Below are 55,592 nucleotides of genomic sequence, written 5' to 3' on the forward strand. Positions count from 1 at the left end.
TATTGTTGCGCCATGCAACAAAAAGAGCGCTCCGCAAAAACCCGCAGTCCCGGCGCACGTCCCCCTGCGGCCGCCCGGGCATCCGATGCGCCCGAGGGCCCGCTGCAGCCGCTGCCCGGGCTGCGCTACGGCGTGCTCGACCAGCTCATGGGCTATGCGCTGCGCCGGGCGCAGAACGCGCTGTACCTCGATTTCCTGCGCGCGGTGGGCGATGACGTGAGCCCGCAGCGGTTCGCCGCCCTGGTGCTGGTGGTGGGCAATCCGGGGCTGCGCCAGGGCCTGCTGGCCGAGGCGATGGGGCTGCACCGCAGCGGCGGCATGCGCCTGGTGGACTGGCTGCACGCCCAGGGCTGGGTGCAGCGCGAGGCCGATCCGCAGGACCGGCGCTCCTGGCTGCTCCATCCCACCCCGCAGGGCCGTGCGGCGCTGGAGGCGCTGTCGGCCCGGGTGCGCGCGCACGATGCCGCGCTGGTCGCATCCCTGGGCCCCGGCGGCGACACCCTGCACCCGCTGCTGGACCGGCTGGCCCGCACGGCGCCCGGCCCCGGGTGAAGATACGCCCCCGCCGGTACGGGCGACGCAGTCCGGCATGATTCGAACACTTCCAGGAGACAAGCACCATGACCCATTCCACCCCGCGGGGCGCCTCCCGCCCTCTTCCGCCGCAGGGCATCCGCCGGCGCGATGCCGGCCTGGCCCTGGCCGCGCTCTGCTTCGGCTCCGCCGGGCCTGCAGCGGCGCAGCAAAGCGTGCAGCGCATCCTGGTGGGATTTCCCGCGGGGGGCTCGGTCGATGTGGTGGCGCGGCGCCTGGCCGAGAGCTGGCGCGCACGCAACGGCACGACCACGCTGGTCGAATCCCGCGCCGGCGCGGGCGGGCGCATCGCGCTCACGGCGCTGAAGGACGCGCCGCCCGACGGGCTCACCGTGGTGCTCAGCCCCTCGTCCATGCTCACGATCTATCCGCACGTGTACAAGCGGCTGCAGTACAAGCCCGCCACGGATTTCATCGCCGTGGCGCCGGTGGCGCTATCCACCTGCGGCTTCATGGTGGGGCCGAAGGTGCCTGATTCGGTGAAGACGCTCAAGCAGTTCGCCGAATGGGCCAAGGGCCGGCCCGAGCCCGAGGGCTATGCCTCTCCCGCCGCGGGCGCCATGCCGCACTTCCTTGGCAACCAGTTCGCGCGGGCCGCCGGCATCTCGCTCACGCACGTGCCCTACCGCGGCGCGGCACCCGGCCTGCAGGACCTCATGGGCGGGCAGGTGGCCTCGGGCTGCTTCAGCGTGGGCGACTGCCTGCCGCACGTGCCCACGGGCCGCGTGCGCGTGCTCGCGGTGAGCGACAGGCAGCGGTCGCGCTTCCTGCCCGACGTGCCCACCTTCGCCGAGCAGGGTTTCGCGGGCATCCAGGGCGTGGAGAGCTACGGGCTCTACCTGCCCGCCCGCGCGCCCGCGGCGGTGGCCGAGCGCTGGGCCGAAGCCGCCCGCGCGGCCGTGGGCGATCCGGCGGTCGTGGAGGCGCTGGCCAAGCTCGGCTTCGAGCCCGCGTCGGGAACGCCCGAGGAATACGCCCGCCAGCTGGCCCAGGAGCGCGATCGCTGGGCGCCGGTGGTCGCCGCCTCGGGTTTCTCGTCGGAGGAGTAGCGGCGAAGGGCCCGCGGCGGGCACGGAATCCGGGGAAAATCACGAACCTTTCCTAGCGATGGACCCCATGCCGACTCCTGCCGCCGAGGGCGCGAGCCCGTCGCCCGTGTCCCTGCCACAGGCCCTGCGCTTCTGGCTGAAGCTCGGCTTCATCGGTTTCGGTGGCCCGGCCGGGCAGATCGCGCTCATGCACGACGAACTGGTGGACCGGCGCCGCTGGATCTCCGAAAAGCGCTTCCTGCATGCGCTGAACTACTGCATGCTGCTGCCCGGGCCCGAGGCGCAGCAGCTCGCCACCTACCTCGGCTGGCTGCTGCACCGGACGTGGGGCGGCATCCTGGCAGGCGTGCTCTTCGTGCTGCCCTCGCTGTTCATCCTGGTGGCCCTGGCCTGGCTGTACATGGCGCACGCCGATGCGCCGGCGGTGGCGGGCGTCTTCCACGGCATCAAGCCGGCGGTGACGGCCATCGTGGCGCAGGCCGCCCTGCGGATCGGGGGGCGGTCGCTGCGCAGCGGCTGGCTGTGGTGCATCGCCATCGCGGCGTTCATCGCGCTCTTCGCCTTCGATGCGCCGTTCCCCGCCATCGTGGCGGCCGCTGCGGCGGCGGGCTACATCGGCGGCAGGCTGCGTCCGGCGGCGTTCGGCGCCGCGGTGGCCACCGCCGCTCCGCCGGGGACGCCCCGGATACAGGGCCGCGCCCTCATCGACGACGACACACCGGTGCCCGCCCATGCGCGCTTTTCCTGGCGGCGCGCGTGCGCGGTGCTGGCGGCCGGCACGGCCCTCTGGCTGCTGGCCATGGGCGGGCTGTGGGCGGCGTTCGGCCGCGATGCCGTCCTGGTGCACATGGCCTGGTTCTTCACCAAGGCGGCGTTCATGACCTTCGGGGGCGCGTACGCGGTGCTGCCCTATGTGTACCAGGGCGCGGTGGAGCACTTCCAGTGGATCACCCCGGCCCAGATGATGGACGGCCTGGCGCTCGGAGAAACCACGCCGGGGCCGCTCATCATGGTGGTGTCGTTCGTCGCCTTCGTGGGTGGCTGGGCCCGCGCGCTCTTCGGTCCGGACGCGCTGCCGCTCGCCGGCGCGGCGGCGGCGGCCGTGGTGACGTTTTTCACCTTCCTGCCGTCCTTCGTCTTCATCCTGCTGGGCGGCCCGTTCATCGAGTCCACGCGCGGCAACCTCCGGCTCGCGGCGCCGCTGGCGGGCATCGCGGCGGCCGTGGTCGGGGTGATCGCGAACCTGGCGGTGTTCTTCGCCCTGCACGTGTTCTGGCCGCAGGGCCTGCACGCGGGCCCCGATGTACGCATGCTGCTCATCGGGGCGGTGTCGGCCGTGGCGCTGGTGCGCTGGCGCGTGGGCGTCATCCCGGTGATCCTCGCCGCGGGGCTCGCCGGGCTCGCGATGGGGTTGTGAGCCACGGGCAGGGCCCCGGCACGAGAGACCGTCAGGCCGGGGTCCTCGCGGGAATCTCCAGCCCGCGCGCCACCGCCGGCCGGGCCACGAAGGCATCCAGCACGCGGCGCACGTGGGTGAACCGGTCGAAATCCACCAGTTCGCCTGCCTCGTAGAAGCCCACGAGGTTGCGCACCCACGGGAACACCGCGATATCGGCGATCGTGTAGTCCTCGCCCACCAGCCAGGGGCGGCCGTCGGCCAGCTGCCGGTCCAGCACGCCCAGCAGGCGGCAGCTCTCGGCCACGTAGCGGTCGCGCGGGCGCTTGTCCTCGTAGTCCTTGCCGGCGAACTTGTGGAAGAAGCCGAGCTGGCCGAACATCGGGCCGACGCCGCCCATCTGCCACATCAGCCACTGCAGCGCGGCATAGCGCTGCGCGCCCGCGGGGGCCAGGAAGCGGCCCGTCTTGTCGGCCAGATAGATCAGGATCGCGCCGGACTCGAACAGCGCCAGGGGCTGGCCGCCCGGTCCGTTGGGGTCCAGGATGGCCGGGATCTTGTTGTTCGGATTGAGCGAGAGGAATTCCGGCGAGGTCTGGTCGTCCTGGTCGAAGCGCACGAGGTGCGGCTCGTAGGGCAGGCCGGTCTCCTCCAGCATGATGGATGCCTTCACGCCGTTGGGCGTGGGCAGCGAATACAGCTGCAGGCGGTCGGGATGGCGGGCGGGCCATTTGCGGGTGATCGGGAAGGCGGCGAGCACGTCGTCGGTCATCGGAACTCCTCGGGGGGGGCGTCAGGGACGGGAGGCGCCATCATCGCGCGCCCGGCCGGCCCCTGCAGGCGAGGGGCCATGCCGCGCCTGCCGGGCAACGATAATCCTGCGGATGCAGATCCGCTTCACCAAAATGCAGGGTGCCGGCAACGATTTCGTCGTGCTCGACGAAACGCAGGGGCGCCTGGGCCTCACGCCCGCGCAGTACCGCTACCTCGCCGACCGCCACTTCGGGGTCGGCGCCGACCAGATCCTCACCGTGCGCCCGTCGCCGGCCGAAGGCATCGATTTCGAATACGTCATCCACAACGCCGACGGCGGCGAGGTCGAGCAGTGCGGCAACGGCGCGCGCTGCTTCGCCCGCTACGTGCGCGACAAGGGCCTCACCGACCGGGACACCATCCGCGTGCAGACCCTGGCCGGCGTGATCGCCCCGCGCCTGACACCGGACGGCCGCGTCACCGTGGACATGGGCCGCCCGCGCTTCGCCCCCTCCGAAGTGCCTTTCGACGCCTCGGGCCTCGCCCCCGCGGCCCGCGGGGCGGGGCAGACGTGGCCCCTGTCGCTCGGCGCTGCTGCCGATGCGCAGGTGGTGGATGTGGCGGTGGTCTCCATGGGCAACCCGCACGCCGTCCAGCTGGTCGCGGACGTGGACACGGCGCCGGTGGCGCGTACCGGCCCGCTCATCGAGGGCCACGCGCGCTTTCCGCAGCGCGTGAACGCGGGCTACCTGCAGATCGAGGACCGCGCCCGCGTGCGCCTGCGCGTGTACGAACGCGGCGCCGGCGAAACCCTGGCCTGCGGCACGGGCGCCTGCGCGGCCGTGGCCGCCGGCATCCGCCTGGGCCTGCTGGACACGCGCGTCGATGTCCGCACGCGCGGCGGCCTGCTCACCATCGCCTGGAGCGGCGACCCCTCCGAGTCCGTCTTCATGACCGGCCCGGCGACCACCGTCTTCGAAGGCCAGATCGACATTCCCGACGCACCATGACCCATCCGCATACCCCCGCCCAGGCCGTGCCTCCCATCACGGAAGAAGACATCGCCGAATTCCTCGCCAATACCCCGGGCTTCTTCGAGCGCCATGCCGAACTGCTGACCGGCGTGGTCCTCACCAGCCCCCACGGGCAGCGCGCCGTCAGCCTGCAGGAGCGCCAGGCCGAGATGCTGCGCGAGAAGATCAAGGGCCTGGAGCAGCGCATCATGGAAATGGTGCGCCACAGCCACGAGAACACCGCCATCGCGCAGAAGATCCACCAATGGACGCGCGAGCTGGCGCAGGCCGGCGACCCGGCGCTGCTGCCGGGCGTGGTGGAGCAGGGCATCCGCCGGCTGTTCGACGTGCCGCAGGCGGCGCTGCGCCTCTGGGACGTGGCCGGCCCGTACGCGGGCGCCGCCTTCGCGCAGGGCGCGAGCGCCGATGCGCGCTCGTTCGCCACCTCGCTCACGCAGCCGTTCTGCGGCCCCAACCTCGGCTTCGAGCCCGCGGGCTGGCTGCCCGAGCCAGCCTCGGTGCAGTCGATCGCCCTGCTGCCGCTGCGCCAGGGCGCGCTCGATGGGGAAGCGCCGGCTTACGGCCTGCTGGTGCTGGGCTCGCCCGATCCGCAGCGCTTCGGCGCCGACATGGGCACCGACTTCCTCGTGCGCATGGCCGAACTGGCCAGCTCGGCGCTCTCGCGCCTGCGCTGATCCGGCCATGGCGGACCGCCTGCAGCCGGTGGCGCCCACCGATCCCGACGTGCTGCGCTACCTGGAGCACGTGCGCGTGGAAAAGCGCCTGGCGCAGCGCACCGTCACGCTCTACACGCTCGACCTGGCCAGGCTGGCCGCCGGTGCGCGCGATGCGGGCGTGCCGCTGCTGCAACTGCAGACCGCGCACATCCGCCGCTTCGTCGCGCAGATGCATGCGGGCGGGCGCAGCGGGCGGGGCATCGCCCTGATCCTTTCGGGCTGGCGTGGCTTCTTCACCTGGGCGGCGCGGCAAGGCCTCGTGCCCCACAACCCCGTGCAGGGCATTCGTGCCCCGCGCGCGCCCAAGCCGCTGCCCAAGGCGCTGGGCGTGGACGACGCGGTGCGGCTGGCGGAGTTCGAGGGCTCGGCGGGCAGCGACCCGTGGCTGGAGGCCCGCGATGCGGCGATGGTCGAACTGCTCTACGGCTGCGGCCTGCGCGTGGGGGAACTGGCCGGCCTGGACGCCGTGCCGGGGCCGGACACGCAGCGCCAGGGCCGGGGCTGGATCGACCTGGAAGCCGCCGAGGCGCACGTGTTCGGCAAAGGCTCGAAGCGGCGCAGCGTGCCGGTCGGATCGGCCGCGCTGGCGGCCCTGCGCGCCTGGCTGGAGGTGCGGCTGCAGCCCTTCGGCGCGGCGTCCGGCCGGGCGGATCCCGCGCTCTTCCTGGGCCGGCGCGGCGCACAGCTCACGGGGCAGTCCATCTGGTCGCGCCTGCGGCAGCGCAGCCAGCTCGCCGGGCTCTCCACCCCCGTGCATCCGCACATGCTGCGGCACTCCTTCGCCAGCCACCTGCTGCAGTCCAGCGGCGACCTGCGGGCGGTGCAGGAACTGCTGGGCCACGCCAACATCACCACCACCCAGGTCTATACGCGCCTGGATTTCCAGCACCTCGCCAAGGTGTACGACGCCGCGCATCCGCGGGCGCGCCGCAAGCCCGGCGGCTGACCGCCGACAACGGGCTGCCCCTCCAGGGCGGCAGGGGTTTTCCGTGCTGCAGAATGTCGGCCCATGTCCTGTCCCCCTGCCACGCTGTTGTTTTCCCCCTACGATCCGCGCCGCCGGCGCCTGCTCGCCCAGGCGGCCGGGCTGTCTTCCCTGCTGGCGGCCCCGCTGCTGCTGGAAGGCTGCGGTGGAGGGGCCAGCGCCGACACAGGCGTTGGTGGGCCGGAGCGGGCCTTCACCCGTGCCCGGCCCTTGCGGGCCAGCTGGGTTTCCACGGTCCTGAACCTGGACTGGCCCTCCGCGGAGTCCGCCCGGATCGCCGACGATGCGCAGCGCGTCGCCGTGCAGCAGGCGGAACTGCTGCGCATCCTCGACGAGGCGGTAGCCACCGGCCTCAATGCGGTGATCTTCCAGGCCAAGCCGTGCGCGGATGCTCTCTACGATTCCGACCTCCTGCCCTGGTCACCCTACCTGACCGGCACGCTGGGCCGGCATCCCGGATTCGACCCCCTGGCCTTCGCCGTGGAGCAGGCGCATGCGAGGGGGCTGGAACTGCATGCCTGGCTCAATCCCTACCGCGTATCGATGGACGTGGGCCCGGACACCGTGCAGATGCTGTCCGGCCTGCCTGCCGACGGCCCGCCCAGCATTTACCGCGCCCGGCCCGGCTGGATCCGCACGGCCGCCCGGCGCTTCGTGCTGGACCCGGGGCTGCCCGAGGTGCGCGCCTGGCTGGGCAGCGTGGTGGCCGAGATCACATCGCGCTACGCCGTCGATGCCATCCATTTCGACGACTATTTCTATTACGAAACCGCCGATTCGCGCCTGGACGACGCACAGACCTTCGCCACCTACGGCCAGGGCTTCGAGGACAAGGGCGACTGGCGCCGCCACAGCACCCGGCAACTGGTGCAGGGGCTGTCGGAGCAACTGCGCGCCACCAGCCCCGGCGTGCGCTTCGGGGTCAGCCCCGCGGGCGTCTGGCGCAACCGGGCCGACGATCCGCGCGGCTCGGACACGCAGGCCGGGGCACCCAGCTACGACGCGGCCTTCGCCGATACGCGCCAGTGGGTGCTCGATGGCCTGGTGGACGACATCGTGCCCCAGGTCTATTGGCCCTTCGCGCGGCAGGCGGTGGGCTACGGCACCATCGCGCGCTGGTGGGCGGACGTGGCGCTGGCCTCTCCCGGCGTACAGGTCCACATCGGCATGGCGCTCTACAAGGCGGGGCGGCCCACGGCGCAGGAGCCGGACTGGGGCGTGGAGGGCGGCGTGCCGGAATTCCGCCGCCAGATCGACCTCAACGAATCCACGCCCGGCATCCACGGCAGCGTGCTGTTCCGCCACGCCTTCCTGCGGGACCCTGCGGCCGCGGCCGTCGCGGCCTGGCTGCGGCAGCGGTGGGTCCCCGCGCCCTGAGGCCGGTTCCCCGGAGGCTCACCCGTGGCGCAGCAGCGCGCGGGGGGCAGAGGCCGCGGGCAGTGCCGCTCCGGCCAGGGCGAAGCTTTCGGCGGGCAGCCGGAAGCTGGCCACGGTGCCGACCAGTTCCCGGGCGCGCTGGCTCAAGGCCGCGGCAGCGGCGGCCATCTCCTCGACCAGGGCCGCGTTGTGCTGGGTGGAGCGGTCCATGTCGTTCACCGCGTCGTTGATCTGGTCCACGCCCTGGCTCTGCTCCTGGCTGGCGGCGGTGATTTCGCCCACCAGCTGCGACAGCCCCTGGATCGACTGCACCACGCTCGACATGGTCTGGCCGGCGCGGCCCACCAGCGCGGTACCCGCGGCCACGCGGTCCATGCTGGCGCCGACCAGGCCCTTGATCTCGCCGGCCGCCTGGCCCGCGCGCTGGGCGAGGCGGCGCACCTCTCCCGCGACCACCGCGAAGCCCCGGCCCTGTTCGCCTGCGCGGGCGGCCTCCACCGCGGCGTTGAGCGCGAGCAGGTTGGTCTGGAAGGCGATGCTGTCGATGATGCCGGTGATGTCCGCGATGCGCCGGCTGCTGTCCTGGATCTGCTGCATGGTGTCCACCACCTCGGTCACCACCGCGCCACCCTGGGCGGCCACGCGGGACGCGGCCTGCGCCACGCGGTCGGCCTCCAGCGCATTGCCCGCGTTCTGCCGCACGGTGCCGTTCAATTGCTCCATGGAGGCTGCCGTCTGCTGCAGCGCGCCCGCCTGGCCTTCGGTGCGTGCCGAGAGGTCGCTGTTGCCCTGGGCGATCTGCAGCGCGGCGGAGGACACGCTTTCGGCGCTCTCGTGGATGGCCGCCACCATGGCGGCAAGCTGGTCGCGCATGCTCCGCAGCTGGGCCATCAGGCTCGTCGTATCGCCCTGGCGCGCGGGAATCTCGATGGTGAGGTCGCCCTGCGCCACGCTGCGTGCCACGGCCGCGGCCGAGCCGGGTTCCGCGCCGAGTTCCCGCAGGATGCCGCGCACCACCAGGGTTCCGAAGCCGATGGCGAACACCATGCCCGCCAGCACCGCAGCGATGACGCCCGCGCGGGTGTCGTCATAGCGGGTCTCGGCCGCCTCGTAGGTGCTGCGCGCGGTGTCCAGCTGCACCTGCGTGAGGGCCGCGAGCACTGCCTGCAGCGGGTCGAGCGCCGGATACATCTCCCGGGCGGCGAATGCCGTCAGGCCGGGGATGTCCCGGGCGCGCAGCAATTCCTCCAGGGCCTGCACGGCGGCGTCCGCACGCGCCTGCAGCGGCCCGAATTCCTCCAGCAGCCGATGTTCCTCGGCATGCAGGCCGGTCGCCAGGTACGCGGCCCACTGCTCCCGCACCTCCTTGCGCGCCGCATCGACCGACTGCAGGCCCTGCTGCGGCGTCAGCGCGCCGTCGCGCACCTTGTGGGCGGTGTCCACGATGTTCACCGCATAGGCGTCGGCCACCCGCTTGATCTGCTGCAGCGGCACGACCCGGTCGTGGTAGACGGAAACCAGGCCGGCATTGGAGTGGGCCATGCCCAGCAGCCCGGCGGCGCCGACACCGGCAGCCAGCAGGCAAAGGGCGGCCAGGAGCCAGCCGAGACGGGTCGAGACCTTGAGCCGGGGTAGGTAGTGCATGGAAATTCCCTCTGTAGTGGATGGTGGATCTGTTCTTGCGCGGGCCGCACGGGGCTGCTGCAGGCATGGATCCTAGGAAAGCCCGGCGCCGGCTTTCTCAACAATCCTCAAATCTTCTTTTCCACAGAATTTCCTGCGCATGAAAGCCACGCTTTTGAACGCTTTCCGTATAGGGAACTGCGGTTCGGGGCCTGAGTCCGGGGAGAATGCGCATCTCACGAAACCCACGGGAAGCGCCTCGGTGCGCAGGTTTGCATGACTGAATCTAGGAAGGCCGAAATGTTTCCCTCGGGCCTGCGCTGGTGGCTGGGCGCCGGCGTGGCGCTCGTGCTGTTGTCCGGGTTCGCCGTGGCAGGCGGCCATTGGGCCGGGACGAGGTTGACGGACTTGCCGGCCCCGGTGGCGGGGCCGGGGCGCGCATTCGGCCATGTGGACTCGCTGCAGCGCGCCCCTGACGGGTCGCTGCGCATCCAGGGGTGGGCGATCAGCCCGGACGGCATCCGGAGCCTGGAGGCCCGTGTGAATGGCCATCCCGTGGAGATTCCCTCCGGCCTGCTCCGCCTGGATGTCTTCCGGGCCCATCCCGGGAAGCGCGGCGCCATGGAGGCCGGTTTCGACGGCAAGCTGCCCATCGGCGACATCGACCGGCAAACCGACCTGGAAGTCGTGGTCGTCGATCGGAAGGGGGGGAACACGACGTTGATGCGCCAGACGTTCTTCCCGCAGTCCTACAAGACCCGCTGGGGGGATTTCCGGCCCGGGCGGAGCGTGGATCCCGATGACGTGTTCTTTTTTCCCATCGCCACGAGCCACGTGGAAGGAGGAGGCGCCGACGGTATCCGGGACACCTTCGCTCCCTATGAGAGCCATACCGTCAAGGCCGGGATCCGTGTCCAGATCCTCTACATGCGCACCACCACCGGTGCCCAGGGGGACTATGCGTTCGATCCGGATTTCGTCCCGGACAAGAAATGCGGCCGGCGCCTCATCGCGGAAGACAGCCTGCACGGCGTGATGCGATACGCCGTCGAGAAGAAAATGCCCGTGCTGTTCACGCTCAACGGGGGGATCTGGGCCGACGCCCCGTGCGATGCCCCCCAGTGGGACATCAACGATGTGCTGGAGCAGGACGAGACGCTTTGCCAGTGGAACGACAGGAACGGGGTAATGCCCGACTCGGCGATCGAGGGGCAGCCCGGATCGTTCGAGTCCCCGGAGCTGGGGCGTGCCCTGAGCCTGAACGTGTTCGCAGAGCGGGCCCGTTTCTACAAGAAGCGCAACCTGCAGCAGGCCGCCGCGCTGATCCAGCGCTTTGCCATCGAGCACCCTGACCTGTTCATCGGCATCAGCCTGGACCCGGACGTGTACATCAACCCCTTCTTCGAGGGGCGGCAGTGGTACGACTACAACCCGCAGACACTGCGCCAGTTCCGCGACTGGCTGCGTGGCAGCGGACCCTACGCGAACGAAGGCGGGCCCGGCGTGCCGGACCTGCGTTCCTACCGGCGGCTGCAGTCGCTGACCCTGGCGGATATCGACAGGATGAGGGGCAGGCACCACGCCAGCTGGGAGGAGGTCGATCCTCCGCGCCGGTTCCCCAAGGCACCGCATCCGTTCTGGCAGGAGCCCTGGACCCAGGCATGGGAGCAATTCCGCCGCCATCTCGTGAAGCTGCATTACGACGAGCTGTCGCAGTGGGTGGCGCAGACCGGCGTGCCCGCCAGCCGCATCTATTCCGCGCAAGGCTTCATGCCCCCGGGCTTGATAGAACCCTTTGCCGTGCGCCTCGACAGCCCGGCCAAAAGCTACGATTCCGGGGGCATCTCGATCGAGGGCTCGGCGCCGGTGCAGGGGCGACTGGGCGCGATCATCTATGGCGACAGCGCCACCAATTCGATCCCGATGGAAGGCAAGACATCGCTGTTCGGTGAATTCCGCCGCTACAGCCCGGAATGGGCCGTGGTGGAGTACAACACGGCCGACCTGACCGCCCCCCGGCGCATGCCGAACTACGACCGGGCCTACCGTTCGCTGAGGGAGATTTCCAACTATGGGGCACGCCTCGTCTCTCCCATGGCCTGGAACGGCAGCCCGGGCGAAGCGGCGAATACGCAAGGCTATGTCAGCTACACGTCGTTGCGCCGCACGCCGCTCGAAGAGGCCATCCAGCATTTCATGATGTCGCGGTATGACCTGCCCCGCGGTGCACGCCTCTGGACCTTCGGATCGGGACGGCACCACGACACGGATGGGTGGCAGGCCGGCGCAGGAACACCGGTGGCCGCCACCCCGGACGGGCTGCGCCTGGTCCTGGACGGCGAAGGCCGTGCCGGCGCCGTATCGCCCGCCGAACTGGCCATGCGCCCCGGCGCGTTCGACGCACTGGTCGTGCAGGCCGACGGCGGCGGCGAAGACCTGAGTCTGGCGGTGGATGTGCAGACCGCGGGCGGCGCCTGGCAGCCGCTCGTGGCCGACACCCCCGTTCGGCAGTGGGAGCGCCGGAGCGTGGGATGGCGCATCCCGCTGCCGGCAGCCTCCGCGCCGGACGCCGGAACTTTCGACCGGCTGCGCCTGGTCTGGCGAGGTCGGCCCGGCGCCGCCGTGGATATCGGCCTCGTGGCGCTCTACCCGGCGCCGCGCGCGGCCGCCGTGGAGCCCGCCGCCCGCTGAGCCGCCGCGGCGCGGTCCGGGCGCCTGGCGGCTGCCGGACGGACAATACGGCCCATGAAAACCATCCGCCTGCGCCCTGGCAAGGAGCGTTCCCTCCTGCGCCGCCATCCCTGGATCTTCGAATCGGCCATCGCCAAGGGCGGTGGCGACAGCGGGGAAACCGTGCGGGTGGAGTCTGCGGACGGCCGCTTCCTGGCCTGGGCCGCCTTCAGCCCTGCATCGCGCATCCGCGCCCGCGCATGGAGCTTCGACGAGGCGCAGCGCATCGATCCCGCGTTCTTCGCCGCGGCCGTGGACCGCGCGGTCCGGGCGCGGGAGCGCTTCGCCATCGAGAGCGACGGCGTGCGCCTGGTGCACGGGGAGTCCGACGGCCTGCCCGGCCTGATCGTGGACCGGTACGGGGACACCCTGGTGGCGCAGTTCACCAGCGCCGGCACCGAGCGCTGGAAAGCCGTCATCGCCGATGCCCTGCTGAAAGCCACCGGCCTGCAGAAGCTCTACGAACGCTCCGACGCCAGCGTGCGCCAGCTGGAGGGCCTGGAGCCCGCCACGGGCTGGCTGCGCGGCGAAGGCCCCACGGAACTCTCCATCCGCGAACATGGCTGGCGCCTCACCCTGGACATCGCCGAAGGCCACAAGACCGGCTTCTACCTCGACCAGCGCGACAGCCGCCACCGCTTCTCCGAGGCCGTGCGCCGGCTCGGCGCGCGCCAGGTGCTCAATTGCTACTGCTACACCGGCGGCTTCACTATCGCGGCGCTCGCGGGCGGAGCCTCGCAGGTGACCTCCATCGATTCGTCGGGACCGGCGCTGGAGCGTGCGCGCTCGCATGCGGCCCTCAACGGCTTCGAGGCCGCCCGCACGGAATTCCTCGATGCCGACGTGAATGCCTCCCTGCGGCGCTTCCTGCAGGAGGGCCGCCGCTTCGACGCCATCGTGCTCGATCCGCCGAAGTTCGCACCCACGGCCGCGCATGCCGAGCGCGCCGCCCGGGCCTACAAGGACATCAACCGCCTGGGCCTGCAGTTGCTGAACCCGGGGGGCCTGCTCTACACCTTCTCCTGCTCCGGCGGCATCAGCGCCGACCTGTTCCACAAGATCGTGGCGTCGGCCGGTGCCGATGCAGGGGTGGACGGCTACATCCTGGAGCGGCTGGGCGGCGCCCCCGACCACCCCATGACCCTGGAATTCCCCGAGGGGGAATACCTCAAGGGGCTGGCGGTGATGCGCAAGGGAGCGTGACGGGCGCCTGCGGCTCGCCGTCGGCGCCGGCCATCTCGACGCGGCCGCGGCCGCCACGCTTGGCGGCATAGCAGGCAGCATCCGCGTCGGCCATGAGGATTTCCAGGGGCTCCGGCGTGCTCCCGAACAGCCGCACGCCGACGCTCGCGCCGATACGGAACACGTGTGGCGCCGCATGGAAAGGCTCGCTGCGCAGTGCCTCCACGATCTGCAGGCCGATGCTCCGGGCGCCATGCCGGCTGCAGTGCCGCAGGAGGACCACGAACTCGTCGCCGCCCAGGCGCACGAGCACGTCGTCCCCGCGCACGCACCGGCGCAGCCGGCCCGCCACCTGGCAGAGAACCTGATCGCCGGCCGCATGGCCGGCTTCGTCGTTCACGGCCTTGAAGCCGTCCAGGTCGATGAACAGCAGCGCATGCGATCCAGGCTGGGCCGAGAGTTCCTGGACCTGCGCTCCCAAACTGCGGCGGTTCGGCAGTCCGGTCAGCACGTCGTGGCGCGTTTCCATGCGCAACTGCTCGGCCAGCACCCGCAACTGCTCCTCGCTCTCGCGCGCACGCAGTTCGGCCGCGCGCAGCTCGCTTTCGTTGCGCTTGACTTCGGAGATGTCCGTATGCAGGGCGTAGCTCTGTCCGCCGGCGCTGCGGTTCATGGTCACGCGCATCCAGCGGCCGCCCGGCAGCGGCACTTCGAACGGGGCGCCCGCGAAGAAGGCGGCATCGTGCAGGGCCGCGGCCAGGTCCTGTGCGCGCCGCAGCCGTTCCTGGACATCGGGCGACGCATCCCAGAGCTGCCTGACGATCTGCACATAGGTACGCTGCGCCAGGGCTTCCCTGGAAGGCAGCCCGTGCATCATCACGAACAGGTCGTTGGCGTACAGGATGCGGCCCTCGTCGTCCAGCACGGCCGCGGCCTCGCCCAGGTCCTCCAGCATCTGCCGGGTGCCGGACGCCGGAAGCGCCGTCTGGCACTCCGGGGCCGGGGCTTCGCAGGTTTCGTCCACATGCGCCACGTGCTGCCAGACGCGTATGCGGTGCCCTCCCTGCACCGGCACCGCGGCCACGCGCAGCCAGCGCCCGAGGTGCTGGAAGACATAGGGCCGCGTCTGCAGGCGGTTGCGCATCAGGCCGTCGACGATGAAGCGGTCGATATGGGGCAGGTCTTCGGGCGGCAGGCGCCCCTGGTAGAAGCGCCGCAGGTTGTCGGCGTAGGGCTCGCCGGCATGGACATGGCCTTCGTGCTCCGGGAAGAACCGGAGAAACGAGGCATTCCACAGGACGGTACGCTCCTCGGCATCGAACACGCACATGGCGATGCCCAGCGAATCCAGGAGCGTGGCGGTCAGGTCGAAATCCATGGCCTGGAAGGGAGCGGAAACAGCTCGTAGAAGGGCTTCGGGGTGCGGAATCTGGAAATCAATGTAGCGCATTTCCCGATCCGCCAAACGGGGAAAAGGCGGGCTTTGGCGCGCGAAATCCGGGGGTGTTGACAGCCTCGCTAAACTTTTGGGAAGGCGTGCCGCGCCGGCACCCTCCATCTTCCGAAAGCGTTTGCCGACCATGTCCCTCATTCCGACCACCATCCTCACGGGCTTCCTGGGCTCGGGCAAGACCACCCTCCTCAAGCGCGTGCTGACCGAATCGCACGGCCAGAAGATCGCCGTCATCGAGAACGAATTCGGCGAGGAGAACATCGACAACGACATCCTGGTGACCGACGCCAAGGAGCAGATCGTGCAGATGAGCAACGGCTGCATCTGCTGCACGATCCGCGAGGACCTGCGCGAGACGCTGCAGGTGCTGGCCGCCAAGCGGCGCAAGGGGCTGCTGGATTTCGAGCGCGTGGTGATCGAGACCACCGGCCTGGCCGACCCCGGCCCCGTGGCGCAGACCTTCTTCATGGACGAAGAGATCGCCGAGACCTACCTCATCGACTCCATCATCACGCTGGTGGACGCCAAGCACGCCGCCCAGCAGCTGAACGACCGCCAGGAGGCGCGCCGCCAGGTGGGCTTCGCGGACCAGATCTTCCTGTCCAAGACCGATCTCGTTTCCAGCGAAGAGACCGACGCGCTGGTCCACCGCCTCAAGCACATGAACCCGCGCGCCCCGATCAAGGCGGTGCATTTCGGCGAAGTGCCGGTCTCCGAGGTGCTGGACCTGCGCGGCTTCAACCTGAACGCCAAGCTCGACATCGACCCCGATTTACTGAAGGAAGAGGACGACCATGGACACGGGCATGACCACGCGCACGACCACCACGACCATGACCACGAGCATGGCGAGCACTGCAGCCATCCCTCGCACCAGCACGCAGGCCACGGCCACCACCATCACCATGACGACGATGTGAAAAGCTTCGTCTACCGCGCCGACCGGCCCTTCGACCCGGCCAAGCTGGAGGATTTCCTGGGCGCCATCGTCAACATCTACGGCCCCCGCATGCTGCGCTACAAGGGCGTGCTGCACATGAAGGGCACCGAGCGCAAGGTCATCTTCCAGGGCGTGCACCAGCTCATGGGCAGCGACCTGGGACCGCAGTGGGCCGAGGGGGAGAAGCGCCAGAGCAAGATGGTGTTCATCGGCATCGAACTGCCCCAGGACATCTTCCAGCAGGGCCTGGAGCAGTGCCTGGCGTAAGCCGTGCCCTGGCGGCCGGTTTGTAGGATAACCACTACTTCGCGGGGGGCGGCCGCGCAGGCGTGAAATCGGCCGATACAATCGCGCCCCGGCAAAAACGGGAGGACACCGCCGCCGCATCGACCGCTTTTCCGGGAGGGCGGGCGGCAGGGGCGGGACCGGGTTTGCCGCGCCGCCGTTCCATTCCGGTGGAAACCGCCGGACGTAGGAGGCGGCCTCCTTCCCGTTTGGAGCAATTGACCGTACCATCCACGGCACCGTCGCCGGCCACCCCGCCGGCGCAGCCAGCCTAATACACATCATGCCTACGACCCTGCAAGCGCAATCGCCCGTCGCGGCCGCCAAGAAAGACCCGAAGCTGGCCAACAACTGGAAGACCAAGCCGGCCGAGGAGCTCTCCGACGCCGAGGTGCTTTCCATGCCCGACAGCGAATACATGAACGAGAAGCAGCTGGCGTTCTTCCGGCACAAGCTCGTGCAGCTCAAGCAGGACATGCACAACAACGCAGGCGAGACCACCGAGCACCTGCGCGAGGACACCGTGGTGGTGCCCGACCCGGCCGACCGCGCCACCATCGAGGAAGAGCACGCCCTGGAGCTGCGCACCCGTGACCGCGAGCGCAAGCTGCTCAAGAAGATCGAGCAGTCCATCGCGCGCATTGATGCGGGCGACTACGGCTACTGCGACGAGACCGGCGAGCCCATCGGCGTCGGCCGCCTCCTGGCGCGTCCCACCGCCACCCTGTCCCTGGAGGCCCAGCAGCGCCGGGAGCTCAAGCAGAAGATGTTCGGGGATTGACGGCACCGCGTCCGCCACGCCCGCCCGCGACCGGCCCGTCCCGCCGTTTTCCGCACCAGTCCGCCCGACCCCCGTGCCGAGGCGCGTGCCCTCCAGCCACGACGATCCATGAGCAAGGAAGATTCCTCCCGCGGCCTGCTGTCCAAGGTGGTGCGCTTCGTGCGCAATCCCACCGTCAACTGGAATGAGCTCGACTCCATCGACGAGGAGCGCGAAAGCCAGTACAGCAAGCAGATGCTCAAGGAGATGATCGAGCGCAAGCGCCGCAACGACTTCGTGCGGCGCCGCGAATTCGATCAGCTGCGCAAGCTGCGCCAGCGCGAGGCCCTCCACGGCCAGCGCTCGGACGACCAGACCGCCCGGCCCTCGTTCTTCCATACCAGCATGACCTCGCCGGACGACCGGGCCGTCACGCTCAAGAAGATCGACGAGATCGAGGCGCAGATGTCCCAGCAGTGGTGGAAGAGCAAGCAGCCTGCGGCCGCCGGTTCGGCCGGCATGGCGCCCACCGAACCGGCGCCGTTCGGTGCCTCCGATTCCACCATCGCGGCGCATGCCCGTGCCTTCGCGCCCACCGCCCCGGCCAGCCTGCCGGCGGGGTTGTCGGAGTCCGGCGTGCAGCCGCTGTTCTCCGGTGAAAGCCTGCCGCCCGCCACGGACTTCATGGCCCCCACGGTGCCCCAGGCCTTTCCCGGCGAGCGCTCCACCGAAGGCTCGCGTCCGCTGGCGCCCCCGCTGCTCACCGAGCGGGCCGATCCGCCGCCGCGCCGCGTGCCCGCCCATGTGGTGCCCGAGCCGCCCCCCTTCGTGCACGAGCCCGACCTGGAAGAGGCCGCGATCCGCTTCGCGAACGGCGATTACGCCGGCGCGGAAGCGGGCCTGCTGGAAGCACTCGCGCAGCACGAGGGCGATGAAGACATGGCGCGGCAGGCAGAGTTCTGGATGGCGCTCTTCGACTTCTACCGCGCCACGGGCGACCACGCACGCTTCGAATCGCTGGCCATCGATTTCGCCGCACGGTTCGGCCGCTCCGCGCCGCTGTGGTTCTCCATGCCCGAACTCCTGGGGCTGCAGCCTCCGACCGCCGCGGCCGCGACCGAATCCGCCGGCGGGGCCCAGCGCGAATTCCTCTGGAACGCACCTTCGGTGCTCACGGCGCAGTCGGTGGCCGCCCTGCAGGCCTCCGTGGCCCGTGCGTCCGCTCCGCCCTGGACCTTCTCCTGGTCGCGCCTGATGACCATCGAGGACGGGGCCGTTCCGGGCCTGGCGCAGCAGTTCGGGCAGTGGGCGGACCGTACCGAGGCCATCGTCTTCAAGGGCGTGGACGCCCTGGCGAGCCTGCTGGAGGCCCGCACGCCGTCCGGCGACCGGAGCGTTCCGCCGGACTGGTGGCGCCTGCGCATGGCGGCATTGCGGCTGATGGGCCGGCCCGACGAGTTCGAGCTGGTCGCGCTGGACTACTGCGTCACCTACGAGGTCTCCCCGCCGTCCTGGCTGCCCCCGAACTGCAGCTATTCCGATGACGGGGGCGGCGAGGGCGCCCATCCTGCGGCGGCCTCGGTGCCCTTCGATGCGGATGCCTTCTCCTCGGGCTTCGGCGAACCGGCCTCCCAGCCCGGCGGGCTGGAGCCCTCCATCCCGGCTGCCGTGCTGTCCGGGCACATCGAGGGCGATGCGACGGCCATTCTCGAACCCATGGAGGCGCACCTGCACGCCGGCGTGCCCTTCGCCATCGGCTGCGACCGGCTGGCGCGGGTGGATTTCGCCGCCGCCGGATCCGTGCTGAACTGGACCGCCGCCCAGCAGGCGCTGGGCAACGTGGTGCATTTCACCCAGGTCCCGCGGCTGGTGGCGGTGTTCTTCAACGTCATCGGCATCCACGAGCACGCGCGCATCGTCCCGCGGCAGAACTGAGCCCGTCACCCGGGCCGGCGTGCGGGCCGGCCGGCGGCTGTTGCAATCCGGGCGTCCATCCCCAATTCCGGACGCTATGGAACAGTTTCACGGCACCACCATCCTCAGCGTCCGCCGCCAGGCCGCGGACGGCACCATCCAGGTCGCCATCGGCGGCGACGGTCAGGTCACGCTCGGCAACATCGTCGTCAAGGGGTCGGCGCGCAAGGTGCGCAAGCTGCACCACGGCAAGGTGCTCGCGGGCTTCGCGGGCGCCACGGCCGACGCCTTCACCCTCTTCGAGCGCTTCGAGGCCAAGCTGGAAAAGCACCAGGGCCACCTGACGCGCGCCGCCATCGAACTCACCAAGGACTGGCGCACCGACCGCGTGCTGCGCCGCCTGGAGGCCATGCTGGCCGTGGCGGACGCCAGCGCCTCGCTCATCATCACCGGCAACGGCGACGTGCTGGAGCCGGAGCAGGGCATCGTGGCCATCGGCTCCGGCGGCGCCTACGCGCATTCGGCCGCCAAGGCGTTGCTGAACCACACCGAGCTGTCCGCCGAGGAGATCGTGCGCAAGTCGCTCGCCATCGCGGGCGAACTGTGCATCTACACGAACATGCACCACACCGTCGAAACGCTCTGACGCCCGCGTCGTCCTTCCGCCGAAAGCGGCGGGCCTGCCCGCGGGCCGCCCGCCGTGTCCCCTCCCTGCCGGTTCCCGGCCCGTTCCGTCCCGAGTGAACACCATGTCGTCCATGACCCCCCAGGAAATCGTCTCCGAGCTCGACCGCCACATCGTGGGCCAGTCGGGCGCCAAGCGCGCCGTCGCCATCGCGCTGCGCAACCGCTGGCGCCGCCAGCAGGTCGATCCGGCGCTGCGCCAGGAGATCACCCCCAAGAACATCCTCATGATCGGCCCCACCGGCGTGGGCAAGACGGAAATCGCCCGCCGCCTCGCCCGGCTGGCGGACGCCCCGTTCATCAAGGTGGAGGCCACCAAGTTCACCGAGGTGGGCTATGTCGGCAAGGACGTGGACTCCATCGTGCGCGACCTCGTCGAGGTGGCCGTCAAGCAGACCCGCGAGGCCGACGTGAAGAAGGTGCGTGCCCGGGCCGAGGACGCCGCCGAGGACCGCATCCTCGATGTGCTCATCCCCACGGCGCGCACGGGCGAGCAGCCCGCTGACAGCACTGCGCGGCAGGTGTTCCGCAAGAAGCTGCGCGAGGGCCAGCTGGACGACAAGGAGATCGAGATCGACCTGGCCGATGCCAGGCCGCAGCTCGAGATCATGGGCCCGCAGGGCATGGAGGAAATGGCCGAGCAGCTGCGCGGCATGTTCAGCCAGATGGGCCATGAGCGCCGCAAGACGCGCAAGCTGCGCATCGCCGAGGCGCTGAAGCTGCTTACCGACGAAGAGGCGGGCAAGCTGGTCAATGAAGAGGAAGTCAAGACGCGCGCCCTGCAGAACGCCGAGCAGAACGGCATCGTGTTCATCGACGAGATCGACAAGGTCGCCACGCGCCAGGAGGCGGGCGGCTCCGACGTATCCCGCCAGGGCGTGCAGCGCGACCTGCTGCCGCTGGTGGAGGGCACCACGGTGAGCACCAAGTACGGCATGGTGAAGACCGACCATATCCTCTTCATCGCCTCCGGCGCCTTCCACCTGGCCAAGCCGAGCGACCTGATTCCCGAACTGCAGGGGCGCTTTCCCATCCGCGTCGAGCTGGAGTCGCTCTCCGTGGGCGATTTCGAGGCCATCCTCACGCAGACCCATGCTTCCCTGGTGAAGCAGTACCAGGCGCTGCTGGCCACCGAAGGGGTCACGCTGGAGTTCGTCCCCGAGGGCATCACCCGGCTGGCCCGGATCGCCTTCGAGGTGAACGAGCGCACCGAGAACATCGGCGCGCGCCGGCTGTCCACGGTCATGGAGCGGCTCCTGGACGAGGTGAGCTTCGACGCCGCGAAGCTCTCCGGCCAGACCGTGCGCGTCGATGCCGACTACGTGGACGGACGCCTCGCGAGCCTCAGCCAGAACGAGGATCTTTCGCGCTACATCCTGTAAGAAACGATCTTTTCCTACAGACTTGCGGATTTTTCCGCGGGTTTTTCCTGGAGTCGCATCGCCGCCCGGACGCCAGCCGCCGGGCGGCGATTTCTTTTGGGCGCCGGCACGGGGCGGACGGCCGGCCAGGGCGCCGGATGCCTGTGCGCGTTCCACGTTGGCGCCAGACCCTAAGGTATCACTTCCACAGCATTTGCTAAGTGCTTATCCAGGAAGGGAATTCACCCCCGATATACGTTCGCAATCAGCGCTAAGTCGTTGATTTCATTGCAAAACTTTGTTGCACCCGATCGTGCGATCGGGCCTTTTCCTGCTACAGTGCAAAAAAGTGCAATTAAGTGGTGAAAAGTGCCCTCCAACCCCGTTCTTCGCGGGAAGTGGCGGCGACAACCTGTCGGGGTCTAACGGTGTTTCAAGGGGCGTCATCGCTGAGTCTGGATGCGAAGGGTAGGCTTTCCGTGCCCACCCGGCATCGTGACGTCCTGAGCGCGACGGCCGGCGGACAGCTCACCATCACCAAGCACCCGCACGGCTGCCTGATGGTCTTCCCCCGCCCCGAATGGGAAAAATTCCGCGAGCGCATCGCCGAACTGCCGATGTCCGCCCAATGGTGGAAGCGCATCTTCCTGGGCAACGCCCAGGACGTGGAGATGGACGGCACGGGCCGCGTGCTCGTGGCACCCGAACTGCGGCAGGCCGCCGGCATCACCAAGGACACCATGCTGCTGGGCATGGGCCACCACTTCGAGCTCTGGGACAAGGCCACCTACGAGGCGCAGGAAGCCCAGGCCATGCAGGGCGAGATGCCCGAAGCCTTCAAGGACTTTTCTTTCTGAAGGCCATGGCGGACACCACGACACTGCTGCACACCACCGTCCTGCTGGACGAGGCGGTCGATGCCCTGCTGGGGGGCGCCGGCCCCTCGCCCGCCGGCGTCTGGATCGACGCGACCTTCGGCCGGGGAGGGCACTCGCGCAGGATATTGGAGAGGCTGGGGCCGCAGGGCCGCCTCGTGGCTTTCGACAAAGACCCCGAGGCGATCCAGGAAGCAGCGCGCATCACCGATGCGCGCTTTTCCATTCGGCACGAGGGTTTCCGCCACCTGGCCGACCTGCCTGAGCGCAGCGCGGCCGGCATCCTCATGGATCTCGGCGTGAGTTCGCCGCAGATCGACAGCCCCGGGCGCGGCTTCAGTTTCCGGTTCGACGGCCCCCTGGACATGCGCATGGACACCACGCGCGGCGAGAGCGTGGCCGACTGGCTGGCGACGGCCGACGTGGGGCAGATTGCGGAGGTGATTCGTGAATACGGTGAAGAACGGTTTGCTGGCCCCATTGCAAAGGCGATTGCTGCTCGGCGCGCGGAGCGCGGCCCGCTGCGCACCACTTCCGAGCTGGCCCAGCTCGTGGCTGGCGCGGTCAAGACCCGCGAGGCCGGCCAGAACCCCGCGACCCGGACCTTTCAGGCTCTTCGGATTTTCATCAACGCAGAACTTGAGGAGCTGCAGGCCGCGCTAGAGGCCAGCCTGCGCGTGCTCGCGCCGGGAGGCCGGCTCGCGGTCATCAGCTTCCATTCGCTCGAAGACCGCATCGTCAAGCAGTTCATCGCGCAGCACTCCCGGGAGGTCTATGACCGCCGCGCGCCGTTCGCCGCCCCGCAGCCGATGCGGCTGAAGGCGCTGGACCGCATCAAGCCGGGCGCCTCCGAGGTGGATGCCAACCCGCGCGCGCGCAGCGCCGTGATGCGCGTGGCCGAGCGCACGGAGGTGCCGGCATGACGCGCCTGAGCCTCGTGCTGCTGCTGGGCGTGCTGGCCAGCGCGCTCTACCTCGTGCACACGCAGTACGAGTCGCGCCTGCTGTTCACCGAGCTGGACCGCGCCATCGGCGAGTCCCGCCGCCTGGAGACGGAACACCAGCGGCTGCAGGTCGAGAAACGCGCCCAGGCCACGCCGCTGCGGGTGGAGAAGCTCGCGCGCGACCGGCTGCAGATGCGCACGGCCACGCCCGCGATCACCCAGTACGTGACGGACGACGGCACGCCCGTGCCGACCCCCACCGCGCCGGCCTCCGCCGCCACGGCGCCTGCGGGAGTTCGCCGATGAGCCGCAGCGTCCTCTACACCTCCAGCCCGCTGCTCGCGAGCAAGACGCCCGTCTGGCGCAGCAAGTTCATCGTCGCCATGGTGGCGCTGGGCTTCCTGGCGCTGGCCGGGCGCGCGGCGTACGTGCAGGTGTTCGGCAACGACTTCTTCCAGCGCCAGGGCGAAGTGCGCTTCGCACGCACGCTGGAACTGCCCGCCAACCGCGGCCGCATCCTGGACCGCAACGGGCTCATCCTCGCCTCCAGCGTGCCCGCCGCCAGCATCTGGGCCATTCCGGAAGACGTGGAGCAGGACAAGCCCGAGGTGCAGGCCAAGCTGCGGCAGCTTGCCAGGCTGCTGGAGATGCCGCTGTCCGCCCTGCAGGCGAAGCTGGCCGACGAGGACAAGACCTTCGTCTGGATCAAGCGGCAGCTCGACTGGGAGGTGGGCCAGCAGATCGCCGCCCTGGACATCAAGGGCATCTACCAGCGCAAGGAATACAAGCGCCAGTACCCCGAGGGCGAATCGGCCGCGCACGTGGTCGGCTTCACCAACGTGGAAGACCATGGCCAGGAGGGCGTGGAACTGGCGTTCGACAAGGACCTGGCCGGCAAGCCCGGCTCGCGCCGCGTCATCAAGGACCGCCTGGGCCGCGTCGTGGAAGGCGTGGGGGCCGAGGTGCCGCCGGTCGATGGCAAGGACATGCAGCTGTCCATCGACAGCAAGGTGCAGTTCTTCGCCTACCAGAAGCTGCGCGACCAGGTGGCGCTGCACAAGGCCAAGGCGGGCAGCGTGGTCGTGATCGATGCGCACACCGGCGAGCTGCTGGCGCTGGCCAACTACCCGAGCTACGTGCCCGACAAGCGGCAGAACCTGACCGGCGAGCAGCTGCGCAACCGCGCCATCACCGACGTGTTCGAGCCCGGCTCGACCATGAAGCCGTTCACCATCGGGCTCGCGCTCGAGACCGGCCGCGTGCGGCCCGACACCATCATCGACACCAACCCCGGGCGCGTCACGATCACGGGCTCGACGATCTCCGACACCCACAACTACGGCGTGCTGACCGTGGAGGGCGTGATCCAGAAGTCCAGCAACGTGGGCACGACCAAGATCGCCATGCAGATGCCGGCCAAGGAGATGTGGGAAACCTTCTCCGCCGCGGGATTCGGCCAGAAGCCGCAGATCCATTTCCCCGGCGTGGTGAGCGGGCGGCTGCGTCCCTACAAGACCTGGCGCCCGGTCGAGCAGGCCACCATGTCGTACGGCTACGGCCTCTCGGCCAGCCTGCTGCAGATGGCGCGCTCCTATACGGTGTTCGCCAACGGCGGCAAGATCATTCCTGCCACCATGCTCAAGACCAGCGAGCCCGCCGTGGGCGTGCCGGTGTTCTCCGAGCGCACCGCCTCGCAGATCCGCAAGATGCTGCAGATGGCGGCAGGCCCGGGCGGCACGGGCCAGCAGGCGCAGACCGTGGGCTATTCCGTGGGCGGCAAGTCCGGCACGGCGCGCAAGCAGGTGGGCAAGAGCTATGCCTCCGGCAAGTACCGCGCCTGGTTCACCGGCATGGCGCCCATCGACAAGCCGCGCATCATCGTCGCGGTGATGATCGACGAGCCCAGTGCCGGCTCGTTCTACGGCGGCGCCGTGGCTGCGCCCGTGTTCAGCGAAGTCGTGCAGCAGACGCTGCGCATGATGGGCGTGGCGCCGGACATGGCCGTCAAGCCCCGGATCGTCTCCAACGGCGTGGAGGAGTCGCTATGACCGAGCCCCAGTCCCCGTCCGGACACCCCACGCCCCCGCTGCTCGGCTCCGTGCCGGAGGCGCTGGAGTGGCTGCGCGCCCATGCACCGCACGGCGCGCTGCGCACGGACAGCCGCCAGGTCGAGCCCGGCGACATCTTCATCGCCTGGCCCGGTGCGGCCACCGACGGCCGCATGCACGTGGGCGAGGCGCTCGCGCGCGGCGCGGCCGCCTGCCTGGTGGAGCGCGAAGGCGTGGAGGCCTTCCGCTTCGGCGCCGACGGCGTGGCGGCGCTGCGCGACCTCAAGGCCGCCACCGGCCTGCTGGCCGCCGACTGGTTCGGCATGCCCACGCAGCGCCTGGACGTGGTGGCGGTGACCGGCACCAACGGCAAGACCAGCACCACCTGGTGGCTCGCCGATGCGCTGAACCAGCTGGCGGGCAGCGGCCTGGCCACCCACGGCGGCTGCGGCCTGATCGGCACCCTGGGCGTGGGCGTGCCGCCCGTGCTGGAAGGCACCGGCCTCACCACGCCCGACCCCGTGCGGCTGCAGCAGGCCTTTGCCGGCTTCGTGGCCAACGGGCTGGGCGCCTGCGCCATCGAGGCCTCGTCCATCGGGCTGGCGGAGCACCGCCTGGCGGGCATGCGCCTGCGCGTGGCCGTCTTCACCAATTTCACGCAGGACCACCTGGACTACCACGCGGGCATGGCAGCCTACTGGCAGGCCAAGAGCGCGCTCTTCGACTGGCCCGGATTGCAGGCGGCGGTCGTGAACATCGACGATCCGCGCGGTGGCGAGCTGGCGGACACGCTCGCGCAGCGCCCCATCGACCTCTGGACCACCTCGATCACCGGCCCGGCCCGGCTGCAGGCCCGCGACATCACGTGGGGCGAGGGCGGCCTGCGCTTCACGGTGGCCGAAGGCGTGCAGGCCCACGTGCTGCAGACGCGCGTGATCGGACACTACAACATCCACAACCTGCTCGCCGTGGTCGCCAGCCTGCGCGCGCTGGGCATTCCGCTCGAACATGCGCTCTGGGCCTGCGCACAGCTCGCGCCGGTGCCGGGCCGCATGGAACTCATCCACGAACCTGGCCAGCCGCTGGTGGCCGTGGACTACGCCCACACGCCCGATGCGCTCGAGCAGGCCCTGCAGGCGCTGCGCCCCGTGGCGGAGCAGCGCGGCGGGCGGCTGTGGTGCGTTTTCGGCTGCGGCGGCAACCGCGACCGGGCCAAGCGGCCGCTCATGGGCCGCATCGCGCAGCAACGCGCCGACGCGGTGATCGTGACCAGCGACAACCCGCGCAACGAGGCGCCGGGTGCCATCCTGCACGAGATCCTGCTGGGCACGGTGGCCGGCACCACGGTGCAGGCCGAGCCCGAGCGCGATGCCGCCATCGCGCGCGCCATCGCCGAAGCGGACGGGCGCGACGTGGTGCTCATCGCCGGCAAGGGGCACGAGGACTACCAGGAATCCGCGGGCGTGCGCCGGCCGTTCTCGGACGCCGCCCATGCGCGCGCCGCGCTGGCGCAGCGCGAGTCCGCGGCCGGCAGGGACGCGGGGGGCACGGCATGAGCGGCACTCCCATGCTCACGCTGCAGCAGGCCCATGCCCTCGTGCAGGCCCGCATCCCGCAGGCGCGCCTCGTGGGCGAGCCAGGCACGCCCCTTCTGCGCGTGCACACCGACACGCGCACGCTGCAGGCGGGCGACCTGTTCGTGGCGCTGCGGGGCGAGCGTTTCGACGCCAATGCATTCCTCGCGCAGGCGCATGCGGGCGGCGCGGCAGCGGCCCTGGCCCACCCGGGCCGGCTCGATGCCGCGGCACTGCCCGGCATCGAGGTACCCGACACCCTGGCCGCCCTGGGCGCCCTGGCCGCCGGCTGGCGCGCGCGCCTCGACCTGCCCCTGATCGGCGTCACGGGCAGCAACGGCAAGACCACCGTCACGCAAATGACCGCGGCGGTGCTGCGTGCCTGGAAGGGCGACGCCGCATTTGCAACGCAAGGCAACTTCAACAACGACATCGGCGTGCCGCTCATGCTGCTGCGCCTGCGCGCCGCGCACGAGGCCGCGGTGATCGAGCTCGGCATGAACCATCCGGGCGAGATCGCGGTGCTGGCCGGCATCGCGCAGCCCACGGTCGCGCTGGTCAACAACGCCCAGCGCGAGCACCTCGAATTCATGCACACGGTGCAGGCGGTGGCGGAGGAGAACGGCTCGGTGATCTCCGCGCTACCGCCCGGCGGCGTGGCGGTGTTCCCGGCGGACGATGCCTATGCGCCGCTCTGGCGCGGCCTGGCCGGCGCGCGCCGCTGCCTCGCGTTCGGGATGGAGCCCGGCTCCACGGCGGACGTGCGCTGCACCCGTGCGCACTGGGATTCCGGCGCCTGGAACGTACACATCGACACGCCCCTGGGCGGATTCGATGGCACCGTGCGCATCGCAGGGCGCCACAACGTGGCCAACGCACTGGCCGCCACGGCCTGCGCGCTGGCAGCAGGGGCTCCGCTCGACGCCATCGCGCGCGGCCTCGCGGCCTTCGAGCCGGTGAAGGGCCGCTCGCGCGCCTTCACGGCCGCGGTGCCGCAGCCGGGCGGCGGCTCCCGCCGGATCACGGCCGTGGACGACACCTACAACGCCAACCCCGATTCCATGCACGCAGCCATCGACGTGCTGGGCGAACTGCCCGGCCCGCGGCTGCTGGTGATGGGCGACATGGGCGAGGTCGGCGACCAGGGGCCGCGGTTCCACGCGGAAGCGGGAGCGCATGCGCGCGACCGCGGCATCGAGCGGCTGTTCGCGCTGGGAGCGCTCGGCATTCACGCCGTGCAGGCCTTCGGGCCGCAGGCACGGCATTTCGACGACATGGCATCGCTGCTCGCGGCGGTGCAGGAAGCCGCGCCCTCGACAGGCAGCGTGCTGGTGAAGGGATCGCGGTTCATGAAGATGGAACAGGTGGTGCAGGCGCTGGAGGCGCCGGATGCGGTGTCGCAGATCCACCCCGGAGGCAGCGGCCAGGGCGCCGCAGCGGGCGCGCGCGCTGCCCTGCAAGGGGGGGCCGCATGCTCCTGATGCTGTCCCAGTGGCTGCAGGGCCTGTCGCCCGAATTCGGCTTCTTCCGCGTCTTCCAGTACCTCACCTTCCGTGCGGTGATGGCGGCCATGACGGCGCTGCTCATCGGGCTCCTGGCGGGCCCGAAGGTGATCCGCATGCTCACCGCGCTCAAGATCGGCCAGCCGATCCGCGGCTACGCGATGGAATCGCACCTGTCCAAGAGCGGCACGCCCACCATGGGCGGCGTGCTCATCCTGGGCGCCATCGCCATCTCCACGCTGCTGTGGTTCGACCTGTCCAACCGCTTCGTCTGGGTGGTGCTGGCCGTCACCCTGGGCTTCGGTGCCATCGGCTGGGTGGACGACTGGCGCAAGGTCGTGCGCAAGGACCCGGAAGGCATGCGCTCGCGCGAAAAGTACTTCTGGCAGTCCGTCATCGGCATCGTGGCCGCGCTCTACCTGGTGTTCTGCATTTCCGAGAATTCCAACGCGCGCGTGTTCGAGCTCTTCGTCACCTGGATCCAGTCGGGTTTCTCGATGGACCTGCCGCCCCAGGCGGGCCTGCTCGTGCCGTTCTTCAAGGAAGTGAGCTACCCGCTGGGCGTGCTGGGCTTCGTGATCCTGACCTACCTCGTCATCGTGGGCTCCAGCAACGCGGTCAACCTGACCGACGGGCTGGACGGCCTGGCCATCATGCCGGTGGTCATGGTGGGCGCCTCCCTGGGGGTGTTCGCCTATGTCACGGGCAGCGCGGTGTATTCCAAATACCTGCTCTTTCCCAACATCGCCGGCGCGGGCGAATTGCTGATCTTCTGCTCGGCCATGGCCGGCGCGGGGCTGGCCTTCCTGTGGTTCAACACCCATCCGGCGCAGGTGTTCATGGGCGACGTGGGCGCGCTCGCGCTGGGCGGCGCCCTGGGCACCATCGCCGTGATCGTGCGCCAGGAAATCGTGCTGGCCATCATGGGGGGCATCTTCGTGGTCGAGGCCCTGTCGGTGATGCTGCAGGTCACGTGGTTCAAATACACCAAGCGCCGCTACGGCGAGGGCCGGCGCCTGCTCAAGATGGCGCCGCTGCACCACCATTTCGAGAAGAGCGGCTGGAAGGAGACGCAGGTCGTCGTGCGCTTCTGGATCATCACCATGCTGCTGTGCCTGATCGGCCTCACCACGCTCAAACTGCGATGAACCCGATCGACCGCGACCTCCATCCCGCCGCCGGCGCCCCCCTGGGCGCCGAAGCCGCGCCATGGCCCCGTCCCGCCGCCGTGGCGGAGGAGGCGCCTGCGCCAGCCGAGAGCCCGGCAGCCGACAGCCCTGTTGCAGAGGGTGCGGCAGCCGAAGGCCCGGCCGGGGGAGATGCGCCCGCGCGCGCCATCGAAGCCGCCCTCACCGTCGACGCTCCGGCTGCCGTGGAGGCCGCCGGCACCCTGGAGCCGGCGGCAGAGACCGGCGCGCAGCCGGTGGCGCTGGCGGACGGAATCGACATGACCGCGCCGCGCGTTTCCGCGGCGCAGGAGGCCGCGGAGTTCGTGGCCCGCATCTTCGCGGACGTCCAGGCCGAGGCATCCCCGGCAGCCGATCCCGCCGATGCGCGCGAGGCTCCCGTGGGCGAGGCTGCCGGCGCACAGGTCCCGGCGGATGGAGAGGAGCCCGCTGAACCCCTCGGCCGTCCCGCGGACACGCTGCGCCCGCTGGCGGGCCGCCGCATCCTCATCCTGGGCCTGGGCGCTTCGGGACTGGCCATGGCACGCTGGTGCGTACGCTGCGGTGCCGGGGACGTGACCGTGGCCGATACCCGCGAGGCACCGCCGCAGCTGGCCGTGCTGCAATCCGAACTGCCCGGGGTGCGCTTCGTCGCGGGCGCGTTCGACGCGGCGCTGGTGCAGGGCCAAGGCCTGGATGCCGTCTACCGCTCGCCGGGCCTGGCGCCCGACACGGTGGCACCCGTGTTCGTCGCGGCCGCCGCCGAGGGCATCGCCACGGGCGGCGAACTCGGACTTTTCTCCATGGCGCTGGCTGCGCTCAAGGACTCCCATGGCTACGCGCCCGCGGTGCTGGCCATCACCGGCACCAACGGCAAGACCACGGTGACCTCGCTCACCGGCCTGCTCGTCGAATGCGCGGGCCGCTCCGTGGCCGTGGCCGGCAACATCGGCCCGACCCTGCTCGACACCCTGGGCCGCCACCTGGACGCCGACACCCTGCCGCAGGCCTGGGTGCTGGAACTCTCCAGCTTCCAGCTCGAAGGCGCGGCCGGCTTCGAACCCACCGCTGCGACCGTGCTCAATGTCACGCAGGACCACCTCGACTGGCACGGCGACATGCAGGCCTATGCGCGCGCCAAGGCCCGGATCTTCGGCGAATTCGGCCTCATGGTGCTCAACCGCGAGGACGCCGCCGTGATGGGCATGCTGCCGCCGCCCGTGCGCTTGAAGCTGCAGAAGCCGCAATTGCGTGCCCATGTGACGTTCGGGGCGGACATGCCCCAGCGACCCGGGGACTTCGGCATCGAGACCGTCAACGGCATGGCCTGGCTGGTGCGCGCGCAGGAGTCCGACGAGACGGCGAAGCGCACGCGCAGCCACGCCGAAGAAGATTTGCACATCCAGCGCCTGATGCCGGCCGACGCGCTGCGCATCCGCGGCCGCCACAACGCCGTGAACGCGCTGGCCGCGCTGGCGCTCGCGCATGCGGCCGGCTGCCCGTTCGCGCCCATGCTCTATGCCCTGCGCGAGTACCGCGGCGAGCCGCACCGCGTGGAGCCCCTGGGCCGCGTGAACGAGGTGGAGTATTTCGACGACAGCAAGGGCACCAACGTGGGCGCCACGGTGGCCGCGCTGGGCGGCCTGGGCGCCGACCGCCGCGTCGTGGTGATCCTGGGCGGCGACGGCAAGGGCCAGGACTTCTCGCCGCTGGCCATGCCGGTGTCGCGCTACGTGCGCGCCGCGGTGCTCATCGGCCGCGACGGGCCGCAGATCCGCGCCGCCCTGCGGGATGCGGGCGTGCCGCTGATCGACGCGCCCACGCTGCCGGAGGCCGTGCGCCTGGCCGCGCAGCGGGCCCATGCGGGCGATGCGGTGCTGATGTCGCCCGCCTGCGCGAGCTTCGACATGTTCCGCAACTACGAACACCGCGCCGAGGTGTTCCGCGAGGCCGTGCAGGCGCTCGCGGACGAGGCCGGACAGGCGCTGGAAGGGGGGCTGGCATGAACGCGGGCGCTGCTGCATCGTCTCCGCAGGGCCTGCGCCAGCGGATGGCCGGCTGGTTCGGCCGCGGCGCCGCGCCCGCGGCCGACGTGTTGCCCGTGCGCGTGGGCGGCACGGAGTACCGCCAGACCACGACCACCCCGGCGCGCGTGCTCGGGTTCGACCAGGCCCTGCTCTGGGTGGTGGTGGCGCTGCTGGCCTGGGGGCTGGTCATGGTCTATTCGGCCTCCATCGCCATGCCGGACAACCCGCGCTTCGGCAAGATCGCGCCCACGCATTTCCTCATGCGCCACATCTTCGCGCTGGCAATGGGCTTCGTGGCGGCGCTGCTCGCTTTCCAGGTGCCCATGTCCGTGTGGGAGCGGGTGGCGCCCTGGCTGTTCGTGCTTTCCATCGTCCTGCTGGTGGCCGTGCTCGTGCCGCACGTGGGGACGGTGGTCAACGGCGCGCGGCGCTGGCTGTCGTTGGGCATCATGAATTTCCAGCCCTCCGAACTCGCGAAGTTCGCGGTGCTGATCTACGCGGCCGACTACATGGTCCGCAAGATGGAAGTGAAGGAGCGCTTCTTCCGCGCCGTGCTGCCCATGGGCGTGGCGGTGGCGGTCGTGGGCGTGCTGCTGCTGGCCGAGCCCGACATGGGGGCCTTCATGGTGATCGCGATCATCGCCATGGGCATCCTGTTCCTGGGCGGCGTCAACGCCCGCATGTTCTTCCTCATCGCCGCCGTGCTGGTGCTGGCCTTCGCCATCATGGTCATGGGCAGCCCCTGGCGGCGTGAGCGGATCTTCGCCTACCTCGACCCCTTCAGCGAGGCGCACGCGCTCGGCAAGGGCTACCAGCTGTCGCACTCGCTCATCGCCATCGGCCGCGGCGAGATCTTCGGCGTCGGCCTGGGCGGCAGCGTGGAGAAGCTGCACTGGCTGCCCGAAGCCCACACCGACTTCCTGCTCGCCGTGATCGGCGAGGAGTTCGGCCTCGCCGGGGTGCTGGTCGTGATCGCGCTGTTCTTCTGGATGACGCGCCGCATCATGCACATCGGCCGCCAGGCCATCGCCCTGGACCGCGTCTTCGCGGGCCTCGTCGCGCAGGGCGTGGCGATCTGGATGGGCTTCCAGGCCTTCATCAACATGGGCGTGAACCTCGGCGCCCTGCCCACCAAGGGCCTGACGCTGCCGCTCATGAGCTTCGGCGGCTCGGCCATCCTCATGAACCTCGTCGCGATTGCGGTGGTGCTGCGCGTCGACTATGAAAACAAGCACCTCATGCGCGGAGGCCGCGTATGAGGTGCTTGTTTCGCCAAAACAAGCATTCGCCGCGTGCCAGCGCGGCGGGGCGCGCAGCGCCGATGAGCGGAGGCCGCGTATGAGCACCCCCAGGACGGCCCTCGTGATGGCCGGCGGCACCGGCGGCCACATCTTCCCCGGCCTGGCCGTGGCCGAGGAACTGCGCGCGCGCGGCTGGAACGTGCACTGGCTGGGCACGCCCGGCAGCATGGAGTCCCGCATCGTGCCGCCGCAGGGCTTCGCCTTCGAGCCGATCGATTTCTCGGGCGTGCGAGGCAAGGGCCTGGCCACGCTGGCGCTGCTGCCGCTGCGTTTGCTGCGCGCGTTCTGGCAGGCGCTCGCGGTGGTGCGGCGCGTGCAGCCCGACGTGGTCGTGGGGCTGGGCGGCTACGTCACCTTCCCCGGCGGCATGATGGCCGTGCTCTGCGGCAAGCCGCTCGTGGTGCACGAGCAGAATTCCGTCGCCGGCCTGGTCAACAAGGTGCTGGCCGGCGTGGCCGACCGGGTCTTCACCGGCTTCCCCGGTGCGCTGCGCAAGGGCGCGTGGGTGGGCAACCCGCTGCGCACCGCGTTCACGCGCCAGGCCGATCCGCAGGCGCGCTTCGCGGGCCGCAGCGGCCCGCTGCGCCTGCTGGTCGTGGGCGGCAGCCTGGGCGCGAAGGCGCTCAACGACATCGTGCCGCAGGCGCTGGCCCTCATTCCCGCGGAGCGTCGCCCGGTGGTCACCCACCAGAGCGGCGCCACCCAGATCGATGCGCTGCGCGCGAACTACGCCGCCGCGGGCGTCGAGGCCACGCTCACCCCCTTCATCGACGACACCGCCACCGCGTTCGCCGAGGCCGACCTCATCGTCTGCCGCGCGGGCGCGAGCACGGTGACCGAGATCGCCGCCGTGGGCGCGGCGGCCGTCTTCGTGCCCTTCCCGCACGCGGTGGACGACCACCAGACGGCCAACGCCCGCTTCCTCGCCGACGCCGGCGGCGGATGGCTCGTGCAGCAGCGCGACCTCTCTGCCGAAGCGTTGGCGCAATTGCTACAAAATACGGAGCGCGAAGCGCTGTTGGAGCGCGCGCTGAAAGCCAAGACGATGCAGAAGATCCACGCCACCCGCGAGGTGGCGAACGCGTGCGAGGAGTTGACCGCATGAAGCACGCCATCCGCCACATCCATTTCGTGGGCCTCGGAGGCGCCGGCATGTGCGGCATCGCCGAAGTGCTGTTCAACCTGGGCTACGAGATCTCGGGCTCGGACCTGGCCGACAGCGCCACGCTGCGCCGCCTGGCCGCGCTGGGCATCGCCACCCACGTGGGCCATGCGGCAGCGCACATCGAGGGCGCCGACGCGGTGGTCACCTCCACCGCCGTGCAGGCCGACAACCCCGAAGTGCTGGCCGCGCGCGAGCGCAAGATCCCCGTGGTGCCGCGCGCCCTGATGCTGGCGGAGCTGATGCGCCTCAAGCGCGGCATCGCGATCGCCGGCACGCACGGCAAGACCACCACCACCAGCCTCGTGACCAGCGTGCTCGCGGAAGCCGGGCTGGACCCGACCTTCGTGATCGGCGGGCGCCTCAACAGCGCGGGCGCGAATGCCAAGCTGGGGCAGGGCGAGTACATCGTGGTCGAGGCCGACGAATCCGATGCATCGTTCCTCAACCTGCTGCCCGTGATGGCGGTGGTGACGAACATCGACGCCGACCACATGGAGACCTACGGCCACGATTTCGGCCGGCTGAAGTCGGCCTTCGTTGACTTCCTGCACCGCATGCCGTTCTACGGCACGGCCATCCTCTGCACCGACAACCCGGCCATCCGCGAGATCCTGCCCGACGTCACCTGCCCCGTTACGAGCTACGGCTTCTCCGAGGATGCGCAGGTGCGCGCGGTGGACGTGCGGGCCGATGCGGGCCGCATGCGCTTCCGCGTGCAGCGCCGCAACGGCGTCACGCTGCCCGACCTCGACGTGGTGCTGAACCTCGCGGGCGAGCACAACGTGCTCAACGCGCTGTCGGCGATCGCCGTGGCGGTGGAGCTGAACATCCCCGACGAGGCGCTGCTGCGCGCGCTCGCGCAGTTCAAGGGCGTGGGCCGGCGCTTCCAGCGCTACGGCGAACTGCCCGCGCAGGGCGGCGGCACTTTCACCCTGATCGAGGACTACGGCCACCATCCCGTGGAAATGACGGCCACGCTCGCCGCGGCGCGCGGCGCGTTCCCGGGTCGCCGTCTCGTGCTGGCCTTCCAGCCGCACCGCTACAGCCGCACGCGCGACTGCTTCGAGGACTTCGTGAAGGTGATGGGCAGCGCCGACGCCGTGCTGCTCACCGAGGTCTATGCGGCCGGCGAGGCGCCCATCGTGGCCGCCGACGGCCGCTCGCTCGCCCGGGCGGTGCGCGTGGCAGGGCAGGTGGAGCCGGTCTTCGTGGACGACATCGGCGAGCTGCCGCGGCGCATCGCGGACAACGCGCGCGGCGGCGACGTGGTGCTGTGCATGGGGGCCGGCTCGATCGGCGCCGTGCCCGCGAAGGTGGTGGAAATGCTGCGGGCCGAGGCGCCGGCGGTGCAGGAAGGACGGTGACGGCGGTGGGCCTGAAAGATTCCGAAATCGACGTGCGTGCCCTGGGCAAGGTCGCGGTCCTGATGGGCGGCGACTCCGCCGAGCGGGAGGTCTCGCTCATGTCCGGCGGCGGCGTGCTGCAGGCGCTGCGCGCGCGCGGCGTGGACGCGCACGCCTTCGACCCGTCGCAGTCCGACCTCTCGGAACTCAAGAGCCACGGCTACGCGCGCTGCTTCATCGCGCTGCACGGCCGGCATGGCGAGGACGGCACCGTGCAGGGCGCGCTGGAGCTGCTGGGCATTCCCTACACCGGCCCGGGCGTGATGGCGTCGTCCATCGCGATGGACAAGATCATGACCAAGCGCATCTGGCGCTTCGAGGGCCTGCCCACGCCGGACTGGCGGCTGGTATCGAGCGCCGCCGAGACCGCGCAGGCGCTCAAGGACCTGGGCTCGCCCATGATCGTCAAGCCCTCGCGCGAGGGCTCGACCATCGGGCTGACCAAGGTCACCTCGCCCGGCCAGTGCGAGCAGGCCTACCGCCTTGCCTCGCGCTACGACCCCGAAGTGCTGTGCGAGCAGTTCATCGACGGCGAGGAAACCACCTGCCCCGTGCTGGGGCAGGGCGCGGGCGCCCATGCGCTGCCGGTGATCCGCATCGTGGCGCCCGAGGGCAACTACGACTACCAGAACAAGTACTTCACCGACGTCACGCAGTACCACTGCCCCAGCGGCCTGCCCGGGCAGGAGGAGCGCGAGATCCAGCGCCTGGTGGTGGAGGCGTTCCGCACGCTGCAGTGCCGCGGCTGGGCCCGCGCCGACATCATGATCCGCGCGAGCGACCGCAAGCCCTTCCTGCTGGAGATCAACACCTCTCCCGGCATGACCGGCCATTCGCTGGTGCCCATGTCGGCGCGCGCCATGGGCGTGAGCTACGAGGAACTGTGCCTGCGCATCCTGGCGGGGGCGTCGCTCGACGCACGCCAGGGCCAGGTGGACGCCGCAGGACATCCGGGAGCCGCATGACCACGAACACGCTGCCCGCACCGCTGGACGTGAAGCTCATGAACTGGACCGCGACGGTCCTGTTCGTGGGCTGCGCCGCGGCCGTGCTGGTGGCCGCCGGCTCGTGGGCGCGGCACCACCCGATGTTCGCTATCGGGCGCATCGTGGTGCAGGGCGAGCTGGTCCACAACAACGCGGTGACGCTGCGCGCCAATGTCGGCCCGCACCTGGTGGGCAACTTCTTCACCATGGACCTGGCCGCCGTGCGCGAAGCCTTCGAGCAGGTGCCGTGGGTGCGCCGCGCGCTGGTGCGGCGCGAGTTCCCCAACGGCCTGCGCGTGGAACTGCAGGAGCACGACGCCTTCGCCTACTGGGGGCCGGAGGAGGGATCGACCCTGCTCAGCACCCGCGGCGAGGTTTTCGATGCCAGCGCCGACGACCTGGAAGACGACGAATTGCCCCGCCTGCAGGGCCCGCAGGGCCAGTCGGAAGCGGTGATGCGCATGTACCAGCGGCTCGCCCCGGTGGTGGAGCCCCTGGGCGCGCGCCTCGCGACGCTGGAGCTGTCCACGCGCGGCAGCTGGCGGGCGTCGCTGTCGGGCGGCGCGGCGCTGGAGCTGGGCGGCGGCGCGCCGGAAGACGTCGAGGCACGCACGCGGCGCTTCGTGCGCACCGTGGCGCGCGTGGCGGCCCAGTACGGGCGCCGGCCCGACGCGTTGGAATCCGCCGACCTGCGCCATCCCGACGGCTACGCGCTGCGGCTGCGCGGGGTGACCACCGTCGAGGGCGACGCACCGCGCGCCGTGCGGGCGGCCGTGCGCCGCACGCCTCCAAGGAATCGCTGACCCTTAGTCAGGACACACAAAGATATGGCACGAGAATACAAAGACGTGGTGGTGGGGCTGGACATCGGGACGGCCAAGGTGATGGCCGTGGTGGCCGAGGTGCTCCCCGGCGGCGACCTGAAACTGGCCGGCCTGGGCGTGGCCCCGAGCAACGGGCTCAAGCGCGGCGTGGTCGTCAACATCGACGCCACGGTGCAGAGCATCCAGCAGGCCCTGAAAGAGGCCGAGCTGATGGCCGACTGCAAGATCCAGCGCGTCTACACGGGCATCACCGGCAGCCACATCCGGGGCCTGAACTCCAGCGGCATGGTGGCCGTCAAGGACAAGGAAGTCACTCCCGCCGACGTGGCGCGCGTGGTCGAGACCGCCAAGGCCATCAACATCTCCTCCGACCAGCGCCTGCTGCTCGTGGAACCGCAGGAATTCGTGATCGACGGGCAGGACGTGCGCGAGCCCATCGGCATGAGCGGCATCCGGCTGGAGGCCAAGATCCACATCGTGACCGGCGCACAGAGCGCGGCCGAGAACATCATCAAGTGCGTGCGCCGCTGCGGCCTGGAGGTGGAGCAGCTCATGCTGAACCCGCTCGCCTCCAGCCAGGCGGTGCTGACCGACGACGAGCGCGAGCTCGGCGTGGCCGTGGTGGACGTGGGCGCGGGCACGACCGACGTGGCCATCTTCACGGGCGGGGCCATCCGCCACACCGCCGTGATCCCGATCGCCGGCGACCTCATCACCAGCGACATCGCCATGGCGCTGCGCACGCCCACCAAGGATGCCGAGGACATCAAGGTCGAGAGCGGCTACGCCAAGCAGCTCCTGGCCGATCCCGAGGCGCAGGTGGAGGTGCCGGGCCTGGGCGACCGCAGCCCCCGCATGCTGAGCAAGCAGGCGCTCGCCGGCGTGATCGAGCCGCGCGTGGAGGAGATCTTCTCGCTGGTGCAGCAGGTGATCCGCGAGTCGGGCTACGAGGAGGTGCTCTCCTCGGGCATCGTGCTCACGGGCGGCAGCGCCATCATGCCCGGCATGGTGGAACTGGGCGAGGACATCTTCCTCAAGCCCGTGCGCCGCGGCATTCCGAAGTATTCCAGCGCGTTGTCCGACATGGTGGCCCAGCCCCGTGCTGCTACCGTCATGGGTTTGCTCGAAGAGGCGCGGCAGGCACGCCTGCGCGGCTTCAAGGTGGCCCAGAAGAGCGGCTCGGTGAAGACGGCCTTCGGACGGTTCAAGGATTTCATCATCGGGAACTTCTGACATGCGAACCCCTCTGCAACGGCTTGTCCGCGAAAGTTCCCCGGCCCGTGGCCGCCTCCGATGGCGGGGCACGGGCCCTCCCGCGGCGTGCACCGGCACCCCCGCAGCACCGTTTTCCCATTCGTATGACCTACCGGCCGCAACGGCCAACCGCAAATCTCACGTGAAAGACCAGGACTAGGAGCACCAGCATGACCATCGAAATGATCGAAGCCGAAGAATTCAACCAGGGCACGCAGATCAAGGTGATCGGTGTCGGCGGCGGCGGCGGCAATGCCGTCGAGCACATGATCTCGCGCCAGGTGCAGGGCGTGGAGTTCGTGTGTGCCAATACCGATGCGCAGGCGCTCACCCGCAGCAGCGCGCACCGCGTCATCCAGCTGGGCCACAGCGGCCTGGGCGCCGGCAGCAAGCCCGAGAAGGCCCGCGAGGCCGCCGAGGCCGCGCAGGAAGACATCCGCCAGGCCATCCAGGGCGCGCACATGCTGTTCATCACCGCCGGCATGGGCGGCGGCACCGGCACCGGCGCCGCACCCGTGATCGCACGCGTGGCCAAGGAGATGGGCATCCTCACCGTGGGCGTGGTCACCAAGCCCTTCGACTGGGAGGGCGGCCGCCGCATGCAGAACGCCGACAACGGCCTGGCCGAGCTGGAAGCCAACGTCGATTCGCTGATCGTCGTGCTCAACGAGAAGCTGCTGGAAGTGCTGGGCGACGACATCACCCAGGACGAAGCCTTCGCGCACGCCAACGACGTGCTGAAGAACGCCGTGGGCGGCATCGCCGAGATCATCAACGAGTACGGCCACGTCAACGTGGACTTCGAGGACGTGCGCACCGTGATGGGCGAGCCCGGCAAGGCCATGATGGGCACGGCCACCGCCAGCGGTCCCGACCGCGCCCGCATCGCCGCCGAGCAGGCCGTGGCCTGCCCGCTGCTGGAAGGCATCGACCTCTCGGGCGCCAAGGGCGTGCTGGTGCTGGTCACGGCCGCCAAGGGCAGCCTCAAGCTGTCCGAGTCGCGCCTGGCGATGAGCACGATCAACGCCTACGCCTCGCCCGATGCGCACGTCATCTACGGCGCCGCCTATGACGACAGCCTGGGCGACGACATCCGCGTCACCGTCGTGGCGACCGGCCTGTCGCGCGCCAACGCGCGCCGCCAGCCGATCTCCGTGGTGCAGGGCGGCCTGCGCACCGGCACCGACAACATCGCCTACCAGATGCCCATCGCAGGTGCCGCCGTGGGCGCGGCCGGTGGCCTGGTGGGTGGTGCTGCATCGCAGGCCGACTACGGCAACATGTCGGTGCCCAGCGTCTGGCGCACCAACCGCACGCAGGCCGCGGCCCGCGTGGATGCGCTGTCCTCGGGCGGCATGGACGACCTGGAGATCCCCGCCTTCCTGCGCAAGCAGGCGGACTGATTGGCTCCCCCCTGAGTCGCCGGTGGCCCGGCAAAGCCGGTTCCACGGCGTCTGCCGGCATGGCCTGCTCCGCGGCCTTCTGACGGGTGAGGTCGTGAATGATTCACGGCCGTGACCCTGAATCATGGATTTCCGCACTCTCTGGCCGCCCCGCTTCCGCAAGGAGCAGGGCGGCTTTTTGTTTCCGTTGTGACGCATGGGCTATGGATGGCATAGCCATCTGTGCGGGCAGGGACGGGTGCCGCCACCTAAAATTGCGGGATGCTCCAGCAACGCACGATCAAGACCCTCACCCGCGCCGTCGGCGTGGGCCTGCACAGTGGCCAGCGGGTCGAGCTCACGTTGCGTCCGGCCGCGCCGGACACGGGCATCGTGTTCCGCCGCATCGACCTGCCCGAACCCGTGGACATCCCGATCCGCGCCGAGTCGGTGGTCGATACCCGCATGGCCTCCACCATCGGCGTGGGCGGTGCCAAGGTGCATACGGTCGAGCACCTCATGTCGGCCTGCGCGGGCCTGGGGTTGGACAACCTCTACATCGACATCACGGCCGAGGAGGTGCCCATCCTCGACGGCTCGTCGGCCTCCTTCGTGTTCCTGCTGCAGAGCGCCGGCGTGGTGCTGCAGAACGCGCCCAAGAAGTTCATCCGCGTCACGCGGCCCGTGGAAGTGCGCGAGGGCGAGGGCCAGCAGCTCAAGTGGGCGCGGCTGGAGCCCTACCACGGCTACAAGCTGCGCTTCGAGATCGACTTCGCCCACCCGGCCGTGGATTCCACCGGCCAGAGCGTGGAGTTCGACCTCGGCGCGGGCAACTACACGCGCGACATCGCGCGCGCGCGCACCTTCGGATTCACGAAGGACGTGGAGATGATGCGCGCGAGCGGCCTCGCGCTGGGCGGCGGGCTCGACAACGCCATCGTCATGGACGATTACAAGGTGCTCAATGCCGACGGCCTGCGCTACGACGACGAGTTCGTGAAGCACAAGATCCTCGACGCCATCGGCGATCTGTACATCGTCGGCCATCCGCTGCTGGCGGCCTACAGCGCGTTCCGCTCGGGCCACGCGATGAACAACCGTCTGCTGCGCGAACTGCTGGCCCAGGAGGATGCGTGGGAGATCGCCACGTTCGAGAGCGAACGGCAGGCACCCTCCGGGTTCGCCGCGCCCGTGCAGGCCTGGTGAGGCCGCGCCGCCATGCTGCTGTTCCGCGGTCTGTTCTTTTTCCTGCTGCTGCTGGCGGTGGTGTCGTTCGTGTTCTATGTGGCCACCGGGCAGCCGCGCTACAAGCGCTTCGGCATCGTGATCGTCAAGTGGACGGTGCTCTCGGCCTTCGCCTTCTTCGCGGTGCTGGCGCTCGAGCGCTTCCTCTGATGTCCGCTGGCGTGCCCCGCCGTGGGGTGACACGGCCGGGCATCGCTCCTATACTCGCGCCTGCTCCGGGGTGCACGTAGAGACTCGAAAGGTTTCTGGGCGTGCTGAGACGGCGGACCTGACCGCCGGAACCGCGAACTTGATCTGGTTAGTACCAGCGTAAGAAGAGCTGCAGCCGGGATTCCCGCACCTGCAGGCGGATGCCTTCCGGGGCATCCGCCTGGCCGCCACGCGCCATCCCCCTTTCATGGGGAAGGTCCGCGCAGCGGGCGCCTCCATCCGGGGCCGGTACGGCGCACCTGGCCCCATGCGGAGCACATTTCCATCCACCCGAGGAGATTGCCCGCCATGAACGCCCCCGACAAGTTCGCCCAGCTGCTCTCGCTGACCCGCGAACCCTTCCCCGCCTCCACCAAGAACTACCTCATCGGCAGCCGCCCCGATGTGCGCGTCCCCGTGCGCGACATCGCGCTCACCAATGGCGAGCAGGTCAGCGTCTACGACACGTCCGGCCCCTACACCGACCCGGCTGCCGGGATCGACGTGCGCCGGGGCCTGCCCGGCGTGCGCGGCGCGTGGATCGAGGGCCGCGGCGACACCGAGCGCTACGAAGGCCGCCAGCGGGTGGCTCTGGACGACGGCAGCCGGTCCGAGGACGCCGCCCGCCTGGCCGCGCTGCGCGCCGAGGCCGCCGCCCTGCAGCGCACGCCCCTGCGCGCCAGGAGCGGTGCCAACCACACCGGCAATGTCACGCAGATGCACTATGCGAAGAAGGGCATCGTCACGCCCGAGATGGAGTACGTCGCCCTGCGCGAGAACGGCCGCCGCGAATGGATGGCGCAGTACCAGCAGGACGCCGCCCGCGAGCAGCGCCTGACCGGCAACCCGATGGGCGCGAGCATCCCGAAGATCATCACGCCCGAATTCGTGCGCGACGAAGTGGCGCGCGGCCGCGCGATCATCCCGGCCAACATCAACCACCCCGAGGTCGAACCCATGGCCATCGGGCGCAACTTCAAGGTCAAGATCAACGCCAACATCGGCAACTCGGCCGTCACCTCCAGCATCGAGGAAGAGGTGGAAAAGCTGGTCTGGGCGATCCGCTGGGGCGCGGACAACGTGATGGACCTCTCCACGGGCAGGAACATCCACACCACGCGCGACTGGATCGTGCGCAACAGCCCCGTGCCCATCGGCACCGTGCCCATCTACCAGGCGCTGGAGAAGGTGGGCGGCATCGCCGAAGACCTGACCTGGGAGATCTTCCGCGACACGCTCATCGAGCAGGCCGAGCAGGGCGTGGACTACTTCACCATCCATGCGGGCGTGCGGCTGGCCTTCATCCACCTGACGGCCCAGCGGCGCACGGGCATCGTCTCGCGCGGCGGCTCCATCATGGCCAAGTGGTGCATGGCGCACCACCGCGAGAGTTTCCTCTATGAGCACTTCGAGGACATCTGCGACATCATGAAGCAGTACGACGTCAGCTTCAGCCTGGGCGACGGCCTGCGGCCCGGCTGCGCGTCCGATGCGAACGACGAGGCGCAGTTCGCCGAACTGCGCACGCTGGGCGAACTCACGCAGACCGCCTGGAAGCACGACGTGCAGACCATGATCGAGGGCCCCGGCCACGTGCCCATGCACATGATCCAGGCCAACATGACCGAGCAGCTCAAGACCTGCCACGAGGCTCCGTTCTACACGCTCGGGCCGCTGACCATCGACATCGCCCCCGGCTACGACCACATCGCCAGCGCCATCGGCGCGGCCATGATCGGCTGGATGGGCACGGCCATGCTCTGCTACGTGACGCCCAAGGAGCACCTGGGCCTGCCCAACCGCGACGACGTGAAGCAGGGGATCATCGCGTACAAGATCGCGGCCCATGCGGCCGACGTGGCCAAGGGCCATCCAGGAGCCCGCGCGCGCGACGACGCGCTCAGCCAGGCGCGCTTCGACTTCCGCTGGCAGGACCAGTTCAACCTGGGCCTGGACCCGGAAACCGCGCAGCAGTACCACGACGAGACCCTGCCCAAGGACTCGGCCAAGGTGGCGCACTTCTGCTCGATGTGCGGCCCGAAGTTCTGCTCGATGAAGATCACGCAGGAAGTGCGCGACTTCGCGGCCCGGGGCATGCAGGAAAAGGCCCAGGAGTTCCGCGGCACGGGCGGGGAGCTGTACGTGCCGATCCAGCCGGTGTGATGCCGTCTGCCCGGGCCGGTCGGGACGGTTCAGCCCGCCGTGGCCAGCAGGCGCTGCGGGCGCGGGAGTTGCAGCGCGCTGCGTGCCGGCGGCGCGGCCAGGGCCGGCTCCTGCGCGGGCAGCACGAACTGGCTCACGAGCTGGGCCAGGTCGTGGGTCTGCAGGCGCAGGCTTTCGGTGGCGGCGGCCGATTCCTCCACCAGCGCGGCGTTCTGCTGGGTCATCTCGTCGAGCCGCGTCATGGCGGCGTGGATGGCGGCGATGTCCTCGTTCTGCGATTGCGCATGGCTGCGGATCTCGCCCATCGTACGGGCCGTGTCCTCGACGGTCGAGACCACGCGGCGCATGGTCTGGCCGGCCTGCCGGGCCAGGCCGGCGCCGTCCTGCACCTGCTGCACCGAGGACTGGATGAGGCCCTTGATTTCGCGCGCGGCTTCGGCCGAGCGGTTGGCCAGGCTGCGCACCTCGGCCGCCACCACCGCGAAGCCGCGGCCCTGCTCGCCGGCCCGCGCAGATTCCACCGCCGCGTTCAGCGCCAGGATATTGGTCTGGAAGGCGATGGAGTCGATCACGCCGGTGATGTCCGCGATGCGGCGCGAACTGGCTGCGATCTGTTCCATGGTCTGTTCCACCTGGCCCACCACCCCGCTGCCTTCGCGCGCGACCTGGGCCGCCTCGGTCGCCAGGGCTTCGGTGCGCTGCGCCGAGTCCGCGGCGCCGGCCACGCGGAGGGTGACATGCTCCAGCGCCGCCGCGGTCTCCTGCAGCCGCGCGGCGGTTTCCTCCGTGCGGCTGGACAGCTCGGCATTGCCGCCGGCGATCTCCGACGAGGCCGAGCGGATCGCCTGGCCCAGGGACTGCATCCGGCGAACAAGCCCGCGCAGCGCCGCCTGCATCACGGCAAGCGATTCGAGCATGTGGCCGGCCTCGTCGCGCCCGTGGCCCTGGATCTCCTGGCGCAGGTCCAGTCCGGCCACGCGGTCCGCCGTGGCGCCGGCCTGGGCGATCGGCCGGGTGATGCTGCGCACCAGCCACAGCGCCAGCAGCGTGCCGGCCGCCAGCGACAGCACGCCGAACGCCAGCAGCGCCCAGCGGCCCGCGGCGCCCAGCCCGGCCACCTCGTCCGCGCCGGCGTCGATGGCCTGGCGCTGCGACTGCGACAGGCCGTCCAGCGAGGCGAGCAGGCGCGTGGCCGCGGGCACGAAGCGTTCGCCGTACACCTTGCGGATGCGTTCCGTGAGGCCGGAATCCCGTGCCGCGATCAACTCGGCACAGGCCTGGCTGAAATCCCGGCCCGCCGAGCGCACCGCCACGATCCGTTCCGCGTCCTCCGTGCCCTGCAGGCGCTCCGCGAGCTGTGCCAGGAGGCTGTCGTACTGCCGCTGGGTGCGTGCGATGTCGGCCCCCAGGATGTCGCCCACCTCGGGTTCGGAGCTGAGGGCCACGGCCTTGTAGCGCTCCGCATTGATGGCCTGCAGCCGGTGCGCGTCGGCCACCAGCCGTTCCGTGGCGACCCGGCGGTCCACCATGGCGCTGGCAGACGCGCCGATGCGTTGCAGCGCGACAACGCCGATGGCCGAACCGATGCCGTTGAGTGCCAGCACGGCAAGAAAGGCGCCCAGCAGCCGCCGCCCGAGCGCGCCGCGGCGGGCAGGCCGGTCCGGCAGCGCATGGGGCGGGAGGGAAGGCTGGGCGGAGTCGGGAGTGTGGGAGGAGGGAGTCACGCAGGAGACCTGGCAGTGCAGGGAAAGGAGACGGGGCATGCCCGGATTCGGATACTCTGCACCAAGGTTGTGACAGTTTGTTTATATCGCTTGCGACTCGGTCACGCGGCAGGTAACTGCGCCAGTCGTGCTTACCCTGGCGGTGCCACTGTCGTGCCGCCCTATAGTGGGCGCCCCTGCGGCCCACGAGGCGGCAATGGGTGGGCGCGGTTATTGCATGCGCCTTTGTAACGTTTTGTAGAGGATGTCATGAATACTCTGGGACGCCTGTCGATCCGCGCGCGCCTTTACTTCGGCACGATTTTTTCCCTGGTGCTGCTCGTCGTCATCGGAGGGCTGGGATACCTCGCCCTCGACCGCACGCGCGACACGCTGCAGGTGCTCTTTTCCCAGCGGGTGCAGACCCTGACCGACATGGCGGACCTGCGCACGACGCTGGGCACGCTGCGCCGTACCGAGAAGGACATCATCCTCAACTTCAACAACTCGGTCGAGGTGGCTTCCCAGCGCGAAGCCTGGGGCAAGACCCTGGCCGCGCTGCGCAAGAGCCTCACGGCCGTGCGGCAGGTGCAGGCGGGCGACGCGGCCTTCGTGGGCTCCATCGACAAGGCGCTGGCCGAGATCCAGCAGTACGAGGCCGGCATCTCCCCGATCTTCGAGCAGATCGAGCGGGCCCAGCTCGACGGGGCCGGCGGTGCCGCCTATGCCGACCGCCTGAAGGGCCACATGGAGGCCACCGACCAGATCCTCGCGAGCCTGGCCCAGAGCGCACGCGAGAACATGGAGGAAGCGCGGCAGGGGGTGGAGGCGCGCACCGCCACCATGTCCGCGGTGATCGGCGGCGGGCTGGTGCTGGGGCTGGCGGTGCTGATCCCGCTCACCTTCTTCAGCGTGCGCTCCATCACCAGCTCCCTGGCGCAGGCCCGGTTCCTGGCCGAACGCATCGCCAGCGGGGACCTGTCGCATGAAGTCCGGCCCGCCCAGATGGACGAGGTCGGCCAGCTCGTCGTGGCCATGGGCCGCATGCAGGATGCATTGCGCGGACTGGTGCGGCAGGTGCAGGAAGCATCGGGCAACATCTCGACGGCCAGCACGGAGATCGCCTCGGGCAACCACGACCTGAGCCAGCGCACCGAGCAGACCGCCGCCAACCTGGAGGAGACGGCCTCGTCCATGGAAATGCTCGCCGGCACGGTGCAGCAGAGCACCCAGTCCGCACGCCAGGCCAGCGACTTCGCGTCCACCGCGGCCCAGGTGGCGGCCAGGGGCGGCAGCGTGGTCTCGCAGGTCGTGGAGACCATGGGCCAGATCACCGACAGCTCGCGCAAGATCGCCGACATCACCGGCGTGATCGATTCCATCGCCTTCCAGACCAACATCCTGGCGCTGAATGCCGCCGTCGAGGCGGCCCGCGCGGGCGAGCAGGGCCGCGGCTTCGCGGTGGTCGCGGCCGAGGTGCGCACGCTGGCCCAGCGCTCGGCCTCGGCGGCCAAGGAGATCAAGGAGCTCATCGGCTCCTCGGTGGAGCGCGTGGAAAGCGGCTCCCGGCTCGTGAGCCAGGCCGGCACGACGATGACCGAGATCGTGGACAGCGTGCGCCGCGTCTCCGAAATGATCTCGGAGATCACCGCCTCGTCGGCCGAGCAGAGCGACAACATCGGGCAGATCAGCCAGTCCGTGAGCCAGCTCGACCAGATGACCCAGCAGAACGCCGCGCTGGTCGAACAGTCCACGGCCGCATCGGAGTCGCTGCGCGATCAGGCCGTGCAGCTGATCGGTGCCGTGCGCCGCTTCCGCCTCGACGATGACGACGGCGCTGTCGTTGATACCGCCCTGCAGGCACCGCCGCCGCCGCCCGGCAGCGCGCCCCTGGTGCCCCGGTCCCAGGCCGCCGCCCTGCCCGAACCCGTGCGTGGTCCGGTGGCCGGCTTCGTGCGCCACGAACCCGCCGCCTGACCAGGGCCTCCCGACCGGACCGGGGTTGCGGTTTTCCCCGGCCGGGGCGGGCCGGTCATGGTGGTAGGCTGCGGCTTTTGCCCCGCAGCAACGAGCCATGATCCGTACCGACTCCTCTTGCGCCGATGCATCCGGTTCCGGCGCGCTGAACCACTTCCGTTCCGCCGGCCTGGCGCTGTTCCTCGGCCTGTCCTCCCTGGGCGCTCAGGCGCAGCCCTACGACGGCATCCCGGGCCGCGAGTACGAGCACGGGCCCGGACACCGCAAGGGCGGCCCGGGCCATGGCCCCCATGGGCACCATGCCGGCCCGCGCCATGCACCGCCGCCCCCGCCGCAATGGCACCATGCCGGTCCGCGCCACCATCCCGGCCCTCCGCCGCATGCCCGCGCCCATGGCCGCCGTGGTGCAGGCCCGCACCACGACTGGTACCGCGGCAGCCGCGTGCCGCCGATGTACCGGTCGCACCACTACGTGGTGCAGGACTGGCGCATGCACCACCTGGCGCCCCCGCCGCGCGGCTACCACTGGGTGCAGAACGGCCCCGACTACCTGCTGATCTCGGTCGGTTCCGGCGTCGTCGCGCAGATCGTCTTCCGGTAGCCGGAGGGCATCAGAGCGTCCGTCCGCCCCGGTACATGGCGTGCTGGCGGCGGTTGAGTGTCGTGGCTTCCGCCAGCCTGCCCATCGCCGCGCCGGCATGGGCGTGGGTGATGGCCAGGCCGAGCGCGTCGGCGGCGTCGCTGCCCGGCAGGCCGGGCAGCTGCAGCAGCCGGCGCACCATCTCCTGCACCTGGGATTTGGCCGCGCGGCCATGGCCCACCACGGCCTTCTTCATCTGCAGCGCGGTGTATTCGGCCACGGGCAGCCGGCTGGCCACCAGGGCGGTCACGCAGGCACCCCGCGCCTGCCCGAGCAGCAGGGTGGACTGGGGGTTCACGTTCACGAAGACGATCTCGACCGTGGCCACGTCGGGCTGGTAGCGGGCGGCCACTTCGGTGATTCCGTCGAACAGGATCTTCAGGCGGCCCGGCAGGTCGCCCAGGGCGGCGCCCGTGGTGCGGATGGTGCCGCTGGCCACGTAGCTCAGGTGGTGGCCGTCCACATCCACCACGCCGAAGCCGGTGGTCTGCAGGCCGGGGTCGATGCCCAGGATTCTCATGGGGGTGCCGTTCACAGGCCGAAGTACCAGCGGGCCGAATGGAAGAACACGGGGCCCGCGAAGCACAGCGCGTCCACGCGGTCCAGCAGGCCGCCCGCCCCGGTGGTGGACTGGCCCTGCAGGCCCCAGCTGGTCACGCCGCGGTCGCGCTTGAGCGCCTTCATCACGAGGTGGCCGAGCGTGCCGGCCAGGCAGGCCAGCAGCGCCATGCCCAGCGCCTGCCCCACCTTGAAGGGGGTGATGAACGACAGCGCCACGCCCGCCAGGCCGCCCACCGCGACGCCGACGATCCAGCTCAGCCACTGGAAGCTCTGGCTCACCAGCGGGGCGACGGGGCGGTGCGGGAAGCGCCGGCCCAGCAGGTGCTGCGCGATGACGCTGGTCTGCACCACGGCCACGAGGAAGAAGACCAGGAAGGCGCCGCGCCCCTCGTAGTTGGGAAAATCGAGCAGCAGCAGCGCGGGCACGTGGCTCATGCCGTACACGCAGACCATGATGCCCCACTGCAGCTTGGCGTTGCGCTCCAGAAAGCGTTCCGGGTCGTTGGCCAGCGCGCTCGCCACCGGCAGCGCGAGGAAGACATAGACCGGAATGAACACCGTCAGCAGGTCGAACTTGCGCATTCCCACGATGGCGAACTGCAGCGGCAGCACGACGAAGAACGCCAGCGCGAGGCTGCGGTGGTCGCCCCGCCGCGTGGGCGAGAGCGTGATGAACTCGCGCAGCGCCAGGAAGGCGACGATGGCGAACAGCACCGTGGCGACGGCATCGCCCAGGGCCCAGCCCACCCAGAACACCGTCGCCATGATCCAGGAGGTCTTCAGCAGGCTCCAGAAGCGGCGCCATTCCTGCTGGTGCACCTCGTGCGCGGCCTGGTCTTCCGGGCCGGGCCCGCGCGCCTCGCGCAGCGTCTGGAAGAAGGCATAGAGGGTGACCAGCGACAGCAGGCCGAACATGGCCACGAACAGCGCGCCGATCTGCTGCGTGGTGGTGAGGTGGCGGAGGGTGTCCAGCATGTCTCACACCTCCCGCAGGGCGATCACCGCGCGCCGGGCGCGGTCGAGGAAGGCGCGCCGCTCTTCGCCCGCACCCAGTTCGATGGGGGCGCCGAAGGTCACCGAGCACAGGATGGGCACGGGCACCACCTCGCCCTTGGGCATCACCCGCTGCACGTTGTGGATCCAGGCCGGCACCAGCACCACCTGCGGGAACATCTGCGCGAGGCGGTAGAGCCCGGACTTGAAGGGCTGGGGCTCGTCCCCGTGGCCGCGCGTGCCCTCGGGGAAGATCACGATGGAATCCCCGCTCTCCAGGGCGTGCACCAGCGGCGCGAGCGGATCGTCAGCGGGCAGCGCGGCGCGCAGGGCTTCAGGGGCCGGCCGCACGGGCGGCGCCGGATCGGCGGTCGGGGCGGCTGGCCCGGCCAGCGCGGGCGCGGGCTGCGCCAGGAATCCCTCGAGCGTGCCCTGGGCGGACGGCGGGAGGGGCACGGAAGGCTCCGGCCGGGCGGGCGGTGCAGGCTCCGCGGAGGCCGGCAGGGGCGCTCCGGCCGTCGCCTGCATGTCGGGCTGGGGTGGCGCCTCCGGCGCAGGGCGCTGGCCGGGCGTGCCTGAAACCCGGTCCACATACACCGCATTGAAGACGGCCGTGGTCAGCCATTGCCGGAACGGGCTCCTGGTCCAGTAGTCCCGGGCGGCGATGGGCCGGGTGATGCTGCGCAGTTCCTGGGGCAGGGCGGCCCAGATCATCACCAGGTCGGCATGGCTCTGGTGGTTGGCGAAATAGATGCGCTGCTCGGCCTTGGGCGGACAGCCGTACCACCGGGCCTGCGAGCCGGTCAGCAGGCGCACCAGTCCGAGCAGGAAAAGGCTCATCAACTTGGACAGCATGGCCCGGATCATACGGGGGCACTTCCTGTTCCAGCCCGGCGCCATGCCGTGTCTGCCCTCGGGGCAATCCCGCAGGCCGGGAAGGGCCATGAATTGCGGAATGGGGATAAATCGTTCCACTCTTCGGAATCCGGAAAGTTCGCCTCCTATTCGGCGAATATGGCTTCTAGACTCTGCTCATGCGAATCAAAAAATGATTTTGGTATCGTATTGATCAAATTTATCAAGAGGGAACTTTGTACATGCCGTCCAACATTCTGCTGTCACGCCGCACCGCTCTCGCCCTGGGCCTGGGGAGCGCGGCCCTGCCCTGGCTCGCCCATGCGCAGGGGCCGCAGGGCGCGGCCAGCGGCGGCGATTTTCCTTCCCGGCCGATCCGGCTGGTGGTGCCCTTCGCGCCGGCAGGATCGACGGACATCCTCGCGCGGCTGCTCTCCAAGCAGCTCTTCCCCCACAGCGGCCAGCCCATCGTGGTGGAGAACGTCGCCGGCGCGGGCGGCAACCTGGGGGCCGCCGTGGTGGCGCGCGCACCAGCCGACGGCTACACCCTCGAGATCGGCGCGATGTCCACCCACGCGATGAACGGCAGCCTCTACCGGCAACTGCCGTTCGATCCCATGAACGATTTCGACACCGTCGCCATGCTGGCCTACGCGATCAACGTGATCGCGGTGTCCGCCAGCATGCCGGTGCACACCTTCCCCGAACTGCTCGCCTACATCCGCGCCAACCCCGGAAAGATCAACTACGCCTCCGGGGGCATCGGCACGCACAACCACCTCACCCTGGCCCTGCTGGCCAAGACCGCGGGCCTGGACATCGTGCACGTACCCTACAAGGGGGGCGGCCCCGCCGTGGCGGCCCTGGTGCAGGGAGAGTGCCAGATGTTCGCGGGCGGCGCCTCGCTGCTGCTGCCCCATGCGCAGGCCGGGAAGATCCGCCTCATCGCGGTGACCGAGAAGAACCGCACCGACCTGCTGCCCGGCATACCGAGCGTGTCCGAGACGCTCAAGGGCTTCGAAGTGACCAACTGGTATGGCGTGTTCGCTCCGCGCGGCCTCGAGCCGGCGCGCCGCGCGCAGCTCAACGAAGAGATCAACCGCGTCACCGCGCTGCCCGAGATCGCCGAGCGATTCCGGGGCCTGGGCATGGTGCGCTCCCCCCTGTCGCCGCTGCAGCTGCGCGCCGTGCTCCAGGCGGACCACGATCTCTGGTCCCGCACCATCCAATCCCTCCGCATCGCACCCGAATGACCTCCTCTGCCCCCGCTCCCCTTCCGCCCGAAGCGGCTGCCGTCCTGCACAGCGTCGACTGGAGCGCGCTGGAATGGGTGCCCGTGCGCCGCGGCATCGAACGCAAGGCGTTCGGCAGCGGCAACGTGACCCTGGCGCTGCACCGCCTGATGCCCGGGCACGAGCCCCGGCCGCACCAGCACCCTAACGAGCAGGTGATGTACATCCTGGCGGGGCAGATGGACGTGCATGTGGACGGGCAGGTGGTCCGGCTGGGGCCCGGGGGGCTGCTGCTCATTCCTCCCCATGCGCTGCACTACGGCGTGGTGGTGGGCGACGAGCCCGTGCTCAACCTGGATGTGTTCACGCCCGCGCGGCCGGAATACCTCGCATGACCGGCATCGCCCCCTCCCTGCCTTCCGCGCCGTCTCCGGCGGCACGGCTGCGCAGCCGCATCCTGGCGCGCGACCGCCTGATGGCGACCTTCGTCAAGACGACCTCGCACCAGACGGTGGAGGTGCTGGCCGCCACCGGGCTCGATACGCTCGTGCTCGACGCCGAGCACGCGCCGTTCGGCCCGGAGAGCCTGGACCGCAGCCTGCTCGCCGCACATGCCTGCGCGCTGCCGGTCCTGGTGCGCGTGCCCTATCCGCGCCCCTCGGCCATCCAGCAGGCGCTGGACCTCGGCGCGGGCGGGGTGATGGTGCCGCACGTGGACGATGCCCGCATCGCCGAAGAGGTGGTGCGTGCCGCGCGCTACGGCCAGGGCGGAGCCAGGGGGTTCAGCAATTCCTCGCGCGCCGGGGGCTACGGCACCCGCGGCATGGCCGAGCACCTGCGTGCCAGCGATGCGCACACCTCGGTCATCGTGCAGATCGAAAGCGCCCGTGCCGTGGCCGAGGCGGCCGCCATCGCCGCCGTGCCGGGCGTGGATTGCCTCTTCGTCGGCCCGGCCGACCTTGCCGTGTCCCTGGGGGCCCAGGGCCTGGACGATCCGCGCGTGGCCGCCGCGGTCGCGGCCGTGAGCGCTGCCGGGCTGGCCCAGGGGCGCGCGGTGGGCTGCTTCGTGCCCGATGTGCACGCCATCCCTCCGCTGGCCGCGCAGGGCATGTCGTTTTTCGTGGTGGGTTCCGACCAGGCCCTGCTGTGCCGGGCGGCGCGGCAGGTGCTGGCCGAGGCGACCGAGGCCGAGACGGCCTGAGGGCCATCCCGGAGACCTGCCCATGAACCGCCGTCCTTCCTTTTCTCCAGCGCGCGTGACCGGGGGCCCGCGCGCGATCGCGTACCCCGAATGTCCCCCGCATTCGCCGGCCTTCCATTTCCACAGAGAGAACAACCCATGAGTACCGAAGTCCGCTCCGTGCAACGTGCGCTGCTGATCCTGCGCGTCATGAACGAGCGCTCCACCTGGAGCTTGCAGGAACTGCACCAGCGCACGGGCCTCGCCAAATCCACGCTGCACCGCCTGCTGGGCACGCTGGAGCACGAGAAATACGTGCGCAGCGATCCCCATGCCTACGGGCAGTACCAGCTGACGCTGGCCGTGAGCAACCTCAGCAGCGGCGTGAACGAGAAACTGCGCCTGGCCGAGCTCGCCGCGCCGCTGATGATCACCGCCACGCGGCAGATCAAGTGGCCGCTGTCGCTCGCCGTGATCGACGGGCACCAGATGCGCGTGGTCTTCTGCACCATGCCCTACAGCCCCTATGCCATCCGCCCCTCCAGCCTGGGCCGGCGCTACGACCTGATCCCCTCGGCGCTGGGCCGCGCCTACCTCGCATACTGCACCCGCGCCGAGCGCCGCATCCTCGTGGAGGCCGCCAACACCCATGGCGAGCCGCACCAGAAGATCACCGACATGTGGGCGCTGCGCCGGATCGTGCGGGAAACGCGCCGCCAGGGCTATGCCATCCGCTATGCGCGCAACAACTCCGAGAGCACGGCTTTCGCGGTGCCGGTGTTCGGCGGGGGCGTGCTGCGCGGCGCGCTGGTGTATTCCACCTTCGCGAGCCAGATGGACGACCGCATGCTCAAGCGTTTCCTCTCGCTCGTGCAGTCCACCGCATCGCGCATCGGCGAGGAAGCCGCGCAGTCGTCGCAGCCCTCCGGCATGCCGATGCCGCCGCAGACGGCTGGCGTCCTGGCTGCACCGCAGCCGGTGGCGTATGCGGGTGCCGTGTCGAACGCGCACCCCGTGGCGGCCTGAGAGCCCTAGGGCAGCTCCGCGCTGGCCATCCGGCCCAGGATCACGCGCGTGCGGCCCGACAGGTACGCCGAACCCGGGTTCTTCTCGAATCGCTTGGGCGCGGGCAGCATGACGGCGAGGCGTGCCGCCTCCGCGGCACTCAGCTGCGACGCGCTCTTGCGGAAGTAGAGCTGCGCTGCCGCCTCGGCGCCGAACACGCCTTCGCCCCATTCCACGCTGTTGAGGTAGATCTCCAGGATGCGCTCCTTGGAGAGCCACTGCTCCAGCGCCAGCGTCAACACGAACTCCTGGCCCTTGCGCAGCAGGTTGCGCTCGCCGGAGAGCAGCAGGTTCTTGGCGAGTTGCTGCGTGATGGTGGAGCCGCCCCGGATGCGCGCCGGGCGCACCGCCCGCCCGGGCTGTGCATCCTGCAGCCGGGCGGCCTGGGCCTCGGCGCGGGCGTTGCGCTCCCAGGCCTTCTCGATCGCATTCCAGTCCACGCCGTCGTGGCTGGCGAAGCCGTCGTCCTCCGATGCGATCACCGCGCGCTTGAGCGTGTCCGCGATGCGGCCATAGGGCACCCATTCCTGGCGCCAGCGCAGCCCGTTGCCGCCGGCCACCTGGGCCCAGGCCTCGGAGCGCTGGAAGCTGGTGGACTGCGGGTCGATGGCCGCCATCGCGGCGATGCGCAGCACGAAGAACACCTGCAGGCCCACGCCGGCCAGCAGCACGCAGCCGATCCAGCGCAGCAGGCCCCTCATAGCTGCGCGCGCAGTTCCTGCAGCACCTGCGCGGCCGGGGGGCGCACGCCGCGCCAGACGGCGAACGCCTCGGCGGCCTGTTCCACCAGCATGCCCAGCCCGTCGCGCGGCACCGCGCCGTGGGCGCGTGCCCAATCCATGAAACCCTGCGCGGCGGGGCCGTACATCATGTCGTAGGCCAGGGTGCCCTCGCGCAGCACCGTGTCCGGCACGGGCACCTCGCCGCCGGCCAGGCTGCTGGCCGTGGCATTGATGACCACATCGAAGCCGGTGCCGGGCTGGCCGAGCGGCCGCGCCTCGAGCGCCACCTGCCGGCTGGCCGCCAGGTCCGCATGCGCCTGCACCAGGGCCTGCGCGCGCGCTTCGGTACGGTTCACCACGGCGATCCGCCGGGGGGCCTGGTCCAGCAGCGGGGCGAGCACGCCCGCCGCCGCGCCCCCGGCACCCACGAGCAGCACGTCGCGGCCCGCGAGCGCCACGCCCGCATTGCCGACGATGTCGGCCACCAGGCCCAGGCCATCGGTATTCTCGGCATGCACCGTGCCGTCGGCCCGGAAGCTCAGGGTGTTGGCCGCCCCCGCGCGCCGCACGCGGTCGCTGGCGTGGGTGGCGAGCCGGGCCGCGTCGTGCTTGAACGGCACCGTCACGTTGCAGCCCGCCCCGCCGGCCGCCGCGAAATCGGCGAGCGCCCGGGCGAAGCCGTCGAGCGGCACCAGCCGCCGCGTGTAGGCGATCCGCTGGCCGGTGAGTTCGGCGAAGCGCGCATGGATCCACGGTGAGCGGCTGTGCTCCACGGGGTGGCCCATCACGCAGTACACGTCCGGGGCGGATATCGTCGTCATGGCGGCAGGAGAGGGAAGTCGTCGGGCAGGCGGGCGGTGTGCGTCAGCGCACGCTGGTCTCCAGCGTCTGCTCGCGCGTGAACTTGAACCGCGACACCACGGCGATCTGGTCGGCCTTGGCGCGCATCGCGGGGCTGAAGGTGCCGAAGGGGCCGGACGCGCGCACGATGGCCTGCGCGCGCTGGTCCAGCAGGCGGTTGCCCGAACCCTGGACGATCTCGGTGTCGAGCACCTGGCCGTCGTGGTTCACGGTCACGATCATGGTCAGCTCGCCGTAGAGCTTCCGGCCGGCCTGCTCGGGGAAGCTCTCCGTGCCCTTGTCCTCGATCTTGCGGCGCAGCGCGTCGTAATAGACCGCATAGACCTCCTCGCGGGTCGCCGGGCTGATGTAGCGCTTCTTCGGGCGGGAGTTCTCTTCGTTGATGCGCTTCTCGATCTCGGCAAGCAGCTTCAGCAGCTGGCGGCGCCGCTCCTCCTGCTGCACGCGGTCCGTGTTCGGGCTCTGGTCGCGCGGATCGGGCGGGGGCATGGTCGCCAGCTGCTTGCGCAACTGCGCCAGCAACTGGGCCTGCTGCTCCTGCATGGCGTCGAGCTTGCGCTGCGCCTCCTCGAAATCCTCGCCCACCTGCGTGATGGCGGAGTAGGGCAGGGGGCTGGTCGCCCGGCCCTTGTCCGCGTCGCCGCCGCCCGCCAGCGAGGATTGCGCGATCGCCTGGGCCTTCTCGGGGCGTTCATTGGACTTGGCATTCACCAGGATCACCTCCAGCGGCGTGTCCTGGAAGACCCGGTTGAAGCCTTCCGGGTCGATGAAGCGCGCCGACAGCAGCACGGCGTGCACGGCCACCGAGAAGGCGAGCGCGATCTGCAGCGTGCTGAAGCGTTGGAGAAGGGCGGGAAGTCTCACGGCGGCCGATTATGCGGGCTGGAGCGGCGTGGCCAGCGGCGTTCAGGACGCTGCGG

At 70.3% G+C, this 55,592-nt stretch carries 49 protein-coding genes and 1 riboswitch (1 of these 50 only partly in view); of the genes, 38 read left to right on the plus strand and 11 right to left on the minus strand.

The genetic code is table 11. The features are described 5' to 3' along the window. Window positions 1-12 precede the first annotated feature (12 nt). The 3 genes from ACGHC0_RS03825 (at window position 13) to chrA (ending at window position 3,060) form a co-directional block, all read left to right on the plus strand. The gene (locus ACGHC0_RS03825; RefSeq protein WP_368354058.1) at window positions 13-552 is read left to right on the plus strand and encodes a MarR family winged helix-turn-helix transcriptional regulator; all 540 of its coding nucleotides are present in this window, start codon (window positions 13-15) and stop codon (window positions 550-552) included. A gap of 68 nt (window positions 553-620) precedes the next feature. Then, window positions 621-1,643, plus strand: coding sequence for a Bug family tripartite tricarboxylate transporter substrate binding protein (locus tag ACGHC0_RS03830; RefSeq protein WP_415267477.1), 1,023 nt, complete (start codon window positions 621-623; stop codon window positions 1,641-1,643). Between the two features lie 58 nt (window positions 1,644-1,701). Beyond that, window positions 1,702-3,060, plus strand: coding sequence for a chromate efflux transporter (gene chrA / locus ACGHC0_RS03835; protein ID WP_415267478.1), 1,359 nt, complete (start codon window positions 1,702-1,704; stop codon window positions 3,058-3,060). A gap of 31 nt (window positions 3,061-3,091) precedes the next feature. Here chrA and ACGHC0_RS03840 read toward each other — a convergent pair whose 3' ends face one another. Beyond that, window positions 3,092-3,811, minus strand: coding sequence for a glutathione S-transferase N-terminal domain-containing protein (locus ACGHC0_RS03840; protein ID WP_288493950.1), 720 nt, complete (start codon window positions 3,809-3,811; stop codon window positions 3,092-3,094). A gap of 112 nt (window positions 3,812-3,923) precedes the next feature. Between ACGHC0_RS03840 and dapF the strand changes: the two genes are divergently transcribed. The 4 genes from dapF to ACGHC0_RS03860 all read left to right on the plus strand — a co-directional run bounded on the left by dapF (window position 3,924) and on the right by ACGHC0_RS03860 (window position 7,904). Further along, complete coding sequence (gene dapF / locus ACGHC0_RS03845; RefSeq protein ID WP_415267479.1) at window positions 3,924-4,802, plus strand: diaminopimelate epimerase; 879 nt, start codon at window positions 3,924-3,926, stop codon at window positions 4,800-4,802. Then, entirely contained in the window at window positions 4,799-5,500 is a 702-nt protein-coding gene (locus ACGHC0_RS03850; protein WP_415267480.1) for a DUF484 family protein, read from the plus strand. The genes dapF and ACGHC0_RS03850 overlap by 4 nt, the downstream gene beginning before the upstream one ends. Before the next feature lie 7 nt (window positions 5,501-5,507). Further along, entirely contained in the window at window positions 5,508-6,488 is a 981-nt protein-coding gene (locus ACGHC0_RS03855; RefSeq protein ID WP_415267481.1) for a tyrosine recombinase XerC, read from the plus strand. A 63-nt stretch (window positions 6,489-6,551) separates the two neighbouring features. Beyond that, on the plus strand, window positions 6,552-7,904 hold the full coding sequence (locus ACGHC0_RS03860; RefSeq protein WP_415267482.1) for a glycoside hydrolase family 10 protein: 1,353 nt from the start codon (window positions 6,552-6,554) through the stop codon (window positions 7,902-7,904). A gap of 18 nt (window positions 7,905-7,922) precedes the next feature. Here the strand turns inward: ACGHC0_RS03860 and ACGHC0_RS03865 are convergent, their stop codons facing one another. Next, window positions 7,923-9,548 carry a methyl-accepting chemotaxis protein gene (locus tag ACGHC0_RS03865; protein ID WP_415267483.1) on the minus strand — a complete coding sequence of 542 codons (1,626 nt, stop codon included), beginning with the start codon at window positions 9,546-9,548 and terminating at the stop codon, window positions 7,923-7,925. A gap of 279 nt (window positions 9,549-9,827) precedes the next feature. Here ACGHC0_RS03865 and ACGHC0_RS03870 point away from each other — a divergent pair, with 279 nt between their 5' ends. Beyond that, the gene (locus tag ACGHC0_RS03870) at window positions 9,828-12,218 is read left to right on the plus strand and encodes a hypothetical protein (RefSeq protein WP_415267484.1); all 2,391 of its coding nucleotides are present in this window, start codon (window positions 9,828-9,830) and stop codon (window positions 12,216-12,218) included. Window positions 12,219-12,272: 54 nt separating this feature from the next. Further along, window positions 12,273-13,460, plus strand: a complete 1,188-nt coding sequence (locus ACGHC0_RS03875) for a class I SAM-dependent rRNA methyltransferase (protein ID WP_415267485.1) — start codon at window positions 12,273-12,275, stop codon at window positions 13,458-13,460. Here ACGHC0_RS03875 and ACGHC0_RS03880 read toward each other — a convergent pair. Then, window positions 13,426-14,889: a diguanylate cyclase domain-containing protein gene (locus ACGHC0_RS03880; RefSeq protein WP_415267486.1), complete on the minus strand. Its 1,464-nt coding sequence runs from the start codon at window positions 14,887-14,889 to the stop codon at window positions 13,426-13,428. The genes ACGHC0_RS03875 and ACGHC0_RS03880 overlap by 35 nt on opposite strands. A gap of 130 nt (window positions 14,890-15,019) precedes the next feature. On the opposite strand from ACGHC0_RS03880, the gene ACGHC0_RS03885 reads away from it, so the two are divergent. The 23 genes from ACGHC0_RS03885 to thiC all read left to right on the plus strand — a co-directional run bounded on the left by ACGHC0_RS03885 (window position 15,020) and on the right by thiC (window position 42,883). Beyond that, window positions 15,020-16,099, plus strand: coding sequence for a CobW family GTP-binding protein (locus ACGHC0_RS03885; protein ID WP_415267487.1), 1,080 nt, complete (start codon window positions 15,020-15,022; stop codon window positions 16,097-16,099). A 301-nt stretch (window positions 16,100-16,400) separates the two neighbouring features. Further along, window positions 16,401-16,898, plus strand: coding sequence for an RNA polymerase-binding protein DksA (gene dksA / locus ACGHC0_RS03890; protein WP_011793966.1), 498 nt, complete (start codon window positions 16,401-16,403; stop codon window positions 16,896-16,898). 108 nt (window positions 16,899-17,006) lie between these two features. Further along, window positions 17,007-18,812, plus strand: coding sequence for a hypothetical protein (locus ACGHC0_RS03895; protein ID WP_415267488.1), 1,806 nt, complete (start codon window positions 17,007-17,009; stop codon window positions 18,810-18,812). A gap of 76 nt (window positions 18,813-18,888) precedes the next feature. Then, complete coding sequence (gene hslV / locus ACGHC0_RS03900; RefSeq protein ID WP_019700865.1) at window positions 18,889-19,437, plus strand: ATP-dependent protease subunit HslV; 549 nt, start codon at window positions 18,889-18,891, stop codon at window positions 19,435-19,437. Between the two features lie 103 nt (window positions 19,438-19,540). Further along, window positions 19,541-20,857 (plus strand): ATP-dependent protease ATPase subunit HslU, encoded by a 1,317-nt coding sequence (hslU, locus tag ACGHC0_RS03905; protein ID WP_415267489.1) that lies wholly within the window; start codon window positions 19,541-19,543, stop codon window positions 20,855-20,857. A gap of 407 nt (window positions 20,858-21,264) precedes the next feature. Next, window positions 21,265-21,693 (plus strand): division/cell wall cluster transcriptional repressor MraZ, encoded by a 429-nt coding sequence (mraZ, locus tag ACGHC0_RS03910; protein WP_013593218.1) that lies wholly within the window; start codon window positions 21,265-21,267, stop codon window positions 21,691-21,693. Window positions 21,694-21,698: 5 nt separating this feature from the next. Further along, entirely contained in the window at window positions 21,699-22,634 is a 936-nt protein-coding gene (rsmH, locus tag ACGHC0_RS03915; RefSeq protein WP_019700867.1) for a 16S rRNA (cytosine(1402)-N(4))-methyltransferase RsmH, read from the plus strand. Next, window positions 22,631-22,960 (plus strand): cell division protein FtsL, encoded by a 330-nt coding sequence (ftsL, locus tag ACGHC0_RS03920; RefSeq protein ID WP_011793972.1) that lies wholly within the window; start codon window positions 22,631-22,633, stop codon window positions 22,958-22,960. Before rsmH ends, ftsL begins: the two co-directional genes overlap by 4 nt. After that, a complete protein-coding gene (locus ACGHC0_RS03925; protein ID WP_107132158.1) occupies window positions 22,957-24,702 on the plus strand; it encodes a peptidoglycan D,D-transpeptidase FtsI family protein in 1,746 nt (581 codons plus the stop codon). Before ftsL ends, ACGHC0_RS03925 begins: the two co-directional genes overlap by 4 nt. Further along, complete coding sequence (locus tag ACGHC0_RS03930; protein ID WP_415267490.1) at window positions 24,699-26,258, plus strand: UDP-N-acetylmuramoyl-L-alanyl-D-glutamate--2,6-diaminopimelate ligase; 1,560 nt, start codon at window positions 24,699-24,701, stop codon at window positions 26,256-26,258. Before ACGHC0_RS03925 ends, ACGHC0_RS03930 begins: the two co-directional genes overlap by 4 nt. Then, window positions 26,255-27,757, plus strand: coding sequence for a UDP-N-acetylmuramoyl-tripeptide--D-alanyl-D-alanine ligase (locus tag ACGHC0_RS03935; protein WP_415267491.1), 1,503 nt, complete (start codon window positions 26,255-26,257; stop codon window positions 27,755-27,757). Before ACGHC0_RS03930 ends, ACGHC0_RS03935 begins: the two co-directional genes overlap by 4 nt. Next, window positions 27,748-28,926, plus strand: coding sequence for a phospho-N-acetylmuramoyl-pentapeptide-transferase (gene mraY, locus ACGHC0_RS03940; RefSeq protein WP_368354075.1), 1,179 nt, complete (start codon window positions 27,748-27,750; stop codon window positions 28,924-28,926). The genes ACGHC0_RS03935 and mraY overlap by 10 nt, the downstream gene beginning before the upstream one ends. Further along, window positions 28,923-30,950 (plus strand): UDP-N-acetylmuramoyl-L-alanine--D-glutamate ligase, encoded by a 2,028-nt coding sequence (gene murD, locus ACGHC0_RS03945; protein WP_415267492.1) that lies wholly within the window; start codon window positions 28,923-28,925, stop codon window positions 30,948-30,950. The genes mraY and murD overlap by 4 nt, the downstream gene beginning before the upstream one ends. Further along, window positions 30,947-32,230: a putative lipid II flippase FtsW gene (ftsW, locus tag ACGHC0_RS03950; protein WP_368354077.1), complete on the plus strand. Its 1,284-nt coding sequence runs from the start codon at window positions 30,947-30,949 to the stop codon at window positions 32,228-32,230. The genes murD and ftsW overlap by 4 nt, the downstream gene beginning before the upstream one ends. A 79-nt stretch (window positions 32,231-32,309) precedes the next feature. Beyond that, window positions 32,310-33,377, plus strand: coding sequence for an undecaprenyldiphospho-muramoylpentapeptide beta-N-acetylglucosaminyltransferase (gene murG / locus ACGHC0_RS03955; RefSeq protein WP_415267493.1), 1,068 nt, complete (start codon window positions 32,310-32,312; stop codon window positions 33,375-33,377). Then, on the plus strand, window positions 33,374-34,801 hold the full coding sequence (gene murC, locus ACGHC0_RS03960; RefSeq protein ID WP_368354079.1) for a UDP-N-acetylmuramate--L-alanine ligase: 1,428 nt from the start codon (window positions 33,374-33,376) through the stop codon (window positions 34,799-34,801). The genes murG and murC overlap by 4 nt, the downstream gene beginning before the upstream one ends. Next, window positions 34,798-35,805, plus strand: a complete 1,008-nt coding sequence (locus ACGHC0_RS03965; RefSeq protein ID WP_415267494.1) for a D-alanine--D-alanine ligase — start codon at window positions 34,798-34,800, stop codon at window positions 35,803-35,805. Before murC ends, ACGHC0_RS03965 begins: the two co-directional genes overlap by 4 nt. Continuing rightward, window positions 35,802-36,629: a cell division protein FtsQ/DivIB gene (locus ACGHC0_RS03970; protein WP_415267495.1), complete on the plus strand. Its 828-nt coding sequence runs from the start codon at window positions 35,802-35,804 to the stop codon at window positions 36,627-36,629. The genes ACGHC0_RS03965 and ACGHC0_RS03970 overlap by 4 nt, the downstream gene beginning before the upstream one ends. Window positions 36,630-36,653: 24 nt before the next feature. Further along, window positions 36,654-37,883: a cell division protein FtsA gene (gene ftsA / locus ACGHC0_RS03975; RefSeq protein ID WP_011793983.1), complete on the plus strand. Its 1,230-nt coding sequence runs from the start codon at window positions 36,654-36,656 to the stop codon at window positions 37,881-37,883. Window positions 37,884-38,074: 191 nt separating this feature from the next. Further along, window positions 38,075-39,307, plus strand: a complete 1,233-nt coding sequence (ftsZ, locus tag ACGHC0_RS03980) for a cell division protein FtsZ (protein WP_208910396.1) — start codon at window positions 38,075-38,077, stop codon at window positions 39,305-39,307. A 261-nt stretch (window positions 39,308-39,568) separates the two neighbouring features. Then, window positions 39,569-40,492 carry a UDP-3-O-acyl-N-acetylglucosamine deacetylase gene (lpxC, locus tag ACGHC0_RS03985; RefSeq protein ID WP_368354081.1) on the plus strand — a complete coding sequence of 308 codons (924 nt, stop codon included), beginning with the start codon at window positions 39,569-39,571 and terminating at the stop codon, window positions 40,490-40,492. Between the two features lie 12 nt (window positions 40,493-40,504). Continuing rightward, window positions 40,505-40,681: a hypothetical protein gene (locus ACGHC0_RS03990; protein ID WP_013593233.1), complete on the plus strand. Its 177-nt coding sequence runs from the start codon at window positions 40,505-40,507 to the stop codon at window positions 40,679-40,681. Between the two features lie 56 nt (window positions 40,682-40,737). Then, a riboswitch (TPP riboswitch) is annotated at window positions 40,738-40,864 on the plus strand. A gap of 165 nt (window positions 40,865-41,029) precedes the next feature. Beyond that, window positions 41,030-42,883: a phosphomethylpyrimidine synthase ThiC gene (gene thiC / locus ACGHC0_RS03995; RefSeq protein WP_415267496.1), complete on the plus strand. Its 1,854-nt coding sequence runs from the start codon at window positions 41,030-41,032 to the stop codon at window positions 42,881-42,883. 29 nt (window positions 42,884-42,912) lie between these two features. On the opposite strand, the gene ACGHC0_RS04000 is transcribed toward thiC, so the two are convergent. Beyond that, the gene (locus tag ACGHC0_RS04000; RefSeq protein WP_415267497.1) at window positions 42,913-44,646 is read right to left on the minus strand and encodes a methyl-accepting chemotaxis protein; all 1,734 of its coding nucleotides are present in this window, start codon (window positions 44,644-44,646) and stop codon (window positions 42,913-42,915) included. A 210-nt stretch (window positions 44,647-44,856) separates the two neighbouring features. On the opposite strand from ACGHC0_RS04000, the gene ACGHC0_RS04005 reads away from it, so the two are divergent. Continuing rightward, window positions 44,857-46,563: a methyl-accepting chemotaxis protein gene (locus tag ACGHC0_RS04005; protein WP_368354084.1), complete on the plus strand. Its 1,707-nt coding sequence runs from the start codon at window positions 44,857-44,859 to the stop codon at window positions 46,561-46,563. A gap of 97 nt (window positions 46,564-46,660) precedes the next feature. Then, window positions 46,661-47,164: an RcnB family protein gene (locus tag ACGHC0_RS04010; protein ID WP_128098849.1), complete on the plus strand. Its 504-nt coding sequence runs from the start codon at window positions 46,661-46,663 to the stop codon at window positions 47,162-47,164. Between the two features lie 10 nt (window positions 47,165-47,174). Here the strand turns inward: ACGHC0_RS04010 and ruvC are convergent, their stop codons facing one another. Genes ruvC through ACGHC0_RS04025 form a run of 3 tightly spaced genes read right to left on the minus strand, consistent with a single transcriptional unit; the run spans window position 47,175 to window position 49,612 of the window. Further along, window positions 47,175-47,723 carry a crossover junction endodeoxyribonuclease RuvC gene (ruvC, locus tag ACGHC0_RS04015; RefSeq protein ID WP_128098848.1) on the minus strand — a complete coding sequence of 183 codons (549 nt, stop codon included), beginning with the start codon at window positions 47,721-47,723 and terminating at the stop codon, window positions 47,175-47,177. An 11-nt stretch (window positions 47,724-47,734) separates the two neighbouring features. Further along, a complete protein-coding gene (locus ACGHC0_RS04020; RefSeq protein WP_288492464.1) occupies window positions 47,735-48,739 on the minus strand; it encodes a phosphatidate cytidylyltransferase in 1,005 nt (334 codons plus the stop codon). A gap of 3 nt (window positions 48,740-48,742) precedes the next feature. Further along, entirely contained in the window at window positions 48,743-49,612 is an 870-nt protein-coding gene (locus tag ACGHC0_RS04025; RefSeq protein WP_415267498.1) for a lysophospholipid acyltransferase family protein, read from the minus strand. Between the two features lie 242 nt (window positions 49,613-49,854). Here ACGHC0_RS04025 and ACGHC0_RS04030 point away from each other — a divergent pair, with 242 nt between their 5' ends. The 4 genes from ACGHC0_RS04030 (at window position 49,855) to ACGHC0_RS04045 (ending at window position 53,050) form a co-directional block, all read left to right on the plus strand. Continuing rightward, window positions 49,855-50,865: a Bug family tripartite tricarboxylate transporter substrate binding protein gene (locus tag ACGHC0_RS04030; protein WP_368354087.1), complete on the plus strand. Its 1,011-nt coding sequence runs from the start codon at window positions 49,855-49,857 to the stop codon at window positions 50,863-50,865. Further along, window positions 50,862-51,239 carry a cupin domain-containing protein gene (locus ACGHC0_RS04035; protein ID WP_011793995.1) on the plus strand — a complete coding sequence of 126 codons (378 nt, stop codon included), beginning with the start codon at window positions 50,862-50,864 and terminating at the stop codon, window positions 51,237-51,239. The genes ACGHC0_RS04030 and ACGHC0_RS04035 overlap by 4 nt, the downstream gene beginning before the upstream one ends. Then, window positions 51,236-52,045 (plus strand): HpcH/HpaI aldolase family protein, encoded by an 810-nt coding sequence (locus ACGHC0_RS04040; RefSeq protein WP_368354088.1) that lies wholly within the window; start codon window positions 51,236-51,238, stop codon window positions 52,043-52,045. Before ACGHC0_RS04035 ends, ACGHC0_RS04040 begins: the two co-directional genes overlap by 4 nt. A gap of 138 nt (window positions 52,046-52,183) precedes the next feature. Then, window positions 52,184-53,050: an IclR family transcriptional regulator domain-containing protein gene (locus ACGHC0_RS04045; protein WP_019700890.1), complete on the plus strand. Its 867-nt coding sequence runs from the start codon at window positions 52,184-52,186 to the stop codon at window positions 53,048-53,050. A gap of 5 nt (window positions 53,051-53,055) precedes the next feature. Here ACGHC0_RS04045 and mtgA read toward each other — a convergent pair whose 3' ends face one another. The 4 genes in view from mtgA to ACGHC0_RS04065 are tightly spaced (at most 43 nt apart) and all read right to left on the minus strand, a layout consistent with a single transcriptional unit that may run on beyond the window. Then, the gene (mtgA, locus tag ACGHC0_RS04050; RefSeq protein ID WP_415267499.1) at window positions 53,056-53,790 is read right to left on the minus strand and encodes a monofunctional biosynthetic peptidoglycan transglycosylase; all 735 of its coding nucleotides are present in this window, start codon (window positions 53,788-53,790) and stop codon (window positions 53,056-53,058) included. Beyond that, window positions 53,787-54,632 (minus strand): shikimate dehydrogenase, encoded by an 846-nt coding sequence (aroE, locus tag ACGHC0_RS04055; protein WP_415267500.1) that lies wholly within the window; start codon window positions 54,630-54,632, stop codon window positions 53,787-53,789. The genes mtgA and aroE overlap by 4 nt, the downstream gene beginning before the upstream one ends. Window positions 54,633-54,675: 43 nt before the next feature. Continuing rightward, entirely contained in the window at window positions 54,676-55,536 is an 861-nt protein-coding gene (locus tag ACGHC0_RS04060; RefSeq protein ID WP_368354092.1) for an energy transducer TonB, read from the minus strand. 42 nt (window positions 55,537-55,578) lie between these two features. Further along, window positions 55,579-55,592, minus strand: the 3' portion of a protein-coding gene (locus tag ACGHC0_RS04065) for a ribonuclease catalytic domain-containing protein (protein WP_415267501.1). It continues 2,068 nt past the right edge of the window; 14 of the gene's 2,082 nt are visible here — the last part of the coding sequence; its start codon lies off the right edge, out of view — the gene reads right to left on this strand; its stop codon occupies window positions 55,579-55,581.

Source organism: Acidovorax sacchari (assembly GCF_042847045.1).
GTDB lineage: Bacteria > Pseudomonadota > Gammaproteobacteria > Burkholderiales > Burkholderiaceae_C > Paracidovorax > Paracidovorax sacchari.

What these genes read in the sequence shown, in the direction of transcription:
- ACGHC0_RS03825 (WP_368354058.1), top strand. Translation starts at nt 13, where the DNA reads ATGCAACAAAAAGAGCGCTCCGCAAAAACCCGCAGTCCCGGCGCACGT.
- ACGHC0_RS03830 (WP_415267477.1), top strand. Translation starts at nt 621, where the DNA reads ATGACCCATTCCACCCCGCGGGGCGCCTCCCGCCCTCTTCCGCCGCAG.
- chrA (WP_415267478.1), top strand. Translation starts at nt 1,702, where the DNA reads ATGGACCCCATGCCGACTCCTGCCGCCGAGGGCGCGAGCCCGTCGCCC.
- ACGHC0_RS03840 (WP_288493950.1), bottom strand. Translation starts at nt 3,811, where the DNA reads ATGACCGACGACGTGCTCGCCGCCTTCCCGATCACCCGCAAATGGCCC.
- dapF (WP_415267479.1), top strand. Translation starts at nt 3,924, where the DNA reads ATGCAGATCCGCTTCACCAAAATGCAGGGTGCCGGCAACGATTTCGTC.
- ACGHC0_RS03850 (WP_415267480.1), top strand. Translation starts at nt 4,799, where the DNA reads ATGACCCATCCGCATACCCCCGCCCAGGCCGTGCCTCCCATCACGGAA.
- ACGHC0_RS03855 (WP_415267481.1), top strand. Translation starts at nt 5,508, where the DNA reads ATGGCGGACCGCCTGCAGCCGGTGGCGCCCACCGATCCCGACGTGCTG.
- ACGHC0_RS03860 (WP_415267482.1), top strand. Translation starts at nt 6,552, where the DNA reads ATGTCCTGTCCCCCTGCCACGCTGTTGTTTTCCCCCTACGATCCGCGC.
- ACGHC0_RS03865 (WP_415267483.1), bottom strand. Translation starts at nt 9,548, where the DNA reads ATGCACTACCTACCCCGGCTCAAGGTCTCGACCCGTCTCGGCTGGCTC.
- ACGHC0_RS03870 (WP_415267484.1), top strand. Translation starts at nt 9,828, where the DNA reads ATGTTTCCCTCGGGCCTGCGCTGGTGGCTGGGCGCCGGCGTGGCGCTC.
- ACGHC0_RS03875 (WP_415267485.1), top strand. Translation starts at nt 12,273, where the DNA reads ATGAAAACCATCCGCCTGCGCCCTGGCAAGGAGCGTTCCCTCCTGCGC.
- ACGHC0_RS03880 (WP_415267486.1), bottom strand. Translation starts at nt 14,889, where the DNA reads ATGCGCTACATTGATTTCCAGATTCCGCACCCCGAAGCCCTTCTACGA.
- ACGHC0_RS03885 (WP_415267487.1), top strand. Translation starts at nt 15,020, where the DNA reads ATGTCCCTCATTCCGACCACCATCCTCACGGGCTTCCTGGGCTCGGGC.
- dksA (WP_011793966.1), top strand. Translation starts at nt 16,401, where the DNA reads ATGCCTACGACCCTGCAAGCGCAATCGCCCGTCGCGGCCGCCAAGAAA.
- ACGHC0_RS03895 (WP_415267488.1), top strand. Translation starts at nt 17,007, where the DNA reads ATGAGCAAGGAAGATTCCTCCCGCGGCCTGCTGTCCAAGGTGGTGCGC.
- hslV (WP_019700865.1), top strand. Translation starts at nt 18,889, where the DNA reads ATGGAACAGTTTCACGGCACCACCATCCTCAGCGTCCGCCGCCAGGCC.
- hslU (WP_415267489.1), top strand. Translation starts at nt 19,541, where the DNA reads ATGTCGTCCATGACCCCCCAGGAAATCGTCTCCGAGCTCGACCGCCAC.
- rsmH (WP_019700867.1), top strand. Translation starts at nt 21,699, where the DNA reads ATGGCGGACACCACGACACTGCTGCACACCACCGTCCTGCTGGACGAG.
- ftsL (WP_011793972.1), top strand. Translation starts at nt 22,631, where the DNA reads ATGACGCGCCTGAGCCTCGTGCTGCTGCTGGGCGTGCTGGCCAGCGCG.
- ACGHC0_RS03925 (WP_107132158.1), top strand. Translation starts at nt 22,957, where the DNA reads ATGAGCCGCAGCGTCCTCTACACCTCCAGCCCGCTGCTCGCGAGCAAG.
- ACGHC0_RS03930 (WP_415267490.1), top strand. Translation starts at nt 24,699, where the DNA reads ATGACCGAGCCCCAGTCCCCGTCCGGACACCCCACGCCCCCGCTGCTC.
- ACGHC0_RS03935 (WP_415267491.1), top strand. Translation starts at nt 26,255, where the DNA reads ATGAGCGGCACTCCCATGCTCACGCTGCAGCAGGCCCATGCCCTCGTG.
- mraY (WP_368354075.1), top strand. Translation starts at nt 27,748, where the DNA reads ATGCTCCTGATGCTGTCCCAGTGGCTGCAGGGCCTGTCGCCCGAATTC.
- murD (WP_415267492.1), top strand. Translation starts at nt 28,923, where the DNA reads ATGAACCCGATCGACCGCGACCTCCATCCCGCCGCCGGCGCCCCCCTG.
- ftsW (WP_368354077.1), top strand. Translation starts at nt 30,947, where the DNA reads ATGAACGCGGGCGCTGCTGCATCGTCTCCGCAGGGCCTGCGCCAGCGG.
- murG (WP_415267493.1), top strand. Translation starts at nt 32,310, where the DNA reads ATGAGCACCCCCAGGACGGCCCTCGTGATGGCCGGCGGCACCGGCGGC.
- murC (WP_368354079.1), top strand. Translation starts at nt 33,374, where the DNA reads ATGAAGCACGCCATCCGCCACATCCATTTCGTGGGCCTCGGAGGCGCC.
- ACGHC0_RS03970 (WP_415267495.1), top strand. Translation starts at nt 35,802, where the DNA reads ATGACCACGAACACGCTGCCCGCACCGCTGGACGTGAAGCTCATGAAC.
- ftsA (WP_011793983.1), top strand. Translation starts at nt 36,654, where the DNA reads ATGGCACGAGAATACAAAGACGTGGTGGTGGGGCTGGACATCGGGACG.
- ftsZ (WP_208910396.1), top strand. Translation starts at nt 38,075, where the DNA reads ATGACCATCGAAATGATCGAAGCCGAAGAATTCAACCAGGGCACGCAG.
- lpxC (WP_368354081.1), top strand. Translation starts at nt 39,569, where the DNA reads ATGCTCCAGCAACGCACGATCAAGACCCTCACCCGCGCCGTCGGCGTG.
- ACGHC0_RS03990 (WP_013593233.1), top strand. Translation starts at nt 40,505, where the DNA reads ATGCTGCTGTTCCGCGGTCTGTTCTTTTTCCTGCTGCTGCTGGCGGTG.
- thiC (WP_415267496.1), top strand. Translation starts at nt 41,030, where the DNA reads ATGAACGCCCCCGACAAGTTCGCCCAGCTGCTCTCGCTGACCCGCGAA.
- ACGHC0_RS04000 (WP_415267497.1), bottom strand. Translation starts at nt 44,646, where the DNA reads ATGCCCCGTCTCCTTTCCCTGCACTGCCAGGTCTCCTGCGTGACTCCC.
- ACGHC0_RS04005 (WP_368354084.1), top strand. Translation starts at nt 44,857, where the DNA reads ATGAATACTCTGGGACGCCTGTCGATCCGCGCGCGCCTTTACTTCGGC.
- ACGHC0_RS04010 (WP_128098849.1), top strand. Translation starts at nt 46,661, where the DNA reads ATGATCCGTACCGACTCCTCTTGCGCCGATGCATCCGGTTCCGGCGCG.
- ruvC (WP_128098848.1), bottom strand. Translation starts at nt 47,723, where the DNA reads ATGAGAATCCTGGGCATCGACCCCGGCCTGCAGACCACCGGCTTCGGC.
- ACGHC0_RS04020 (WP_288492464.1), bottom strand. Translation starts at nt 48,739, where the DNA reads ATGCTGGACACCCTCCGCCACCTCACCACCACGCAGCAGATCGGCGCG.
- ACGHC0_RS04025 (WP_415267498.1), bottom strand. Translation starts at nt 49,612, where the DNA reads ATGCTGTCCAAGTTGATGAGCCTTTTCCTGCTCGGACTGGTGCGCCTG.
- ACGHC0_RS04030 (WP_368354087.1), top strand. Translation starts at nt 49,855, where the DNA reads ATGCCGTCCAACATTCTGCTGTCACGCCGCACCGCTCTCGCCCTGGGC.
- ACGHC0_RS04035 (WP_011793995.1), top strand. Translation starts at nt 50,862, where the DNA reads ATGACCTCCTCTGCCCCCGCTCCCCTTCCGCCCGAAGCGGCTGCCGTC.
- ACGHC0_RS04040 (WP_368354088.1), top strand. Translation starts at nt 51,236, where the DNA reads ATGACCGGCATCGCCCCCTCCCTGCCTTCCGCGCCGTCTCCGGCGGCA.
- ACGHC0_RS04045 (WP_019700890.1), top strand. Translation starts at nt 52,184, where the DNA reads ATGAGTACCGAAGTCCGCTCCGTGCAACGTGCGCTGCTGATCCTGCGC.
- mtgA (WP_415267499.1), bottom strand. Translation starts at nt 53,790, where the DNA reads ATGAGGGGCCTGCTGCGCTGGATCGGCTGCGTGCTGCTGGCCGGCGTG.
- aroE (WP_415267500.1), bottom strand. Translation starts at nt 54,632, where the DNA reads ATGACGACGATATCCGCCCCGGACGTGTACTGCGTGATGGGCCACCCC.